We start from the raw sequence: 56949 nt of genomic DNA, 5'->3' as shown, positions 1-56949 counted from the left end.
GCCGATGCGCGAGAGGACGTCCTCGAGGAACGGCCCGCTCGCTCCGGACCGGCTCGCCGAGCCGAGCTCCTCGTGGTCGAAGGCGGCGAGCACGCTGATGTGCGCGGGCGGCGCCGCGGGATCGGCGCTCGCCGCGAGGAGCGCGACGAGGCCGGCGTGCACGGAGCTGAGATCGTCCATCCGCCCGGCGGCGAGGAGCATCTCGTCGAGGCCGAAGCGGCGCGGCGCCTGCGTGTCGGCGGTGAGCAGGTCGTAGCCGGCGATGTCGGAGGCGTCGTCGAGCCCGGCGTGCGCGGCGAGCAGCTGGAGCAGGTCGACCTCGGAGGCGTCGCCGATGCCGAACACGGGGACGGTGTGCTTCTGGCGGTCGAGGGTGAGTCCCTCGTTCGCCGTGCGGTCGAGGTGGATCGCGAGCTGCGGGATCCGCAGCAGCGGGCCGGTCCGGAGCAGGCGCGTCGAGCCGTCGCGGGTGACCACGCGCCCGGCCAGCTCGAGCTCGCGGTCGAGCCAGGAGTTGAGCAGCGGGCCGCCGTAGATCTCGACGCCGGCCTGCAGCCAGCCCTTCGAACCGATCGTCGGCCGGGGCTTGAGCATGAAGCCGGGGGAGTCGGTGTGGGCGCCCAGGATGCGGAAGGGCGTGGTCGCCCCGGAGCCCTCGGGCAGGTGCCAGGCGATGATCGCGCCGTCGCGGACGACGTAGTACCGGCCGGGCCCCGCGGGCCACGCCTGCGTCTCGTCCAGCCCCGTGAATCCGGCTCCCTCGAGGCGCCGTGCCGCCTCGGCGGCCGCGTGGTACGAGGAGGGGGAGGCGGTCAGGAACTCGGCGAAGTCGGCGATGTGGTCGTCACGCGTGGTCATCCCTCCAGTGAAGCACGCGGCGCGGCCGGGACGGGGAGGGTGCCGGGGGAGCCCCTGCGGCGGCCGTCACGGCCGGGCAGGGGCACCCCGGGGCGGAGGGTCAGCGCCGGGTCAGGTCGACGTCGGCCTCCGCGGCGATCGCCTTGATCAGCGCCGAGGCGTTCTCCCCGCCGAAGCCGGCGGCCATCGCCTCGTCGATGTAGTGGCGGGCCGTCGCGACGCCGGGGACGGGTGCGCCGACGCTGTCCGCGTAGGCCTGGATCAGCCCCGCGTCCTTCTGCATCAGCGCGAGGGCGAAGGACGGCGAGTAGTCGCCGGCGACAGCCTGCTCGACCCGCTGCGGGCGTCGCACTTCCCCGTTCGAGTCCGCGACGGCCGAGGACGCGGTCATCACGGACGCGGAGTTCAAGTCAGTTGCCGCGGATCTGATGAACATCCGCAGCACGATCGGGTACGTCTCGAGCAACCTCAACCAGCTCGCCCCTCGGTGGCGCCAGCGGGCGAGGGCTGATGCGCAGAAGTTGTGCGCGGGAAGAGGTGCTGAACCGCTCGTCGCCGCGTGAGGAGGGGGCGACGAGCGGTTCAGCGCTGGTCTTTCGGGTGTCGTTAGCGCACGACTCCGTCGATCTCGAAGCTGTCGAAGCTGCCGGCGAGGTACGGGTCGGGGAACTGTGACTTGCCGAGGAAGTTGCCGCTGGTGCGGCCTAGGTCCTTCGGAGCGAGCGGCATGGCGGTGTTCTGCCCGACCTGCACTCCGTTGGCGAAGATCGTTCCCGTCGTCGTGCCGTTCGTATTCGCCTTGAAGGTCACCTTGATGTCGGTCCACTGCCCAGCGGGCATCGTGAAGTTCGTCGAGATCCGTGTCTCCGCTCCATTACCGGAGGTCGTGAGGGCGAGCCCTAGCTTCCCGTCAGTCGACTTCGGCGTGAGGAACACGTACTTCTGGGTGCTGCTGCCGAAGTCGAACAGCCGGCTGAAGGTGGAGATCGAATCGACCTTCACCCTCATCGAGATGGTCAGGTCCTTCGAGCGTGACAGGATGTCCGACGGCAGCTGGGCGAAGGCCCCGTCGCTTCCGTTCAGCCGCAGCACGCTCGCCGTGCCGTCGGTGGCGGTTGCCGCCGTCCCCTTGAGCGCGAGCGCGTTGCCGTTGCCGGAGGCGTCGGGGACGGTGCCGTTCGACGATGAGTCGAAGGTGTAGGTCACCCAGTCGGCCGGGAGCGGCTGCAGGGCTTTAACGGTCACGGACACCGTGTCGGTGGTCGCAAGGACGCCGTCGCTTGCCCGGAGTGCGAACACGTAGCTGCCGGCGGTACTCACCGACGCAGACGTGCGGCGAGCAGTCGGCGACGCGAAGGTCGCGGTGGCACCGGCAGGAGCAGACTGCACGCTCCACTGCGTCGTCAGGGTTCCGTTCGGCGAGCCGAGTCCGTCGTCGGAGGCGGATCCGCTGAGCTGGATCGGATCGAGTCCGAGGGACAGCCCGGCCTGGTCGGGTCCGGCGTTGACGGTCGGCGCCGCATTCGCGCCCGGGGCGGTCGAGACCAGGTGGACGATGTACGTGCTGCCGGCGGGCGCATCGAACGGGACGCGGACCGGCGCGGGAAGCGTTCCCGCGAGAGAGGCGGGCCGGTAGACGTTGACGGTGCGCTGGCGCACGCCGTTCACGATGACCGCGTAGCTGCCCTGCGCGAGGCCGCTGACCTCCGCGATGCCGGAGTGTGCGGTGCCGGTGCGGTTGAGCATGTCCAGGCGCAGGTCGGCGCTGTTCGAGCCGACGATCGCCTGCGAGTAGGCGTCGTTCTCGAGGTCGACCGACAGCTGCTGGGTCACCAGGTTGAGGCGGCGCTGCAGGCCGTCCTTCGGGATGACGGTGGTGGAGTAGGCGTCCCGCGAGACGTCCGCTCCGTATCCGACGACTCCGAAGATCGGGTCATCGGTGACGACGTCGGCGCTGAGGGTCTGCAGGGTGCCCCACAGTCCGAGATCGCTCTCGCCGGTCATGCCCCGCCAGCCGTTGTTCAGCTTGACGTTCGCGCCTCCGCCGACCCCGAGGGTGCCGAGGTTGCCGCGCTCGGCCTGGTACGACCACGATGCGGCTCCGATGTTGGCCGGCGCGTTGCTGATCTGGCCGGAGTTGATGGTCGCGAGTCCTGCGACCTTGCCGGCGTAGTTCAGGCGCTGCAGCTCGGCGCGGCGCGCGGCGGTGATGGCCGTGGTTCCGGTCTCGAGTGCTGCGGTGTGGTTGATGTAGTCGTCCATCGTGTAGCCGGCGAGGGAGGCGCTGTACTGGAACTGCCACCAGTTCTCGCCCGTGATGGTGGTGGGGTCGGAGTACCAGTACCAGACGGGCATGCGTCCGCGGGCGGCCTCCGTCTTGGCGACGATGTCGCGCATGACGCGCAGGGCGTTCGTCTTGTCGTCGTTCACATTGAGCTTGGCGAGGGTGTAGACCGCCTCCTCCCCCGTGTTGTCGTAGCTGTACTCGGAGCCGTAGGGGTAGGCGTTGGAGGAGAAGTTGGCGTACTTGATCGCCATCTTCGCTTCGATGTCGTTGGCCTGCGTGTCCAGTCCCTCGGCGCGCAATGCGGCGATGAGATCGGGTGTCGAGAGCTCACCCATGAGTCCGGTCTCCCAGTTGTAGGCGACGGGTCCCTCGTAGAGCTCCTTGAAGATCCCGTAGGCCGTCGTCAGGTACCACTGAGCGGGGTGGGCGTAGGCGATCGCGGAGGGGTTCTGCTTGGCGATGTTGTACATGCCGAAGAATGTGTTGTAGACGTGCGGGTAGGCGTAGCCGCGGTAGCCGGGCGTGGTGTTCAGGCTGCCGGGCTTCCCCTGCTCCCAGAAGTCGTAGACGGTGTACTTCGGCGCGGCGCTGGGCGACGTGTTCCCCATCAGGTTCTCCCAGACGGCCTTCTGGAGGTAGTCGTCGAGGGCCTTGATCTGGGTGGCGTCGGGCAGGGCGACGAGCTTCTCCGCGAGGAACTGGCCGTGCGGGAGTCCCCAGTCGTCGCCGAGCCCGTAGTAGCCGGCGTACTCGTTGCGGCGGCCCTGAGGGGCGTTCGTCGTGGTGGCGAGGCTGCCGTCGGGGGCGTTCATCATCCAGTCGTCGAAGGTGTAGTTGCGGATGTCGCTCGCGGAGAGTCCGTCGGACGGCTTCCACTGGGTCTTCTCGACCATGAACTTCGCATGCGTGTCGAGGAGTCCCGCGACACTGTCGATCACGGAGAACTGGAGGACGGACTGCCGCGCGGCGCCGGTCTGGTCCGTGTACGAGACGGTGACGTCGTTGGCGCCCAGCTGCGTGCGGTCGAAGGTCATCCCGTAGATCCGGTAGTCGCCGTTGCTCCGGGAGAACGTCACGACGGGGTTCGTGGGCGCTGACCCCTTGAGGTCGTTGCGGTTGCGCGCGGTGACTGACGTGATGGTGCCCTTGATCCGGAACGCCATCTCTGCGCGCCGGTCGATGGGCACGATGAGTCCGGGGACGACCGTGGTGTCGAGCAGCCCTCGATCGAACATCGTCTGCTTGAGTGCTGCGTCGTCATCGACCTTGCCGATGCGATAGGTGTAGCTCTTCGTCGCGCCCGGCGCGATGGCGACACTGGTGGAGCTGAGGTAGCCGCGGTTGGTCTTCTGGATCGCGGTGGAGTGCGGGTAGTAGATGTTGAGGCCCTTGATGTTCGAGCTCTCGTTCGCCGAGTTCCAGGCCCAGGAGGTGTTGCCGACTTCCTCGGTGCGCCAGCGGTCCTGGTACTCGAAGCCGGAGCCGGATGCGGTGTCGGCGGTCATGGCGATGAACGGGCCCTGGCCGCTGGGACGCTCGAGAGTGACGTAGGAGCCGTTCTTACCCACGTAGGAGTGTGTGAGGACCCGGGTCTCGTAGATCGAGTCGCCCTGCCTCCATAGCTCGTTGCCGGGAACGGGGACACCCCAGTCGCCGATGACGAGCTGCGTGGCCGCGGTGTTCTTGACGTCCTGCTTCCAGACCAGGGAGCCGTCGGAGGCGAGAGAGTACGTCTCGGTGACGGTGAAGCCCTTCACGCCTTCCGCGTTGGTGGAGTTCTGGTGGGTGACCGTCACACTGCTCGACGTCGCCGAGACGGTGCGGCCGTCGGCCGACTGGGAGGTCCACGCGGTCTTCCAGGGGTTCGCGCCGACACCGGTGGTCGACACTGCTCCCGTGCCGTTCGCGTAGGAGAACATCAGGTTCCCGAACCACTGGCGGTACTTGCTGTTCGTCTCGCGGGCCTGCTCCGGAGCGCTGTCCGGGTTCATCAGGTATTCGGTGTCGTGTAGGTCGCCGACGATCTTGAGCGACTGCATCGACCCGTCCGCGGCGAAGCTCGCGCGGATCTTGTCGGAGGCGAGCGTGTAGGGGTAGCTGGTGGCGGCGTCGGCGGTCTGGCCGACCACCACCGATCCTGCTGCGGCGATGACGCCGATCGTGAGCGCCGCGAGCAGCCGAGAGGCTCTGCGTGAGAGGAGGGACATGTCCTGCCTTCTTCGTCGAAGTGCGGATGCGGTGACCGGCGGCCGCCGCAGAGGAGCGAGGATCCGCCCGGCGGTGGGAGCTCGCCCGGGAATCAGGAGTGGTTCACGGGAAGCCAGATGCGCATCGACACGGGACCTCGGGATCCCCACGACCGGTACGGGGTGAGCGCCACGGTCAACGGCCGTCGGTGCGGGGTTCGAGGGATTCTGGAGAAGGGCCATTCGTGCTCGTCGCGTTCGGCGACGCTGCCGGCGAGCGTCACACGCCCCTCTCGTGCGATCGGGACCGCTCCGGCGTCCAGGGCGATGTCGTCGACGTGGGCGCCGGCGGGGAGGTCGACGGACTCGAGGCAGAGGATGTCCGGTCCGTGCTGGACGGCGACGGTGCCGCGGGTGGCATCGATCCTCTCGTCGGGCTGCACGAGGACGGGTTCGAAGGGGAGGTCGAGTTCGATCCGGTCGCCGACGCGGAAACGCCGTTCGAGGTGGAGCGTGCCGTGGAACGGTCCGGTCGGCGTCTCGGCAGCATCCCCGTCGGCGGAGACGACGACGACGTCCGCGTTCGTCGCCCAGGTCGGGATCCGCAGCGTCAGAGTCCACGGCTCGACGGGTGTGCGCGTGATGGTCACGGCGACTCGCCCCCGCTCCGGCAGGTCGCTGGAGACCTCCATCGAGACGTCTCCCTGGAGGAGAGCGGCGGAGATCGTGGCGGACGCGTACTGGTGCAGCTGCACACCCTTCGCATCGGTGGTGGCGAGGTAGCCGGACAGCGAGGCGAAGGTGCGGGCGAGGTTGTTGGGGCAGCAGGCGACGTCGAACCACGCCGCCCGCTGACTGGAGTCCGCGCGCTTGGACTGCTCCTCCGGGGAGGACGCGACGCCCGGCTCGCGCCGGTGGAGGGTGTTCGCGTAGAAGAAGGAGCGGCCGTCCTCGGACACGGCGGTGGCGATGATGTTGTGCAGAGTGCGTTCGATCAGGTCCGCGTAGCGCGGGCGGCCGGTGGCGAGCAGCAACCTCCACGAGAGCATGATCGAGCCCACGCCGGCGCAGGTCTCGCAGTACGCGCGGTCGTTGGGTAGCTCGAAGTCGGCGCCGAACGCCTCGTCCTGGTGATGCGAGCCCATTCCACCGGTGATGTAGGTCCGGCGTGCGACTGTGGCCTCCCACTGCCGCTCGACGATCGCGAGCAGCTCGGCGTCATCAGTGTCCACGGCGACGTCGACCACCGCGGACGTGAGGTAGAGGGCGCGCACCGCGTGTCCGCGGAGGACCTTGGCCTCGCGGATCGGGACGTCGTCCTGGAAGTAGGCGCGACCGAACTCGACGTCTTCCAGGCTCTGGTGACCGCGGCGGTCCAAGAACACGCGGGCTTGCTCGAGGTAGCGCTCCTCCCCCGTGGCGCGGGCGAACTCCGTGAGCGCGACCTCGATCTCCGGATGTCCGCAGACCGTCTGGCGGCCGTCCGCCCCGAACTCCGAGCAGATGTGGTCGGCGAGACGGCGCGCGGCCTGCGTGAACCCGTCCTCACCGTGGGTGCGCAGTCGCGCGACCGCGGCCTGGAGGAGGTGTCCGGCGTTGTACAGCTCATGGCCCCACTCGAGGTCGCTGTAACGCTCAGCCTGACCGTGCCGGCCGAAGCGGGTGCCGAGATAGCCGTCGCTCTCCTGCGCACTGACGATGCGGGCGGTGAGAGCGCGGATGATCGATTCGGTCTCCGGGTCCTCACGTCCGGCGGTGTGCCAGCAGAGCCCTTCGAGGGTCTTGTAGACCTCGGAGTCGGCGAACTCGCGTCCGCGACGGCCTTCGGCGAGTCCGCCCCCGACGGCGAGCTCGAAATTGCGCAGCCATCCGGCGCGCTCCAGCCAGCCGAGGTTGTGCTCGAAGGTGGCGGTCGCGTTGACGGCGACCCGACGTCCCCAGAACCCCTCCGGGTCCAGCTGGACCCGGTCGATGGCGAGGGGTGTCAGGGTCCCGGCGGCCGGGTCAACGGGCAGGGCTGGGGAGAAGGTCATGACGGGATCTTTCAAGAGTGGCGCGGGACGAGAGGAAGGACGACTGCTACTTGACGCTGCCGACGGCGAGGCCCTCACGCAGCAGCCGGAACGACAGCACGTAGACGGCCAGCAGCGGCAGCGAGGAGATGACCGCGAGAGCCATCAGCCCGGGCCAGTCGATCCCGTACCCCGACGTCTGCTGCGCGATGAGAGCGCTGATCGGGTAGTTGACCGGAGAGAGGAAGAGGTTGATCGCGAAGAGGAACTCACCCCAGGCGACGAGGAAGATCAGCGAGCCGACCGTCGCCATGCCGTTTCGAACGATCGGGACGACGACGGCGAAGAAGGTGCGCAGCCGACCGGCCCCGTCGATGGAGGCGGCCTCTTCGATGGCGTCGGGCACCGCGGCGAAGAACGGTCGCAGCAGCAGCACGGCCCACGGCAGCAACATCGCCGTATCGGCGAGGACGAGACCGGCGGTGGTGTCCAGAAGACCGAGCCTGCTGAAGATCGCGAACAGAGGGATGATGCTCGCCGTCTGCGGCACCATCTGCAGGAAGATCAGCAGCCCGAGGACGAGACCGGCGACGACGCCGTCGACGCGGCGCAGCGCGTAGGCGAACGGGACGCCGAGCGCGAGCACCAGTGCAGTGGTCCCGAGGGCGATCTGCGCCGACTGGGCGAGCGCCGTCGCGAGGGCGGGGTTCGCGAGCGCCTCCGCATAGGCGTCGAAGGAGGGCGCCGAGAGGATCGCTCCGCCGACGACGTCGCCCTGGCGCTTGAGGGAGGTGAGCACGATCCAGACAAGGGGCAGCCCGTACAGGACGTAGAGCACCACGCGTACGGTGAAGGCGACCGGCTCCCGGGTGCGGGACGGTCGCGCGACGCGGGTCTCAGCGCCGCCTCGCAGGCGGGTCAGGGGGGCGGTGAGGGTGCTCATCAGGACTCGCTCCTGGTCGATCGGACGTAGACGACGGCGAGGACCGCCACGATAGCGAGGGCGATGATGCCCGTCGCGGAACCAAGTCCGTAGTCGTGCTGGACGAAGGCCTGGGAGTAGCTGAGGTAGGGCAGCGTGGACGTCGCGTCTCCGGGGCCGCCGGCGGTCATCACGTAGATGAAGTCGAAGCTGCGGAAGGCGTAGACGACGGTCAGGATCGCCAGGATGACGGCGGTCGGCCGCGCCGCGGGGATGAGGATGCTCCGGATCTCCTGCCAGCGGCTCGCGCCGTCGACCGAGGCCGCCTCGAGGATCTCGGGGTCGATGCCCAGCAGAGCCGACCGGAAGACCAGCGCATTGAAGGGGATGACGGCCCAGGCGTTCACGATCGCGACCGAAAGCAGCGCGAACCTCGCGTCGTAGAGGAAGGGGACGCCCTCCGCCGAGAGGCCGGTCGCCCGCACGAGCGTGTTGACCAGACCCTGATCGGCGAGGAGGAACTTCCAGATGCTGCCGTTCACCACGGGCGGCATGGCCCAGATGAACACCATCATCCCGAGGAGGAAGGCACTGCCCAGTCGGGAGGACCGGAGGGCGATCGCCGCTCCGAGTCCTCCGACGACCCCGACGACCGTGACCAGGACCACGAAGGCCCCGGTGCGCAGCGTGGCGCCGCCGAGGTCGGAGCCCTCGAGCAGCGCGAGGAAGTTCTGGACGCCGACGAACGGCCAGTCCCCGTTGAGGGTTCCGGAGCTGACCTCGCTGACGCTCATCCTCATCAGCAGGTAGATGGGGTAGAGCGACAGCGCCGCGAGCAGCACTCCTCCCGGTGCGGCGAAGCCCAGTCGGCCGCCGCCGACGCCGGATCGTCTCCGGGTCGTGGTCGAGGTGCTGCTCACGGTCGCTCCGTTCTCTCGTCGGGGTCTGCTACTGCTGGAGCAGCGGCGTCAGGGTCGTCATCAGGTCGCTCGAGAGCTGCTCGGGGGTCCCGCTGCCGGCGACCGCCGCGCTCCAGGACTCACCGACGGTCTGCAGCACCTTCGCGACGTTCTCGGACGGGATCGCCGGGTCAGGCGAGGTGTGGCCGTCGTCCTGGAGGATCGCCGCGAACTGGGAAAGGATCGGGTCGCTGCCGACCTTGTCGTCGGCAGCTGCATCGGCACGGGCGGGGATCGAGCCGAAGGCGTCGAGCAGCGTCAGCTGCCCCTGCTTCGAGAAGAACTCCTGCTCGAGGTACTCCTGCGCGAGCGCCTTGTTCTCGGAGAAGGCGCCCACGTTCTGCACCTCACCGCCGAGGTAGACCGAGCCGCCCTCACCGACGGGGATCGGCACGACCCCGTACTCGAACGCGGCGTCCTTCTCGGCCGAGGTGATCTGCCAGTTGCCGTTGACGGCGAAGGCCGTGTTCCCCGCGGCGAACTGCTGGAAAGGGACCGTCTGGTCCCACGTCGCCGCCTCCTTGGTCAGGTAGCCCTTCGCGGTCCAGTCCTGCACCATCGCGAACGCGTCCTGCAGAGGCTGCTGCTCGGGTGCGGCGTAGTCCCACCCGGCACGCGAGAGCCACGGGAACGCCTGCCACTCGCCCTCGGAGTTCGCCTTGCCGGTCAGCGTGATGCCGTCCTTGCCGGCGGCCGTGGCCGAGGCGAGATCCGCCTCGAGCTCCTCGAACGTGGTGGGAGCCTCGACACCCAGCTCGGTGAGGATGTCCTGGTTGTACCAGAGGCCGATCAGGTTCACGAAGCCCTGCACGCCCATGACGTCGTCGCCGACCTTCTGCACGACGGCGTCGGGGAACTGCCCGGCGTCGGCGTACTGGTCCCACCACTCGTTCATCGGCTCGATGGCCTTCGCCTCGGTGAGGGTGAAGGTATCGGCGGCGTTGTAGACGACCACATCGGGGCCGGTGCCCGTTCCCGCGGCCTGCACGAGCTTGTTCGTCAGCTGGTCGAACGGAACGTAGACGTTCTCGACCGCGACCCCCTCGTGCGTCGATTCGAAGTCCGACGCGAGCTCCTCGAGTCCGGCGGTCTGGCCGTCGACGGAGTAGTAGTGCCAGACGGTCAAGGTGTCGCCGCCGTTCCCGGCCGAGGCGCCTCCCGCGGACGACGGCGTGCAGCCGCTGAGAAGAAGGGCCGCAGTCGCGGCTGTGACCGCTGCGACGATGCTGATCCGGGTGCTGTGACGCCTCACGACGTGCCTCGCTTTCACTGTCTTCATTGACTCGGCCACCTGGTGCAGGCATTTCATCGATGAAATCGAGGACCGCTGTCGGCGATAGTAGAGCCGCCGGGCCGACCCCGTCAACATTCGACACCATCCCTTTCGGATCGCGGTGTGCTGGTCGAGGCGTGCATACTGTGCGCACCAGTTCATCGATGAAACGGAATGGCCATGACCTCGCACCCCGTCCACCGAGCGCACGGCATCGTGCACCCCGCCTTCACGGTCGGGACGATCGATCCGCGGCTCTTCGGATCGTTCGTGGAGCACCTGGGCCGAGGCGTGTACGGCGGCCTGCTCGATCCTTCGCACGAGAGTGCCGACGCCGACGGATTCCGCACCGACGTCCTCGCGCTCGTCGAGGAGCTCGGGGTCACGACCGTCCGCTACCCGGGCGGTAACTTCGTCTCGGCGTACGACTGGCGCGACGGCATCGGTCCGGTCGAGGACCGTCCCGTCCGGCTCGATCCTGCCTGGCACACCGTCGAGCCGAACCGCTTCGGGGTCGACGAGTTCGTCCGCTGGTGCCGGGCGGCACGCGTCGAGCCGATGATGGCGCTGAACCTCGGGACCGACGGAATCCGCTCGGCCCTGCACCTGCTGGAGTACGCGAACCACCCCGGCGGCACCACTCTCTCGGACGAGCGGCGCGCGAACGGCGCCGACGAGGCGCACGGCATCCGTCTCTGGTGCATCGGCAACGAGATGGACGGGCCGTGGCAGATCGGCCACCTGAGCGCCGACGAGTACGGGCGTCTCGCCGCCCGCACCGCCGCCGCCATGCGCGCACTCGACCCCTGCCTCGAACTGATCGTCTGCGGCAGCTCGAACGACCGGATGGCCACCTTCGGAGCCTGGGAGCAGGAGGTACTGCTGCACACGATCGAGCACGTCGACTTCGTGTCCTGCCACCAGTACTTCCGCTACGACGGCGACCTGGCCGCGTTCCTCGCCTCCGGCGTCGCGATGGACCGCTTCATCACCGCCATCGCCGACACGATCGGACAGGTGCGCGCACAGACGCGATCAGAGCGTCCGATCGCCATCTCCTTCGACGAGTGGAACGTGTGGGACTTCGTCGCCCACGACGAGCGCGTCGCCGGAGGGCTCGAATGGGAGGAGGCGCCCCGACTCCTCGAGGACCGCTACACGGCAGCGGACGCCGTCGTCGTGGGCGACATGCTCATCAGCATGATCAACAGAGCCGACATCGTCCGTGCAGCGAGCATGGCTCAGCTGGTGAACGTCATCGGTCCGATCATGACCGAACCGGACGGCCCCGCCTGGCGGCAGAGCACCTTCTGGCCGTTCGCCCAGGCACGGCGTTCCGCCGGCGCGACCGCGCTCCGGACCGTCGTCGAGGCGGACAGCACGGGAGGGGGCGAGGACTCCGCTCCCGTCCTCGCCTTCGCCGCAGCGGCACACGCCGACGGCTCCCTCGACCTGATGATCGTCAACCGCGCGACCGACGGCGTCACGGAGACCACGGTCGACCTCACCGCGTTCCCCGCCCTCACCGTGACGGAGGCGCTGATCCTCCGACACGAGGACCCGTTCGCGACGAACTCGGCGGAGCTCCCCGACACCGTCACTCCGCGACTCCTCGCCGTTGCGCTGTCCGACGGCGTCCTCTCGTTCCGGATCCCCGCCATCGCCTGGGTGACCGTGCGCCTCTCGCCGACCGTCGACCTGGGATGATCGGGGAACGCTCATGGGAGGAATAATACCGATGCCGCGATCGCGAACCCGCCCGGTGACCATGGCCGATGTCGGCGCTGCTGCAGGCGTCACCGCTCGCACGGTCTCCAACGTGCTCAGCGGCAACGCCAACGTCAGACCCGAGACCCGCGATCTCGTCCTCAAGGCAGTCCGCGATCTCGGATACCAACTCAACGTCTCCGCGCGCGGACTGCGCACCGGCCAGACCGGGCTCATCACCCTCGCGATCCCGGATCTCGCGATCGAGTACTTCGGCCAGCTCGCGACGGTCATCATGTCGGAGGCCGAGCGGCACGGCTGGACCGTGATCATCCAGCAGACCGGAGCGCGCCGAGACGCCGAGATCGCCGTCCTCTCCGGCTCCAGCCGCCAGCTGTCGGACGGACTGATCTTCCAGCCTCACGCACTCGGCCCCGGAGACGAGAAAGTACTCATCGGGGACCGCCCACTCGTTCTCCTGGGCGACAGGATCTTCGACGGCCCGGTCGATCACGTGACCATGGCGAACACAGCCGCCGCGGCCACCGCCACGCAGTACCTGATCGACCGCCAACACCGGCGCATTGCCGCGATCGGCAGCAACCCCGCCGGCGGATCCGTCAGCGCCGCAGCACTCCGCTTGGACGGATACCGCGGTGCCCTCGAGGCGAACGCGATCCCGTTCGACCCCGCCCTCGTCGCGGTCGCCACCGAGTGGCACCACGCCGACGGCGCCGTCGCGATGACGCAGCTGCTCGACTCCCGCGTCCCTCTGGACGCCGTCTTCTGCTTCAACGACACCCTGGCCTTCGGGGCACTGCACGCGCTGCACGTTCGCGGCATCCGCGTACCGGAGGACATCGCGGTCGTCGGCTTCGACAACGTCACCGCCGCCGCCTACGCGATACCCGCCCTCACCACGATCGATCCCGGCAGCCGCCAGATCGCCAAGACGGCCGTCGACCTCCTCGCTCAGCGCATCCGGAACGGCCCTCCGGCGCACCCGAGCGAGATCGTCGTCGAGCACTCGCTCATCTCCCGCCGCAGCGCGTAGCACAAGCACATTCGTCAGCGACGAGCCGGTCCGCGCCCGAGAACACGTCTGGCTTTGATCGCTGCGACTTTCTCCTTCGTGCCCTCGTACCAGGGCACGGTGCGCAGCAGCGCGGCCCTCGATCCGGTGGAGAGCATTACGGCGCGGCCGCGGGGCATCGCTCCGAGCTCGTCCACGGTCAGGATCCGTTCGCGCTTCAAGGCGGTCGAGGTTGAGCGGACGCCCTTGTTGTAGCTGGCGGAGGTCGTTTCGCGGTCGTAGTCACTGACGAGCTCGGAGACGTTCTGCAGGAAGTCGTTCTCCTTGACGCTGCCGAGGTAGAGGAACGCGTTCGACGCGCTCCACAGCTTCAACATGCCCTCCTTTCCCCGTGCCGCTCATCCAGGCGTCGATCCTCCCGCCCGACGGCAAGCGCGCCTAGCCGCGAAGCCCGCGTCTCTGCGGGACGGAGGCGCCTTCGTTTCCGCGGCGGGACGGCGCTCGTCGCTCCTGTGGTGGAAGCGCGCCCGTCACTCCTGCGTGCCCGTCACTCCTGCGTGCCCGTCACTCCTGCGCGGCCGCCGCGAGGGCACGGTCGAGCCAGTCCGCTAGCAGCAGGCGCTCCGCGGGCGTGAGGCCGGCGAGCTCCGGTGCGAGGGCCCGGACGCCGACGAGGGCGGTGAGCCGCCCGCCGTCGCCGGGGGAGGGCGGGTCGGTGAGGATCCCCGCGTACCCCTCATCGGAAGGCTCTCCCCATGATCATCGTGACCGGTGCCACCGGCGCTCTGAACGGCGCCACCGTCGACCACCTTCTCAACTCCGTCCCCGCCTCCGGAATCGCCGTCGTCGCCCGCGACGCCTCGAAGGCCGCCCGCTTCGCGGAGCGCGGAGTGGAGGTGCGCGTCGGCGACTACGCCGACCCCGCCTCCCTCCCGGGCGCCTTCGACGGAGCGGATCAGCTGCTCCTCGTCTCCTCGAGCGATCCGCGGGCCGACGCCGTCGCCCTGCACCGCACCGCCGTCGAGGCGGCCGTCGCGGCCGGAGTCGGACGGGTCCTCTACACGAGCCACCAGGGCGCCGCCGCCGACACCCCCTTCGGCCCGGGCCGGGACCACGCGGCGACCGAGCGCCTGCTCGCCGAGTCCGGACTCGCCTGGACGTCGCTCCGCAACGGCTTCTACGCGCACAGCCTGGGTCTCTTCCTCGGACCGTGGCGGGAGACCGGCGTGATCGAGGTCCCCTCGGACGGTCGCGTCTCGTGGACGGCCCGCGAGGACGAGTCGGAGGCGGCCGCCCGGCTCCTCCTCTCGGGGAGCCCGCAGGACGGGCCGATCATGCTGACCGCGACGGAGGCTCCGACGTTCGAGGAGATCGCCGGGATCGCGGCCGAGGTCGGCGGGCGACCCGTCGAGCTGCGTGTCCTCGGCGACGACGAGTGGGTCGCCGCGCGCGTCGCGGCGGGTCAGCCCGAGTTCCTCGTGCGCTTCACCCTCGGGATGCACCGGGCGGCCGAGCGCGGCTTCTTCGCGGGCACCGGCCCCGAGCTCGGGCGCCTCCTCGGACGCGAGCCGCGCAGCGTCCGCGACCTGCTCGAAGCCGGACCGGCAGCCGTCGCCGGATGACGCCGGGCGGGCCGCCCCGGGCCCGCCCGCGTGACGAGGCGCCGCGCCGTCCGTCGAAGCGCGGCCGAGGCGGCGGCGTCTCGGCGTCAGGGCGGTTTCCCGGCTCCCCCCGCACGACGACGGGAGCCCGCCGCACCGGTGAGGTGCGACGGGCTCCCGAGGAGTGCCGTGCGTCAGCCGCAGCTGCGCGCGCTGTAGGGCGCGGTGGCCGTGGCCGTGACGGTCTTGCCGCCGACCGTGGCCGTGCCGGTGACCGTCGCCTCGCCCGCGGCGAGCTGCGTCGAGCGCACCGTGAACGCGGCGGAGCCGGAGGCGCCCGGCTTCACTCCGGCGATCGTCTTCACGCCCTCCGGGGTGCTGATCGAGACGTCCATCGGCACCGTGTCGCCGTTCTTGCCGACGACCGTCAGCACGACCTTGCCGGCGACGCAGCGCGACGTGGCGGTCGCGCTCACCTTCAGCGAGGACTGCACGGTGACCGTGACCTGCACCGGCATGCGAGACGCGTCCTGCGCGACGCCCGAGACCGTGAAGGTCCCGGCCGTGGCGTAGGCGGCGGGCGCGACGGCGTCCCAGGCCACGTCGACCGTGCTGGTGGTGCCGGCGGCGGTCGTGATCGTGGCGCGGGGCAGGGCCGGCGCGGTGCCGACCGTGGTCGTCGCGGTCAGCGGAGCGACCGAGGCGACGGCCAGGCCGGGGGCGTAGCCCTCGAGCACCTTCTGGTACTCGGAGCGCGTCACCGGGATGACCGTGCCGTGGCGCGGCTTGCCGCCGTCGGCGTTCTGCGGCAGGCCCGTGCGGAGCTTCGCTCCGAGCGGCTGCCAGGAGTCGCCGTTCGCGAGGTCGTCGGTGCCGAACGGGATGTAGTGGTTCGGCCCGTCGTGGTAGTTCGGCTGGTCGATGAAGAGGAACCAGTCGAGGCCGTTCACGTCGCCCTCGTTGGCGGGGAAGACGTTGGGGCCCTCACCGCTGGTGAAGGTCTTGCCGGGCTCGCCGTTGGGCAGGCCCGAGGCCACCTTCTCCTTGACCAGCGACCACTCGTCCGCCGGTCCGCCGGTGCCGGGCAGCGAGCCCGAGACGGTGGCCAGCAGGTCGGTGCTCTTCTCCTCGCGGAGGGTCATCGACGCCTCGTCCTTGGTGAAGCGGTAGTAGGTGTCGCCGTCCTTCGCGACCGTCGAGTCGATGGTGCCCTTGCCGGCGCCGCGCTTGACGTCGATCCACGGCTTCGCCTCCGAGAAGGAGGTGAAGTCCTCGGTCGTCGCGTACATCATCTGGTTGTAGGTGACGGAGGCGCGATCGGCCGTGTTCGTGGTCGGGTACATGTTCGAGGCCCAGAAGACGACGTAGGTCTGGAGCTCGTCATCCCAGTACGCCTCGGGGGCCCAGGTGTTGCCGGCGAAGTCGGTGGAGACCTTGACGTGGCGCTGGGCGGACCAGTTCACCAGGTCGGTCGACTCCCAGACCTCGATGTACTTCGAGCCCGACTTCTGCGCGGTGTCGAAGCCGCCGGGGAGCCCGTCGATCTTCAGGTCGGTGGCGAGCATGAAGAACTTGTCGCCCTCGTGCGAGCGGATGATGAACGGGTCGCGCAGGCCCATCGTCCCCAGGTTCGAGGTGAAGACCGGCTTGCCGCCGTTCAGCGTGTTCCAGCTCAGCGCGTCGTTGCCCTTCGAGGCGGCGAGGCTGATGCGCTCGGCGCCGTCGCCCTCTCCGGTGAAGAACGCCCAGACGTACGCCTCGGTGTCGTCGGTGCCGGCGGGGAGCGGCTGCACCCGGAGGGTGAAGTCGCGGGTCCGGGTGGTGGATCCGCTGGTCGCGGTCGCGCGGACGACCACGTCGATCGCGGGGCTCCCGGTCGCGGGGCGGTCGACGTCGATGGTGCGGGTGCCGGCGGCGCTGCCGTCGCGGACGGTCGCTCCGCTCGGGCTGACGACGCTCCAGGCGATGCTCGAGCCGAGCGTGCCGGTGGTGGGCACCGAGACGTTCGTCCGGATGTCGCCGACGTTCGGGATGGCGATCGCGGCGAGGTCGCGCTGGACCTTCGTCGCGTCGTCCAGCTGCGCGGCGACGCGCACCGCGTAGTCGACCGAGCGGGTCTCGGTGCCGACCCTGTAGGTGGCGGTGAGGGTGGCGGTGGCGTCCGGCTGCCCCGCGGCGGGGCGCGTGACGGTCGCGGTGCCGCCGGTGATGGCCACGGCCGCGCTGTTCGACGTCCAGGTGATGCCGACGCCGCTGGCGGTGGTGGGCACCGTGAAGCCGGCGGTCGCCTCCGTGGGCACCGTGACCGACGCGACGGCGCGGTCGAGGGCCTGCGAGGAGTAGAGCGCCTGCACGGAGCTGCTGCTGAGGGCGCTGTCGTAGACGGCGAAGTCGTCCATCTCGCCGTTCCAGCCCGGGTCGTTGTAGGTCGAGCGCGCGATGTACGCGACGAGCGACGGGCCGAACGAGGAGACGTCGCGGGCGATCGTGCTCTGCGAGATCTGCGCGCCGTTGACGTACACGGTGAGCTTGCCGGTCGAGCCGTCGATGACGGTCGTGTAGAGCGAGAGGCCCGAGGGGGTGCGCGCGCCGACGGTCGGGGTGCCCGTCGCCCCGGCGCCGACCTCGGTGTTGTAGGGAGCGCCCGCGTTGACCGAGTTGGTGACGACCGACTTGGTGTAGCCGGAGAGGTTGCTCGGGTTGAGCAGCCAGTAGCCGGAGGAGAACGAGGCGCCGGAGGCGACGGGCGCTCCGACGAACGCGGCGGCGACGTTGCCGGTCCCGCCCTTGTGGGCGAGCCAGGTCGAGAAGGTCAGGTCCTTCTTGCCGACGAGGCCGGCGGTGGGGATCTCGAGGTAGGGGGCGGCCGCGGCGGATCCGCCGGGGAGGCTGATGAGCCCGTTGCGGAACTGGGCCCCGGAGCCGCGCAGCGTCGCGCTGTAGCCGTTGCCGCTGGTGTCGGCGACCGTGGTGCCGGTGGGGGCGGTGTCGAACGTGTAGTGGAGGAGCGGGGTCTCGGTGGCTCCGAAGGCGGAGCTGGGGACCGTGGCGCCGAGCAGCGCCGTGGCGGCGACGGTCGCGACCGCCAGAGCGGTCCTCACCGCCGATCGTGATCGTCTCATGCAGATAGGCCCTCGTGATCGGGTGCGGCGTCGAGGCACGATCCGCAGGGCCGCGGAGGTGTGCGTCTTCGCACGGGATGTGAAAGTGAACATCCTAGATCGCGGTACCGGATCCTGACCAGACCCCGGGAGAGGTCTGCGGGCTCGCGCAGAACGCCGGCCGGACGCGCGGTTCCTCGCCTCTCGACCGAGGGGCACTGCTCTCCGCCGACGTTCTGCCGGAGCCGGCCGGGTGGCACGATGTCCGCATGGCCTCCGACCGCCCCGTCCTGCTCGTCGTCGACGTCGCCGACGGCGGCCGCGAGGATCCCGAGTTCGAGATCGAGCTGCAGCTGCTGACCGCGAGCGTCGTCTCGGCCGCCACCGCCGCGGGCTTCGTGGTCGACCGCGTCCCTGCCGAGCAGGCCGGCGCCGCCGAGCTCGAGCGCCGGCTCGCCGCCGCCGACGCCGTCGTGGTCACCGGAGGGGAGGACGTCGACCCGTCCCTCTACGGCGGCCGGTCCGACGACCCGCACCGAGGCCAGTCCTTCCCCGCGGCCGACCGCGCGCAGATCGCGCTCGTCCGCCGTGCCGTCGAGACGCGGACCCCGCTGGTCGGGATCTGCCGCGGGATGCAGCTGGTCAACGTCGCCCTCGGCGGCGACCTCGTGCAGCACCTGCCCGGCGCCGGTCACGTGGGCCGGTCGGTCCCCGGCGAGCACCTGTCCGGGATGGTCGACCACCGCGTGGCGCTCGAGCCGGGCAGCGCCCTCGCTCGCATCCTCGGCGCCGCCGAGCTCGACGTCCGCAGCTCCCACCACCAGGCCGTCGACCGTCCCGGCGAGGGCCTCGTCGTGGTCGGCCGCGCCGACGACGGCACCGTCGAGGCCCTCGAGCACGAGTCCGCGCCACTCTGGTGCGTGCAGTGGCACCCGGAGGACGCGGGCTCGCGAGGCACCGTGCTCACGGACCTGCTCGAGGCGGCGCTCGCCGCGACCGCTACTTGATCGACCCGCGCATCACTCCGCTGACCACCCAGCGCTGCGCGAAGAGGTACACGATCAGCAGCGGCGCCATCGCCATCAGGTAGGACGCGAAGGCGACGGTGTAGTTCGTGTTGAACTGCCCCTGGAAGACGTACTCGGCCAGCGGCAGGGTGCGGGCGGACGGGTCCGAGAGCACCACGAGCGGCAGGATGAAGTCGTTCCACGCCCACACGCAGGTCAGGATCCCGACGGTCGCGTTCATCGGGCCGAGCAGCGGGAAGATCACCTGCCAGTAGGTCCGCCAGGTCGAGGCGCCGTCGGTGCGCGCCGCCTCCTCGAGCTCGATGGGGATCGAGCGGATGAAGGCCGTGTAGATGAACGTGTTGATCGAGAGCCCGAACACGGCGTAGAGCAGGATCAGCCCGGCCTGGTTGTCCAGGCCCAGCAGGGCCGTCTCCTTCACCACCGGCAGCATGATGATCGGGAACGGCACGAAGACCGCGGCGAGCAGGTAGAAGTAGACGCCCTTGAAGAACGGCCTGTGCATGTTCCGGGCGACCGCGTAGGCGACCATCGAGTTCGAGAACAGCGTCAGCACGACGGCTCCGACCGTGATCAGCGCGGTGTTCACGAAGGCCTGGGGGAAGCGGGTCGCCGTCCACGCCTCGGCGAAGTTGCCCCACGAGATCGAGGTCGGCAGCTCGAACCCTGTGCCGCCGAGCTGGTCGGGCGTCTTCAGCGCGGTCACGACGGCGAAGTAGAGCGGCAGGAGGATCGTCAGCGAGCAGACCGCGATGAGCGAGGTCGCCCACCAGTTGATCCGGTAGGTGTCGCGGGAGGGCCGGCGCCGCCCCTCGGGCTCGCCGAGGGCGATCGCGGTCGTGGGGGTGATGGTCGATGTCATCAGAACGACGCCTCTCTGCGGCTGAGGACTCGGAACTGGATCAGCGAGACCACGATGATGATGAGGAAGTAGAGGACGGCGTTGGCCGTCTGATAGGCGTACTCGCCGCCCTGGAAGCCGCCGCGGTAGATCAGCAGCGTGATCGACTCCGTCGAGGTGCCGGGACCGCCGTTGGTGAGGGCGATGATGTGGTCGAACACCTGGAGGAAGTTCTTCATCGAGATGACCATGTTGATCGTGAAGAAGGAGGCGATCAGCGGGAACGTGATCGAGGTGAACTGCCGCCACCTCCCCGCTCCGTCGAGCGAGGTCGCCTCGTAGAGCTCGCCCGGGATGGTCTGGAGTCCGGCGAGGTAGATGATGATCGAGAAGGCCGAGGCCTGCCAGACCGCCAGCACCACGATCGCCACCCACGCCCAGTCGGCGTTCGCGAGGATGTTCTCGCCGATCACCGGGATCGCGCCGAGGATCTGCGGCAGCGAGTTCGCGAAGAGGTACTGGAACACGTAGCCGATGACCAGGGTCGAGAGCACGTAGGGGATGAAGTAGATCCCGCGGAACGCCGTCTGGAACTTGATCCGCGCGTTGAGGGCGACGGCGATGGCGAGCGAGATCACGTTCACCAGCACGGTCGCCACGATCGCGAAGCCGAAGGTGAACCCGTAGGCCTTCCAGACGCGGTCGTCCTGGAGGAGCGCGAGGTAGTTCGAGGCGCCGATCAGGTCCCAGGAGCCGTAGCCCGCGTAGTCCGTGAAGCTGAAGAAGATTCCGGTGAGGACCGGGACCGTGTGGAGCACGAAGAAGAGCAGGACGGCGGGGACCGTCATCCAGTAGAAGGTCTTCGAGGTGCGCCCGATGGTGCGCTTGCGGCGCGCGGGCGGCGGAGGAGTGGTCGCCACCGCCTGCGCGGCGGCCGTCGTGGTCGTGGTCATGGGGTCACTTCCTGGTCGTGCGTGCCGCGACTTTGCGCCACTCACTGTCGAGGGTCCGGAGCGCCGCATCGGCGTCCCCGCTGGCGAGGAACGCCTGGAGCGTGGGGTTGAGCGGGATGCTCGCGGGGATCTGGTGGTCGACGAAGCCGATCAGCCGTCCCTGCTCGAAGTAGGGCTGCAGCTCGGCCAGCGTGGGGTCCGAGTTGGGTGCGGCGCCGACCAGCGGCGAGAAGGCGGCCTGGCTCGCGACGTACGGCTCGACGACTCCGGGGGTCAGCAGGAAGTCGACGAAGCGGCGGGCCGCGTCGAGCTTCGGAGTGCCGCGGCCGATGGCGACGGCCACGTCGACGCCCGAGGTGACCCGCGTGTCCGCCGGGTCGTCGAGCACCGGGTAGGGGAAGACGCCGAGGTCGATGTCCGGGTTGTTCGTGCGCACCGGGTTGATCGCCCAGATGCCCTGCGGGTACATGGCCGCCTCGCCCGCGGCGAAGGCCTGGTTGCCGTCGTCGTAGCCGCGGCCGAACGAGCCCTCCTGCGTGTACGAGAAGAGCTGCCCGAGCCGCTCCATCGTCGTCGCGTAGTCCTTCGAGAACGAGACGGGGGAGTCGGGGCCGAGCGCCGCTCCCTCCTCGCGCATCGCGTCGAAGAAGCCGTCCGGCTGCAGCTGCCCGCCGAGCGCGTTGAAGGCGGGGGCGCCGGTCCAGTTGTCGAGCAGGGCGCCGTAGAAGGGAGTGATCCCGGCGGCGGTGAGCGTCTCGCAGACGGCGATCAGCTCGTCCCAGGTGGTCGGCACCTCGATCCCGTTCTCGGCGAAGATCGTGCGGTTGTAGAGGATCCCGTCCGCGTTGTTCGCGAAGGCGAGCGCGTTCACCTCCTTCCCCTCGAAGCTGCCGAGGGCGGCGAGGATGTCGAGGGCCGCCGGGTTCACCCGCTCGACCAGCTCGTCGCCGGTGAAGTCGTGGAACACGCCGGCCTTCGCGAGGTCGGCGTAGTAGCCGCTGCCGTTCAGGGTCAGCACGTCCGGCACCTTGTCCTTGACGAGCAGGGTGCGGATGGCCGTGTCGGGGTCGGGCACGTTGTTGGCGATGACCCGGATGTCCGGGTTGGCCGCCTCGAACTCGCGGATGATCCGCGCGAAGTCCTCCACCGCCTCCGCCTTGAACTGGAAGAAGTCGAGCGTGGTCACTCCGTCGCCGGCGCCGGAGGAGGCGCAGGAGGCGAGGGCGGCGGCGGACGCCGCGGCGAGCGGCACCGAGAGGAACAGCCGCCGGGAGAACCCGGGGGGATGCGGATGAGCGGACATGCGGCGCCTCCTTGCGCGTGGGGACAGGTCTCAGGGCGCGCTCGACCGCGGAGGGCGGTGCGAGAGCAGGTGCGGCGGCGGGGGAGCGGGGTCGGCTCCGGAGCCGGGAGGGCGGGTCAGAGGGCGGTGAGCACGAGCACGACGAGCTGCTCCGGATCGAGGACGGGGGCCTGGAGCCCGACGGTGCCCAGCACGCGGCCGCGGAGCGCGGTCCCGTGCTCGGCCCAGCCGAGCGGCGACTGCCCGGGGCCGCCGAGCGGCGACGTGACCGGGGCGAGCGCCACGGAGTAGGTGCGCTCCGGGTCCAGGCCCGGGAGCGTGATCCGTCCGGGCGGGTAGGTCTCGCCGGTGCGCAGCTGGGTGAAGGTGAAGAGGGCGGCGGAGCGGTCGGCGGCGACGACTCCGGAGAGCGAGGCGGCGTCGTCGGCGAGGTCGGCGCGCACGACCGTCCCGGTGTGCAGCAGCGCCCGGTGCTCGCGGTGGAAGGCGACCCAGGCGGTCAGCTCCTCCTCGACGGCGGGGGCGAGATCCGAGACGTCCCACTCGATGCCGAGGTGGCCGGGCAGCGCGGTGCCGGCGCGGAAGGCGAGCGAGTGGGTGCGCTGCGTCGAGTGCGACCGCGGCCCTCCGATGTGCTGCCCCATCAGCTCGGGCGGCACCACCAGCTGGGTGAAGGGCTGGATGGTCTGCCGCTCGAGCGGGTCGATGCAGTCGCTCGTCCAGATGCGGTCGGTGCGGGCGAGGATCCCGAGGTCGACGCGGGCGCCCCCGGAGGCGCACGACTCGATCTCGACGCCGGGATGCCGGGAGCGCAGCTCGTCGAGCAGGCGGTAGAGCGCGAGCACGTTCTCGTGGACGGCGGAGCGGCCTGTGGCGGGCGAGACCGCCTCGATCACGTCGCGGTTGTGGTCCCACTTGAGGTACGCGATCGGGTACTCGGTCAGCAGCGCGTCGAGGGCGCCGAGCACGTGCTCGAACGCGCCGCGCTGCGAGAGGTCGAGGACCTGCTGCTGCCGCCCCGAGGCCGGGAGATGGCCGGCCGGGCCGAGGATCCACTCCGGGTGCGCGCGGGCCAGGTCGGAGTCGGGGCTGATCATCTCGGGCTCCACCCAGAGGCCGAACTGCATGCCCAGGCCGGTGACGACGTCCGTCAGCGGAGTGAGGCCCTCCGGCCAGACCGAAGGGTCGACGGTCCAGTCGCCGAGCGCCGCGGTGTCGTCGCGGCGGCCGAGGAACCAGCCGTCGTCGAGCACGAAGCGCTCGACCCCGATCCGCGCGGCCCGCTCGGCGAGGGCGGTGAGGCGAGCGAGGTCGTGGTCGAAGTAGACGGCCTCCCAGGTGTTCAGGGTGACGGGCCTCGGAGCGACGGGGTGCTGCGGGCGGGCGCGGAGCGACGCGTGGAACCGGGCCTGCAGAGCGCTGAGCCCGTCGCCCCAGGAGCCGTAGGCGACCGGGGTCTCGTAGCTCTCGCCCTGCGCGAGCTCGATCTCGGCGGGCCGCAGCAGCTCGCCGGCCGCGAGGAGCGAGACGCCCTCGACGGTGCGCTCGGCGCGGAGCGAGGTGTCGCCGCTCCAGCCCAGGTGGACGCCGTGCACGAGCCCGCGCTCCCAGCCGAAGCCGGGCGTGCCCGCGGCGAGGAGGAGGGTCGCGTCGGCGCCGGGACGGCCGCGGCGGGTGCGGCGGGTGTGCTCGCCGATGGTCAGTGGGCGGCGCTGCGGGTGGCGCTCGCGGAGGTGGTGCCCGGTGGTGTCGAGGATCTCGCGCGCGGTCGCGGGGAGCGGGAAGCCGAGCTCGAAGCGCTCGAGGCGGAACGGGCGGGCGTCGAGGTTCTCGACCCGGGCGCGCTGGGTGAGCAGGCCGGCCGCATCGACCTCGAGGTCCACGGTCAGCCGGACGCCCGCGCCCGTGGCGACGGTCCGGAGGGCGGAGCCGAGCGCCTCGATGCTCTCGACCTCGAACCGCTCCGACGCGGCCGCGCGCTCGTGGGTGCCCTCGAAGGTGGGGGCGTGCTGCCAGCCGTCGGCCTCGACGGCGACGAGGCCGAACGGCGCGAAGGCGTCGAGCCCGCCCGAGACGCGCTGGGGGAGGGCGGCGTCTGCCAGGGCGGATAGTTCGGCGGCGGAAAGATCTGCGAGCGCGGCGCCCCAGTGCACGATCGTGGGGAAGGTGACGAGGCGGGCGTCGACGACGACGCTGGTGCCCCCGTCCTGCAAGTGGAAGAGGCGCGATTCCCGGCCGGAGAGGGTCACGGAGTCGTTCGTGGGGGCGATGCTGCGGTGCATGGCTTATTTCTAGAGCAGAAGTAATAGGGGTGTCAAGAGCGGCGCGAGTGGCCGGATCTGTTCCTGGGGCGGCGCGCTACCGGTAGCTTTCTACCAGGCCGGAAAGAAGGAGCCCCGTGACCGACACCATCGTCGCCGAGGACGCCTCCGGGAGCTCCTCCGAGCTCCTGGCGCGCGAGGTCCTGATCCACGGTCCCGTCTCGCGGGCCGAGCTCGGCCGCCGCCTCGGCCTCTCGCCCGCCAGCCTGACCCGGCTCGCGCGCCCGTTCCTCGACGGCGGCCTGGTCGTCGAGGGCCCCGAGCAGAGCACCGGAGTCGGCCGCCCCGCCCGCCCGCTCGACATCCGCGCCGACGCGCTGAGCTTCGCGGGCGTGAAGATCACCGGCACCGAGGTCCTCGCCGTCCGCACCGACCTGCGCGCGCGCACCGAGCGGGAGCTGGTCCGCCCGCTGCCGGGCACGGAGCCCGCCGACGTGATCGCCGCGATCGTCTCGGTCGTCGACGAGCTCGGCGGCCCCTCCGCCTTCGCCGGTCTGGGCGTGACGCTCGGCGGGAGCATCGCCGCCGACGGCCGGGTGAGCCGCGCGCCGTTCCTCGGCTGGCGCGACGTCGACCTCGCCGCTCCGCTCTCCGCTGCCCTCGGGCTGCCGGTCGCCCTCGAGAACGACGTGGTCGCGCTCACGGGAGCCGAGCACTGGTTCGGGCGCGGCCGCGGCATCCCGCACTTCGCGGTGCTCACCGTCGGCGCGGGCGTGGGCTACGGACTGGTGGTGCACGACCGGGTGGTCGCGCCCCCGGAGGCGGGGCTCGGCCTGGGCGGCCACTACCCGCTGGATCCCACCGGGCCCGTCTGCGAGGCCGGCCACCGCGGCTGCTCGACCGCGATGCTCAGCCTGCCCTCGCTCCTCCGCCAGCTCTTCGTCACCACCGGCCGCGAGCTGACCCTGGCCGAGGGCTTCGCCGCCGCTCGCGCGGGCGACCCCGGTGCCGAGCGCATCCTCGCCGACTCCGGCAACGCGCTCGGGACGATGATCGCCGCGATCGGCAACCTCTCGATGTCCGGCACGGTGATCCTGGCCGGGGAGGGCGTCGCCCTCTACTCGGAGCAGGCCGCGGTGGTGGACGCCGCGATCGCGGCCACGCGCGACCCGGACGCTCCGCCCCTGGCGCTGCTCGTCGACGACGGCGGGCTCGTGGAGTGGGCGCGCGGCGCGGCGGCCGTCGCGATCCAGCGGCTGCTGCCGCGGATCGCGCTCGGGACGCTGGGGTAGCGGGGCTCCGCGGCGCGCGGGTGCTCGGGGTGCCGGGTCTCCGCGCCCAGTGGGCCGTCGGCACGCTCGCCCGGCGGGTCTCAGCGCCGCGGAGGCTCGGGATGTCGGCCCGGCGGGCGTCCGCTCCGGGCGGGTGCCGGGACGCCGGCCTCGCGGGCTAGGCGCCGAGCGCCGAGCCGGGCAGGTCGGTCTGCAGGCCGTCGACGATCCGGCCGAAGGCCGCGATCGCCTGGTCGTCGCCGAGACGACCGGAGTCGACTCCTCCGGCGATGCGCAGGACCTCGGCCCGGCGCTCCGCCCTCTCCACCGCGTCGAGCCCGGAGGCCCCGATCGCTGCGGATGCGCGCACTCGCGCGACGATCGTGCCGACGTGCCATCTGCCGCGTGCCATCTGTCTCCTCCTGAAATCCCCGCCTTTCTTCGGAGCGGACGCATACCCGGATGGGTGCGCGTCCCCGGGTCCTCACCCCCGTCGCTCCGGCGATGCGTCACGAACGGTCGTCATCCGGCCGCCGTGGCGACCGTTCGTGACGCATCGATCGAGCTGGGGAGGCGGAGCGCCCGCTCGCGGAGAGGGGTCCGGGGCGCCAGACTGACGGCGAGCGGAGGGAGGCACGATGCGACGCCTCCGCGCCCTCGCCGCCGCGCTGCTCCTCCTGCCCGCCCTCGCGGCCTGCGCGCCGGGAGGCGCGACGGGCGCCCCGAGCGGCACCGCGGCGGCCACCGTGGCTGCGACCACCGCCACCCCGTCTCAGGCCACCCCCGACCCGGCCCGCTCCTCCGCCGCGTCCGCCCCGGCTCCCGGGGTCACCGTCTCCGTCCAGCAGAACCGCTCCGACATCGCCGGCGGCACCATGGCCTTCGAGGTCCACAACGGCAGCGGCGCCCCGATCGAGGTCATCGCGGCCCGCCTCACGGACCCGCGCCTGGCCGCCCCGCTCACCTGGACCGGCGGCACGGGCGTCCCCGACGGGACCTCGCGAGACCTCCGGGTCGACGTGCCCGAGCCCGCCTGCCCTGCCGCGGAGGCGCCCACCGCGCTCGAGGTCGTCCTCGCCATCGACGGCCACGGCGAGCACGCGTACCCCGCCGACGACCCGTTCTCGTTCGTCGACGCTCTCGCCCGGTCCGGATGCTTCGCCCGCAGCGTCGACGCCGACCTCGCCCTGCGGATCGACACGTCCGGAGGCGCCGCGCACGAGCCGGCGCGCCTCACGATCACCGCCGACGTCCGGGGCACCCCCCTCGTGCTCCGCAGCGTCGACGCCACGATCCTGCTGCAGCCGCCCGACGCCGCCGACGCCTGGACCCTCGACCGCTCCGTGCCCGCCGGGACCCTCGACTCCGTGGTCCTGGACGCCGTCCCCACCCGCTGCGACACCCACGCGCTCGCCGAGGACAAGGTCGGCACGCGCCTGCCGGTCACCGTCGAGACCGCGGGCCGGCAGGGCACCGTCGTCGTCGCCGCGACCCCCGAGCAGAAGGGCGAGCTCTACGCGTTCATCACCGCGTACTGCGCGTCCTGAGCAGGGGTGGCGGGCGGTCCGGGGACGCGGACGTCGGCGCCGCGGACGCGTCTCGCCGTCCACCTCGGCCGTCACTCGCCGCCGCTCGCCCGCATCGGCAGGTTGCGCCGTCGGCCGCGCCGAGCCGGTCCCGCCCGCCGTGGGACGAGCCCGGCCTGCCCCGCCCGGCTCGGCTCGGCTCAGCCCGCTCGACTCAGCTCAGCCCGGTTCAGCGCCCCGCTCCGCTGTGCGCGCCCCAGCCGCGCCCGTCCGTTTCACGCCGGCGCCGTGCTCAGCGCCTGCAGCCCCGTCACCCGCAGCAGGTCGAGCCGCGCCTCGTCCTCGCTGCCCGGCGCCACCGTGTAGACGACGATCCGCAGGTCGGTGCCCGGAGCCGTGAGCACGTCGCAGTCGATCGTGATCGGTCCGACGGGCGTCCGCGTCACCGTCTTCCGGCTCGCGCGGTGCTCGGCGATGCGCGCCTCCGCCCAGCGCCGCTCGAACTCGGGCGACTCCTCGCGCAGCCGGGCGACGAGGGCGGCGAGCGCCGGATCGCGCGGGTAGCGCCCGGTCGCCGCGCGCAGGTCGGCCGCGAGGTCGCTCGCGAAGTCCTCCTCGTGCTGCGCGTCGAACTCGGTGCCCGCGTGGCCCGAGGTGAAGTGCCGCCAGACGAGGTTCCGCTCCAGCCCGGTGAACACCGAGGGGTCGCCGTTGAGGGCGGCCCAGAGCGGGTTCCACAGCAGGATGTCGTGGGCCGCCGTGAACACCGCGAGCGGCACGTCGCCCAGGCGGTCGACGATCCGCTGCACGCCCGGGCTCACGTGCTGCGGCACGACGCCCGGCGAGGGGACGGCGGCGCCGGCGACCCGGTAGAGGTGGTCGCGCTCGCTGTCCGTGAGCCGGAGCGCCACCGCGAGAGAGCGGAGCATCGACGGCGACGGGTTCCGTGCGCGTCCCTGCTCGAGCCGCACGAGGTAGTCGACGCTCACGCCCGAGAGCGCCGCCAGCTCCTCGCGGCGCAGGCCCGTGGCGCGGCGGCTCGAGCCCGCGGGCAGGCCGACGTCGGCGGGACGGATGCGGTCGCGCCACGAGCGCAGCACCGTGGCGAACTCCTCCATGCCGCCCATCCTCCTCCGCCCGCCGTCGCCGAGCCAGGTACTGCCGGTCCCCCCGTCGAGCGCGGCCTGGTCGAGGCCCGACCACCCGCGCAGGATGGGCGCATGACCACGACACTCATCACCGGAGCGAACCGCTCCCTCGGCCTCGAGACCGCCCGCCGACTCCTCGAGGCGGGCCACACCGTCTACGCCGGCATGCGCGACACCGCCGACGGCGACGCCGCCCGCGCGCTCGGCGCCCACCCCGTCCGCCTCGACGTCACCGATCAGGCGAGCGTCGACTCCGCGATCGCCTCCCTGCCCGGGCTCGACGTGCTCGTCAACAACGCCGGAGTGCTGGGCACCTCGTTCGGCGTCGACGACCTCACCCCGGAGGCGATGGCGGGCGTCCTCGAGACGAACGTCGTCGGCATCGTCCGCGTCACACAGGCCGCGCTCCCGCTGCTGCAGGCCTCCGCGGCCCCGGTCGTCGTGAACGTGGCGTCCGGAGTCGGCTGGCCGCGCTGGCTGAGCACCGAGGGCCACGACGAGTTCCCCGTCACCGCGATCCCGTACGCGGCATCGAAGGCGGCGGTCGTCGCGCTCACCGTGCAGTACGCGAAGAACCTGCCGGCGATGCGGATCAACGCGAGCGACCCCGGCTACACCGCGACCGACTTCAACGGACACGGCGGGCACCAGACCGTCACCGAGGGCACGGACGCGACCGTCGCGCTCGCCCTGCTCGGCTCCGACGGGCCGACGGGCGAGTTCCACGACCGGCGCGGGCGCATCGAGTACTGAGCTACGGGGCGGGCGCGGTCGGCCGGACGCCGGCCCGGACCCGGCAGGCGTCCGCGTGCCCGTTCGAGGAGCCGCAGCCCCGAGCCCGGCGTGCGTCAACGCGCCCGTTCGAGAAGATCCCGGCCCGACCCTACGTGCGTCCGCGTGCGCCCGAGACGCGGTGAGGTCCCCGAACCCGCCCTCGGCGCACCGGCCAGCACATGGTGATGAGGTGTCCTGTCTGCGCGGTCACCGGTCCTCGGTGCTGGGCTGTGAGTGACGGCCGGAGCCGGGACGCTGCCCACCGCGTGACAGAGGGCCGGATGAACCGCCGGCCCGACGGTGCGTGCTCGCTCCGGTGCGCCTACCGACTCACCGCGTCTCGTGTCAGCTCTGCAGCTCGACCCCCCAGTTCGTCCTCTGGACGTCGGCGTCGAGCCCGCGCAGCTCGCGCGCCACGGCGTCGGCCTGCTCGCGCAGCTCCCGCACCGGCAGCGCGGGCAGGCGGCGCAGCTCGCTCCGGAGCTGGCGGTAGCCGCGCTCGCCGGCGGCCGCGTCGGCCGCGCGGGTCAGGAGGCTGTGCCGGGCGCGCAGGGCCTCGCGCCGGGCGAGCGCCGCGGTCAGCACCTCTCCGGTGGGAGTGGTGGCCGTCGCGTTGGTGAGGTTGATCGCCGTGACCAGCCGCTCGAGCTCGCCCAGTGCGCGCGTGCAGTCGGCGAGCAGCTCGGCCGGGTCCTCGGTCGGCTCCTCTCCCTCCTGGTAGGAGGCGTTCGCGACGATCCGCGACTGGAGGGCCTCGATCCGCTTCTGCAGGTCGGCCCGCTCGAGGAGTGCTTCGGCGAGAGTCATGCGACCAGGCAAGCACACATCGACGGGACCCGCGCCCCTAGGCTGCGACCGTGCCGCTGCAGAACCATCCCGGAGACGTCGAGTTCCCCGTCCGACCCCGGCTGCGCTACGCGCGGGCGGCCGATGCGCACCGGCGCGGGCAGGGCGCCGGACGCCGCGCCCTCCTGGTGACGGCCTTCGCGGCTCCGGTGGGCCTGGTCGGCTTCGCATGGGGGCTCGCGCTCGGCGGCGGCGAGAGCGTCGTCGCGTTCACGGCGTTCGCGTTCGCACTGGCCTTCGGGCTGCTCGCCGCCACGGTCGGCTTCCAGCAGTGGGATGCGCGCGCGCCGCGCCGCGAGCAGCTCGCCTACCTCGGCGCGGCCGACTCGCCGACCCCGTCCCTCCGCCAGCAGCAGCTGCTCGCGCTCGACGCGGTCAGCGACTTCTCGTTCGCCGGCTGGAACTCCTCCCTCGCGTTCCAGCCCTCCTGGGCCGAGCTCCCGGAGGAGCTGCGGCGCCGCTACGCCGACGGAGCGAAAGGAGCGCCCTGGCAGCAGCTGCCGCTGCATCCGCTCGTCGAGCACCGGGTCGCGCTCGACCGCGACTTCCGCATCGCCTCGGCCGACGACGTGGAGCTGCTGGTCGCCGACGTGCTCACCCGCGGGCCGCTCTCGACCCGCTTCGCCGAGGTCTCGGCCTCCGCCGACGCCGAGCGGATGCGCTCCCGGGTCGCCGCGCTCACGGGCGGCAGCGAGTTCCACCTCCTCGAGCTCGCCCAGGCGGTCGACGGGCGTCCGCCGCTGCTCCTGCTCGCGGGCGACGCCGAGCGCACGATCGGCGCGATCCGCTACGCCTACGTCGCCGGCTACCTCCCGGCGGCGCGCGCCTGGGAGCTGCTGGCCGCGGTCGGCGACCGCGTCTTCGAGCGCTACTCCGGCTGGGACGCCTACTGGGCCGACGCGGCCCTCGCGATCGCCTTCCGCACCGACTCCCTCGGCGCCGTGCAGCACCACCACCGTCTGCGCGCGGAGCTCGCGGCGTCGGGGTGGCCGGCGGCGGCGGTGCCGTACCCGGGCTGAGCGCGGCTGCGGAGGCGGTGCCTCCGAGCCGGAGCTTCCGGACCGGAGGCGTGCGCCCGCGCATTTGTCGCCGGCCGCCGACAGGGCTGTCGACCCGGAGAGCTTCGCCCCCGGCGTCAGCCCAGCTTCGAGGCGGGCACCGTCTCGAGGTGGAGCAGGTCGCGGCGCAGGCGCTGCGAGCGGACGTAGCTGCTCAGCACGTGCTCGGGCGAGGGCGGGGAGTCGCTCCCGCCGAGGAGGGCGCGCGCGGTCGTGAGGCGTGCGCGGCGGATCTCGTCGAACACGGTGGTGCCGTTCCGCGCGAAGGTGCGCTGCAGCGTCCGCTTCGGGACGCCGAGGCGCTCGCAGATCTCCTGGACCGAGAGGCGGGGGTCGGTGGACATCGCGGCGATCAGGGCGAGGGCGCGCGTGTAGACGTCCTCGCTGCTCTCGCGCGGCAGCGAGGTCGCCAGCACAGCGCCCGCCAGCTGCTCGACGGCGGCCCGCACCAGGGGGAAGGCGGGGGAGTCGGCGTCGAGGGTGGAGCCGAAGGTCGCGTTGACGGTCGAGAGCAGGATGCCGCGGCTGGCCGCGTCGGCCTCGGTGACGACGGCGCCACGGTCGGCCGAGTCGACCAGACCCAGCAGCGGGCGGTCGAGGGCGATCTCGGTGCGGGCGCTCGGGGTGTCGGTCACGATCGTGAACGGGGAGTCGCAGTGGAGGAAGGCGATGTCGCCCGGCGCGACGCGGACCTCGAGCGCCGCCGGATCGTCCGGCTGGATCACGAGCGCGCCCTCGAGCGGGATGATCAGGCGGACGCCCGGGCCGGCGGCGGAGGTGCGGTGCAGGCGGGCCGGCGAGTGCCAGATCCGGAGCACGTCGACGCCGTCGCTGCAGAGGGTGTCGGCCACGATGCGGAACGCGCCGTTCGCGCGGACGTCGACGCCGCTCTGCGCCAGCCACGCGGCCGCCGCCGTGTCCCGGCGGGACACCCCGCGATCGACGATCGGTCGGCTGCCTTCTGCGATTCCCCTCACGGCGGAGTCCTTTCCTCTGGCGCGTCCTCCGTACGACGCGATCCCTCTACCCTGGCCGATCCGGCCCGGTGGTGAGAAGTCTTCATGCGATCGCATCGTCGCTCACCTCCACCGCAAGGTGTCGGATCCCGCCATCGGGGGACGGAACCTGACCTCGGGAGTGCGCCTCGGATCGACGTGGACCTCGAGCGCGGCGACGTCGGTGAAGGGCCGGTCGTCGCTCGTGCGGCCCCGCAGCACGATGGAGTGGCGGAGCGTCCGGGGCGCCCGCAGCGGCGCGATCGTGTAGTGCGCGACGGCCACGAACCCCGCTCCCGGGGCGACCCGCTCGGGCCGGCCGACGACGGTGACCGGGGCCTCGTCGTAGTCGAGCTCGGCGCCCGAGCCGTCGGTGAAGGAGCCGCAGAACAGGGCGAGGTCGTGCAGGGCGGAGGTGCCGGAGTTGTGGAACTGCATCCAGAAGGTGATCACGGCGACGGAGCCGCACGCGGGCGCGAGCCGCACCGCGCTGCCGTCGAGGACGAGGTGCGGGGGCGCATCGAGCGTCGGAGCTCCGAGCATCAGCCGCGCCGCCTGACGCCCGCCGCCGGTGCGGCCACCGGTTCCGCTGCGCGTCCCGCCAGCTGCAGGAGGCCGCACGCGGCGACCACTCCGACGAGGGCGGCCGCCCAGCTCAGGTCCTGCTGGTCGAACTCCCGGACATGCGCCGGGACGCCCGTGAATCTGAGGATCCCCTGGGCCGCGGCGACGGTGGCGAAGGCGAGCATCGCGGCCGTGGCGGCGACCGCGGCCGGGGTGGGCGGGTCGCCCTCCGAGTCCTGGGCGAAGCGGCGGACGGCGCGCGCGAGGGCGAGTGCGCAGAGGGCTGCGGCGACGAGGGCGGCCGCGGTGTAGGCCGGGCCGGCGGCCAGGAGGAGGAGGGCGCCGACGACGACCCGCAGGCAGGCTGGAAGGACACCGGGAGCGCTGCATCCGCGCGCGCCAGGGCCTCCGCCGAGGGCCGCGGTGAGGGCGCGGGACTCCTCGAGGCGCCTCCGGACGCCATGAGGACCGGCGGCGCGGAGCAGGGCGGTCGCGCCCGAGGCGAGCAGCGCGACGCCGACGAGCAGGGGGAAGACGAGGGCTGCGGCGGGCAGGGCGGGGGCGGCGTCGGCAGGGGTCATCGGGTCTCCTTCGGGGCGGGGACGGGGCGCGCGGCACCTCGATGATCCGTCCTCGCGAAGCGCCTCGGGACGCCGGGCGCGAACGCTCACGAGGCAGGCGCGCCAGAACGTCAGAACGCGCCAGCGGACCGTGCCGCAGAGCCGTGCCAACGGCACCGCGGAACGTGCCACGCGCCTCCGCGTGCCCGCTGCGCGCCGTTTCGAGACGGCCTACGCTCACCGGATGGACGAGGTGCGGGACGCGTACGGCGCGCGGGCGGAGGAGTACGCGGCGCTGCTCGGATCGGTCGACGCGGGGCCCGCGGCCGATCGCGAGCTGATCGGGTCGTGGGCCGACGGGCTGGAGGGCACGGTCGCCGACGTGGGCTGCGGGCCCGGGCACTGGACGGAGTTCCTCCAGCGCCGCGGAGCCGCCGCGGTCGGCGTCGACCCGGTGCCGGAGTTCGTCGCGCTGGCGCGGGCGCGGTTCCCGGACGTCCCGTTCCGGCTCGGCTCGGCGCTCGAGCTCGACGTCGACGGCCTCGGGGGCGTTCTCGCGTGGTACTCGCTCATCCACCTGCCACCGGCGGAGCTGCCCGGCGCGGTCGCGGCGCTCGCCGCGCACCTCCGACCGGGCGGAAGCCTGCTGATCGGCTTCTTCGAAGGGCCGCGCACGGAGGCGTTCGCGCACGCCGTCGCACCGGCGTGGTTCCATCCGCTCGCCGAGATGCGCGCCCTCGCCGAGCAGGCCTGCCTCGAGGTGACCCACTCGCTCCGCCGCAGCGCCCCCGGCGTCCGCGACCACGGCGAGCTGATCGCTGTACTCCCGCGCTGACGCCGAGCTGATCGCTGTACTCCCGCGCTGACGCCGAGCTGATCGCCGTCCGCCCACGCTGACGCCGAGCTGATCGCCGTCCGCCCACGCTGACGCCGAGCTGATCGCCGGCCTGTGATCCGGACGCCGCCGACGCCGCGCTGGTTCCGTGCTGACGGCACCCGCTCCCGCTGGTCATCGGCGGCCGACGTCCCGGCCCACCGCATCCCCTCGAGACACCACCGCCCCGCCGGGACGCCGCCGTCTCAGCGGTGCCGCGGCGGTCTCGGCGGTGTCCCGGCGGACGAGGGCCCCCGCGCCTAGAGGCGGTCGGCGCGCCACTCCGTGGGGATCTCCTCGCCGCGGCGGAACGCCTCCTCCTCGCGCTCGCGCAGCTCGACGCGGCGGATCTTGCCCGAGATCGTCTTGGGCAGGGGGTGGAACTCGAGGCGCCGCACCCGCTCGAAGGAGGAGAGCAGCTCGCGGGTGTGGGCGAAGATCGCGCTCGCCGTCTCGGCGGTCGGCTCCCAGCCCTCGGCGAGGGTGACGTACGCCTTCACCACGCTGTGGCGCACCTCGTCCGGAGCCGGCACCACCGCGGACTCGGCGACGGCGGGGTGCTGCAGCAGCACGCTCTCGACCTCGAACGGCGAGATCTTGAAGTCGGAGGACTTGAAGATGTCGTCGGTGCGGCCCACGAAGGTGATCGTGCCGTCGACCGCGCGGACCGCCACGTCGCCGGTGTGGAAGTAGCCGTCGGCGCGGGCGCGCTCGGTGCGGTCCTCGTCGCCGAGGTAGCCGGACATCAGGTTGACGGGTTCGACGGACAGGTCGAGGCAGATCTCGCCGGTGGAGGCGGGCTCGCCGGTCAGGGGGTCGACGAGGGCGATGGCGACGCCGGGCAGCGCGCGCCCCATCGCTCCGGGGACCACGGGGGCGCCGGGCGGGTTCGCGATGATCGCGGTGGTCTCGGTCTGGCCGTAGCCGTCGCGGATCGTGAGGCCCCACTCCCGCTCGACGGTCGCGATGACCTCGGGGTTGAGCGGCTCGCCCGCCGAGAGGATCTCGGCCAGCGCGCGCGGCTTCACTCCGAGCGCCGACTGGATCAGCATCCGCCACACGGTCGGCGGCGCGCAGAACGTGGTGACCTCGGCCCGGTCGAGCTGCTCGTGCAGTGCGGTGGGGGAGAAGCGGCTGTAGTTGTAGACGAACACCGTCGCCTCGGCGTTCCACGGCGCGAAGAAGCAGCTCCACGCGTGCTTGCCCCAGCCCGGCGAGCTGATCGCCATGTGCACATCGCCCGGCTGGACGCCGAGCCAGTACATCGTGCTGAGGTGCCCCACGGGGTACGACTCGTGCGTGTGCACGACCATCTTGGGCTTCGAGGTGGTGCCGGAGGTGAAGTAGATCAGGCACGGATCGGAGCTCTGGACGACCACGGTCGGGCTGATGCCGAAGGGCTCGAGCGAGTCGGCGTAGTCGAGCCAGCCCTCGACGGCGCCGCCGACCGCGATGCGGCCGAAGCCGCCCTCCATCTCGTCGAACTTGGCGGTCTCGGAGGCGTCCGCGATGACGTGCGCGACCTCGCCGCGCTCGAGGCGGTCGGCCAGGTCGGCGGGTGAGAGCAGGGTCGTCGTGGGGAGGATGACCGCGCCGAGCTTCATGATCGCGAGCATCGACTCCCACAGCTCGAGGCGGTTGCCGAGCATGAGCATCACGTGATCGCCCTGCTCGACGCCCACCGAGTGGAGCCAGGCGGCGACCTCGTCGGAGCGCCAGCGCATCCGGTCGAAGGAGTACTTCTCCTCGGAGCCGTCCTCCTCCACGATCCAGAGGGCGGGGCGCTCGTTGCCGATGGCGATCGCGTCGAACCAGTCCACCGCCCAGTTGAAGCGGGGCCCGACGTCCGGCCACTGGAAGGCCTCGTTCGCGGCGACCGCATCGGTGCGGTGCTGCAGGAGGGTGTCGCGGGCGGCGCGGAAGCTCCCGGTGGGGTTCATGCATGTCTCCGTAGCGGTCGAGGTCCGGCCGCTGGCGGGACCGACCCCCATTCTGCTCCCGCCGCGGTGCCGGGTGCTGCGCGACGGAGGCCCGGTGGGGACGCACGTCGGAGGGAGCACCTGTGGAGGAGCGGCCGAGTCCGTCCCACGAACGACACGGCGTCAGCGGGAGAGCGGAGGGCTCGCCCGCCGCAGCAGGCGCTCCCTCCGCTCCCTCCGCGGGACCTCAGTACTTGATGGACTGACCGCCGTCGATCGGGAGGACGGTCGCGTTCACGTACGAGGCGTCGTCCGAGAGGAGGAAGGCGACGACCGAGGCGATCTCGTCGGCCTCGCCGTAGCGCTTGGTCGGGTTGACCTGGATGAACTCCTCGGCCGCCTTGCGCGGGTTCTGCGGGTCGAGCTGCTTCATCGAGTTCTCGACCATCGGGGTCCAGATGGCCCCGGGCGCGATCGCGTTGATGCGGATGCCGAACTCGCCGTACTCGATCGCGGAGTTGCGGGTGAGGCCGACGACGCCGTGCTTGGCGGCCGCGTAGCCGGACTGGTTGCCGATCGCGGTGATGCCGCCGACGCTCGCGGTGTTGACGACCATGCCCGAGCCCTGCTCGCGCATCACCTTCAGCACCTTCTCGAGGCCGAGGAACACGCCCCGGAGGTTGATCGCGACGACCTTGTCGAACTCGTCGGCCGTGAAGTCCTCGGTGAGGTTCTGGCGGCCCTCGATGCCGGCGTTGTTGAAGAAGCCGTCGATGCGGCCGAAGGCCTCGAGGGTGCGCGCGACATAGGCGTCCACGTCCGCCTCCTTCGACACGTCGGCGAGGACGGTGATCGACTCGGTGCCCTCGGGCAGGACGTCGACCGTGGCGGCGAGGCCCTGCTCGGAGATGTCGACGAGGGCGAGCTTCGCGCCCTCCTGGGCGAGGCGGACGGCTGCGGCGCGGCCCAGGCCGGATCCACCTCCGGTGATGAGGACGACGCGGTCGGTGAAGCGGGTGCTGGTGGTGGTCATGACGACTCCTGCTCGAAGAGGGATGGACTCGGAGGCCGTGTGGTCGGCGAGTCCGTATCCATGCGTCTGCATGCAATTGGCTCCACGATACTCCACAGGTGTCGGTTGAGTCTGAGTGCGCGGTCAGGGACGGAGTGATCCGGGCTGCGGGCGCCCGCAGTCGAGCCCGGTGGACCCTCGCGAGCGGGGCCGCAGGATCCGACGCGAGCACTCGGGTTCTGGGCAGAGCCGCCGCCCCCCGACCCCGATTCGCCTGGCCGCCGCTTCCGGGCGACCGAGCCGCCCCGGCCGAGCAGGCGAGTCGCCGAGTCGCCCCGGCCGAGCAGGCGAGTCGCCGAGTCGCCGCCGATCCGCCGCTCGCCCGCCTACAGGTGCGGCTGCCCCGTCGAGGCGCTCGTTCCGCCGTCCACGGCCAGGATCGCGCCGGTGATGTACGCCGCGTCCGCGCTGGCGAGGAACAGCACCGGCGGGGCGATGTCGTCCGGCTGCCCGGTGCGTCCGAGGGCGATGCGGTCGATGAAGGGCGCGAGCTCCTCGGGGGTCGAGGCCATCGACTCGGTCAGCGGCGTCTGCGTGAAGGCGGGGGCGACGGCGTTGACCCGCACCCCGTGCGCGCCGAAGTCGAGGGCCAGCGACTGCACGAACGTCGTGATCGCGCCCTTGGTCGCGTTGTAGGCGGCCTGACCCCAGTCGCCGCGGATGCCCGAGACGGAGGAGACGACGACGATGTTGCCGCGGCTCGCCTTGAGGTGGGGGAGCGCCGCCTTCACCGCGTAGAAGAGGGCGTCGACGTTCGTGGCGAAGAGCGAGCGCCAGGCGTCGTCCTCCACCTCCTCGATCGGGCCGCCGAGGTGGCCGGCCGCGTTGTTCACGAGGACGTCGATCCCGCCGAACCTCGCGACGGTGCCCTCGACGAGCGCGTCGACCTCGGCTCGGACCGAGACGTCGGTGGGGACGACCAGGACGCGCTCGGCCGGGAAGCCGGCGACGGTCTCCTCGAGCGTGGCGGGGGTGCGCCCGGCGACCGCGACGCTCGCGCCCTGCTCGAGGAAGGCGCGTGCGATGGAGCGGCCGATGCCGGAGCCGGCTCCGGTGACCAGGACGGTGCGTCCGGCGAAGGGGTAGGTGTTCGAGGCGATCATGGCGGTGCCTTCCGGGTGCAGAGGGGCGGCTCGGCGGGGTGCGTCGGGTGCGGCGGGCGTCGGATCCGCCCGGTGCCGATCATCCGCGGCACCCGAGTGGATCGACGGGCCGCCGCGCCGGTACGGAGGAGCTCCACATCGATCCGCAGCACGGCTCCCGACCCTGGCAACCGCCGCAGAGTGCGGTCCGCGGCCGCGCGGGCTCGGGTAGACCGGAGGGACGCCAGTGGACAGGGGGAACCACCATGGACACCACGAGAACGACCGCTCCGCGCCGGGCGACGGGGCTCCGGGCCGGACGGCGCGCGACCGTGCTGGGCGCCTCGGCACTGCTCGCGGCGCTCGCTCTGAGCGGCTGCACGAGCGGCGCCGACCAGGCGGAGGAGGCGACACCCGCCGTTCCCGGCACCGCTGCTCCGACGACCGCCGCTCCGACCGCGACGCCCACCGACGCTCCGCTCGGGCCCGTGACGCTGCCCGAGGGAGCGACCGCCGCCGTGCGGTGGACCGACCAGGTCGGCCCCGTCGATCCGCAGACCGTGAACCTCAGCGGCGATCCGCTGCACATCACCGTCTCGGTCGCCTGCGACACCGCGGACGCCGAGGTGACGATCGAGGTCGTCGGCCTGATGACGAGCGGATCGTCGTGCGTCTACAGCCCGAGCACGACCCGCACCGGCACGGGAGGCGGCAACACGGGCACCATGCAGATCGCCGTCGAGCAGGACGCCGAGATCAGGGTGACGACGGTGCCGGACGACGCGCACTGGTCGGCCGCCGTCTCGACCGGGGCGCGGACGGTCCCCGGGCCCTGACGCCGGCCTGCGCGCTCACGAGAACACAGAAGTCGCGGTGGTCGAGAGCGGCCACCGCGACGTCTGCGTTCTCGAGTCGTCGAGGACGTCAGCCGATCGGGACGCCGAGCTCGGCCATGAACGGCACGGCGTCGACCGCCTCGCCGTCGACCCGCGTCTCGAAGTGCAGGTGGCAGCCGGTGGAGGCGCCGGTCGAGCCGCGCAGCGCGATGACCTGGCCGACGGTGACGGTCTCGCCGACCGACACCATCAGCTCGCTGTTGTGGGCGTAGCCGGTCTCGATGCCGCCGCCGTTGTCGAGCAGGATCCAGTTGCCGTAGCTGCCCTGGTACGACGCCTCCTCGACGGTGCCGCTGGAGGCCGCGAGGACGGGCGTGCCGCAGGCGCCGGCGAGATCGGTGCCCTTGTGGAACAGGTTCACGCCGGCGACCGGCGCGTCGGGGCGGGGGCCGTAGCTGCTGCTGATGTGACCGGAGATCGGGACGACCCACGCTCCGGACGCTCCCGCGGCGGCCGTGGTCGACTCGCCGGAGGTGGCGGTGATCGCGTCGAGGGACGCGGTGGGGACGAGGACCTCGGGCTTGGCCTCGGCGGCGAAGGCGTCGCGGGTGACGCTCTGCTGCACGACTCCGGCCGCCACGAAGCTCTGCGGGCGGGCCGCGGCGACGGCGGTGGCCGTGTCGCGGGTCAGCTCGGAGTCGGCGGTGCCGCCCACGGCGAACGCGGGCATCGTCGAGGTGATCGCGATGCCGGCCACGAGGGTCATCGCGGCGACGGCGGAGACGCGGGGGCGCGACGGGCCGCGGGAGGTGCGGCGGCTGCGGGACTCCTGCTCACGGAGCGAGCGACGGGTCGGGAGGGCGGACGGACTGCCGGTCTCGGCTCCTGCGGGGGTGGGAGTCGAGGCGCGTGACGAACGGTGCATGCAGAGGAGGTTCCAGGTCTGCCGACGCTCGAGGGGGGAGGCGAGCGCCGGGTGGGGCAGTGGGGCTGATCGCACGGCTGAGCCGATGCGACCCTCCAAACTACCCGCGTTCCGCCGGATCCGACCTGAGAGAAACCTCCGGAGTCAAGCGGTTGAGCGCATCGATCGGCTCTCGATCCGGAATGGCGGGGGTGGGTCGCCGGTGGGCGTGCTCAGCGGTCGGCGGTGAAGACCAGCAGGGCGATCACACCGGCGACCGTCGCCGCGACTCCGGAGCCCAGGCGCCACCACATCCACTTGTCGCGCCTGGGCCCGCGCACGGGACGCCGGAGGCCGGCGCGGCCCTGGTAGCCGCCGGGATCGTGCTGGAAGACCATGCCCCCAGCCTGCCGAACCCGCGCCCGTCGCGGGGTCGACTCGCCCGCGACTCCCAGCCGCGAATGGCACCGCAGGGCTGAAGCGAGAGCCGAGGAGAAAGGAGGAGAGGCGGCGACCAGGGGGAAGGGGAGGCGGGACGGCACGGGCGCAGAACGGCCGCCGCCCGCGCGCCTAGCGCGGCCCGAGCGCGCTCGCCAGCGGGTTCGCGGGGCGGGTGCCGCTCGGTAGCGTGGGGGAGTCGGCCGGAGCGGTCGACGAGCGGAGGAGCGGACATGGCCGGGACCGGCAAGGACAAGGACGCACGCGACAAGGCGGCGCAGAAGCGCGCGAAGAAGGCGCTGAAGAAGGCCGAGAAGTCGGTGCGCGCGGCGCACGAGGCGGTCCGCGACTCCAGCAAGAAGCTGCGCAAGAAGGCCCGCAAGCTGGCCGAGCAGACCGAGAAGCTCAAGCGGACCCAGGAGAAGGCGGCGAAGAAGGCGGCCGCGGCCGAGAACCGCCCGACCACGCCGAAGCACGCCGCCGAGCCGGCGGTCGGCGCCCTCGACCTCACCCCGCCGCTTCCCGGATCGCAGGAGCCCGCCGAGGATCAGGAGTCCGCCGAGGACGCCGGTGCCGCGGCCGGGTCCGCCGCACAGCCGGAGCCGGCCCCCGACTCCGACCCCGCGCACACCCCGGACCTCACCCCGCCGATGCCGCGCTCGGCCTCCTGAGCGCACCCGTCTGAGCGCCGCATGCCGGTGCGGGCTCAGGAGAATCGCACCCGCCGATGCGCCGCCCGCCTGAGAATCCGCACAGGGTACTCGGGCGGGCGTGCCCCGCGAGGTGAACAGCAGGTGAAGCCTCGCGACCACGCCGGAACGCCTCCCGCCGCGGGAGCATCATGTCTGCGTGGATCCCTTCATCCTGCTCGCGCTCGTCGTCGTCACGGCCCTCGCCTTCGACTTCACCAACGGCTTCCATGACACGGCGAACGCGATGGCCACGTCCATCGCGACCGGTGCCCTGAAGCCCCGCACCGCCGTCGCCCTCTCGGCGTCGCTGAACCTCGTCGGTGCGTTCCTCAGCATCGAGGTGGCGCTGACCGTCACCAACGCGGTCGTGAAGATCCAGGACTCCTCGGGCGCACCCGATCCGGCGCTGCTCGAGGACGGCGGTTCCGCTCTGCTGCTGATCGTGCTGGCCGGCCTCATCGGCGGCATCGTCTGGAACCTGCTGACCTGGCTGCTCGGCCTGCCGTCGAGCTCGTCGCACGCCCTCTTCGGCGGCCTGATCGGCTCCGCTCTCGCGGGCCTCGGCCTCAACGGCGTCAACTGGGCAGGCGACGGCACGAAGCTCGACGGCGTCGTCGGCAAGGTGATCCTCCCGGCGCTGATGTCGCCCGTGCTCGCCGGAGCGGTCGCGGCGATCGGCACCTGGCTCGTCTTCCGGGTGATCGGCAACCTCGCCGAGAAGAGCCTCCACCGCGGCTTCCGCTTCGGTCAGATCGGCAGCGCCTCCCTCGTCTCGCTCGCGCACGGCACCAACGACGCGCAGAAGACCATGGGAGTGATCACGCTCGCGCTGATCGCGGCCGGCGGCTGGAGCGACACCGAGTCGGTCCCCTTCTGGGTCAAGCTCAGCTGCGCGCTGGCCATCTCGCTCGGCACCTACATCGGCGGCTGGCGGATCATCCGCACCGTCGGCAAGGGCCTCGTCGAGATCGACACCCCGCAGGGCATGGCCGCCGAGAGCGCCTCCGCCGCGGTCATCCTCGCCTCCAGCCACCTCGGCTTCGCCCTCTCGACCACCCACGTCGCGACCGGTTCGATCCTCGGCTCCGGAGTCGGCCGCCCCGGAGCGCAGGTGCGCTGGCGCGTGGCGCTGCGCATGGTGATCGCCTGGGTCATCACCCTCCCGGCCGCCGCCCTCGTCGGCGCCGTGATGTGGTGGATCGGCCACCTCGTCGGAGGCGCGGCCGGCGGCCTCCTGATGGCCGCGATCCTCGTCGCCGTCGCCTCCCTCATCTACATCCGCTCGCGCCGCGACAGCATCGGCGCGCACAACGTCAACGACGAGTGGCAGGACGCGGCGGCACGCCCCGCGCCCGAGACCGCCGGCGTCTGAGCGAAAGGATCCGCACCGTGCTCTCCCTCTTCCTCTCCGCCGCCGGTCAGGTGGCGATCGTCGCCGTGCTCCTCGGAGCAGGCCTGCCCGTGCTCTTCGCCGTCGGCGTCCGCTCCTTCGCCGTCGCCGCCGGTGCTCCCGCCTCGGGCGGGTCCGACGCCCCCGCGGTCCGGAGCGGTCTGCCCGCCCCGGTGCTGCGCGGGATCGGCGTGCTCTGCTTCGCCCTCGTCGTCGGCTCCGTGGTGATCGGCCTGAGCGTCATCATCGCGACGGGTCTCGGCCAGTCGGTGAGCTTCGAGCACGTCATCCCGACCTTCGTGCCCAAGGGCTGAGCATGGCCTCGACCGATCCGATCGCGGCGCGGGAGGGGATCGTCGCCCGCGTGGTCGGCTGGCTGCGCGCGGGCTACCCGTCGGGCGTGCCGGAGCAGGACTACCTGCCGCTGCTGGGCCTGCTGCGCCGCAGCCTCACGACGGACGAGGTCGAGCAGGTCGTCGCGCGGCTCCTGTCGGAGTCGGAGCGGGCCGAGACGGTCGTCTCACGGGCCGTGGTCCGCGAGCGGATCGAGCAGCTGCTGCTCGGACCGGCGATGCCCGAGGACGTCGCCCGCGTCTCCTCGCGGCTCGCGAGCGCGGGCTGGCCGCTGGCGGGCCCGGAGTCGCTGGCCGAGCCGGACACTCGCGAGGGCCTGGTCGCGCGCATCGTCCGCTGGCTGCGCGCCGGCTATCCGGCCGGGCTGCCCGAGCAGGACTTCGTGCCGCTGCTGGCGCTCCTCCGCCGCCGTCTTACCGACGAGGAGGTGGCCGAGGTGGCCGCCGGTCTCGCCGCCGACGCGCCCGCCTCCCGCGCGGACGTCGGCACAGCGATCGCCGGAGTGACCTCGGAGCTGCCCTCGGAGGAGGACATCGAGCGCGTGCGCCGGTCGCTGGCCGCGCTGGGCTGGCCGGAGGAGTTCGCGAGCTGAGGCGCCGCGCCCTCGGCGGTCCAGCCGTCGAAGGGTGACCCCGCCGGGACCAGGACGCGGACGCTGCAGCGGTCGGGGCCCGCCGTGAGCGGGCGGGACGAGCGCTGGAGCGTGTCCTCGGGCGGGCGACAGGCGGCCGCCCGGTCGGCAGGGGAGTCGCGGGGTCACGACGCGCGCCGTCCGCCGTCCTAGGTTCGGCCCGGGTCCGGATCGGCTGCGCAGCCGGCTGCCGGACCGCAGCCCGACCGGAAGGACAGCCCCATGACCGCACCCACCATCGTCCTCGTCCACGGAGCGTTCGCCGACGCCGCGAGCTTCGCCCCGGTCACGCGGATCCTGCTCGACGCCGGCCACGCCGTGCGCGTCCCGGCCGTGCCGAACCGCAGCCTGCTGGGCGATGCGGAGTACCTCCGCTCCTTCGTGGAGCAGCTCGACGGGCCGGTCCTGCTGGCGGGCCACTCCTACGGCGGCGCCGTGATCACGGTGGCGGGCGCCGCCGAGAACGTGGTCGGCCTCGTCTACCTCGCGGCCTACGCGCTCGAGGAGGGGGAGAGCCTCGGGCAGCTGCAGGGCGCCTTCCCCGACTCCGACCTCCCGGCGAACCTCGTCTACACACCGTTCCCGATCGACGGAGCGGAGCCGGGCACGGACGTGTCGGTCGCGGTGTCGGCGTTCCCGGAGGTGTTCGCGGCCGGGATCGATCCGGCCGAGGCGGCCGTGCTCGCGGTCGGCCAGCGCCCGCTCGCCGCTCTGGCCTTCGGTGAGGCCGCTCCCGTCGCCGCCTGGCGGACCCGGCCGAGCTGGGGCGTCGTCGCGGCCGCGGACCGGACGATCAACCCGGACGTCGAGCGGTTCGGCTACCGGCGGGCGGGCGTGCGCTCGGTCGTCGAGCTCGACGCGCCGCACCTGGTGATGCGCTCGCACCCGGAGGAGGTCGCGCGGGTCATCGCCGACGCTGCGGCGGAGCTGAGCTGACCGCGGAGTCGCCTGACCGCGGAGGGGTGCGCCGAGTGCCGGTGCGCTCCTCCGCACCCCGCCGTGCACCGCCCCCACCCGGAAGCACGCCCCGCCGATCTAGGTACTCCCGCCGCGGATCTAGGTCGGCGTCGCGTGGAGTCGGGCCCGCCGTCTCCCTAGCCTCGAAGGGAGAGAAGGGCGGGATCGTGGACACGGACACCGCACGGCTCGGCGCCTACCTCCGGGGGCACCGCGACCGGTTGCGCCCCGACGAGGTCGGCCTGGGCGCCGACGGCAGGCGCCGCGTCAGCGGGCTGCGCCGCCAGGAGGTCGCCGTGCTCGCGGGGATCAGCCCGGACTACTACCTGCGGCTCGAGCAGGGCAAGGACCGCCGCCCCTCGGCGCAGGTCCTGGACGCTCTGGCCCGGGCGTTCCGTCTCGACGCGGACGGGCGGGACTACCTCTTCCGGCTCGGCGGGCACGCCGCGCCGCGCCGCTCGCCGGGCTGGGCGCAGGCCGGGCCGACTCCGGCGCAGGTCGGCAGCCTGACGAGCATGGTCTCGTCCTGGACCACGACGCCCGCCTACGTGGTCGACCGCTACCTGGACCTCGTCGCCGTGAACGAGCTCGGCCGCCTGTTCCTCCCCCTGGCCTGCGAGCAGGGGACCAACATGATCGAGGCCGTCGTCGACGCCGCGGCGCTCGAGACCGACGCCGAGCGGCACGAAGACTGGGACCGCACGATCGCCGTGATGACCGCCGCCCTCCGCTTCCACTCCGACCCGGCGGACCCGCGCCTGCGGGTCCTGGTCGCCTCGCTCGGAGGCCGCTCGCGGGTCTTCCGCCGCGTCTGGGCGAGCCAGGAGGCGTATCCGCTCCGCGAGGGCTCGTCGCCGGTGCGCGTCGACCCCTTCGGCTTCATCGCCTTCCGCTGGCAGACCCTGGAGGTGCACGGAGGCGACCACTTCCTGACCTCCTTCTTCGGCGCCCCCGGCAGCGCCGCGGCCGCCGCGATCGATTTCATCCGGGCCCGTCACCGGGTCGAGGAGTGTCTGCGCGAGGGTGCGATACTCGACGCGTGAAGCGGGACGCGCTCGTCGTCGGTCGGGGATCGGAGCTCGCGCGGCTCCGTCTGATGGTCGAGGGCATCGCCGCCCACGGGTCGGCGCTCGTCATCGACGGGGACGCCGGGGTCGGCAAGACCACCCTGGTCGAGGAGGTCGTCGCCCACGCCCGCGCACGCGACGTGCGGGTGCTGCGGACCGCGGGCTCCGCAGCGGAGTCGGGCGACCAGTACGCGGCGCTGCAGCTCCTCCTGCACCCGCTCCGCCCGGGCCTCGACGGCCTGCCCCTGCCGCAGCGGGACGCGCTCCGCGTGGCCTTCCACCTGGCGGACGGAGTGCAGCCGACGCCGCTCCTGGCCGGCCTCTCGGCCCTGACCCTCCTGAGCGACGCCGCCGCCGATCGGCCCCTGCTGGTCGTCGTGGAGGACCTGCACCGGATCGACCCGGAGTCGGCGTGGGCGCTGCGGATGCTCGCCCGGCGCATCGGCGAGGACCGCGTCGTCGTCGTGATGACCACGAGGGACCGGCCCGAGGAGGACTCCGGCCTCGAGCACCTCCACCTCGGGCCGCTGTCGGCCGCCGACTCGGCCGCTCTCCTCGACACGCTCCCGCATCCTCCTCGCGGCGCCGCCCGGCGCGCTCTGCTCGACCTCGCCCGCGGGAATCCGCTCGCCCTGGTGGAGCTGACCGGACGCGACCCGTCCGCCGACGAGGCGGAGGACCGCGCGGTGACCGGACGCCTCGAATCGGCCTTCGCCGAGCGCTTCGCGGAGCTCGACCAGCCCTCGCGGCTCGCCGTGCTGGCCGTGGCGCTGGGCGACGTCGCGACGGCGGAGGAGGCGAGCCGGCTGGCGAACCTGGCGATCGGCCGCCACCCCGACCCCTCCTGGATCGACAGGGCCGTCGCCGCGTCGCTGCTCAGCTGGACGCCGGGGAGCGGACTCCGCTTCCGGCACCCTCTCGTGCAGTCCGCGGTGACGAGCGTGAGCCGCCCCTCCGAGCGCGCGGCCGTGCTCCGCACGCTCGTCCAGGAGCACCGCGACGACCCGAGCCGGACGCTCTGGTGGCGGTCGGAGCTCGCGACCGGCTCTGACGGGCCGGTCGGCGAGGAGCTCGCCGGTCTCGCGGCGTCCGGCCTCGCGACGGGCGACGTCGTCCTGGCGGCTCAGGCGATGGAGCGGGCGGCGGAGCTGACCCCCGCGGGTCCGCTGCGCGTCTCGCGCCTGATCGACGCGGCCGAGTACTCCGGGCTCGCCGGCCGGACCGCGGAGGCGGCGCTGCTCGTGCACCGCGCGGCGGGCGAGACCGTCGATCCGGTGCTCACCGCCCGCGCCGCCTGGACGCGCGAGACGCTGCCGACCGGGCGCACGGCCCTCTCGCGGGGCGACCTCTCGCCCGCGCTCGCCGCAGTGACGGCGCTGCAGAGCCACGGAGCCGTCGACGCCGCGACCGCCGCGCTCCTGCACCTCGCCGCCATCGCCTGGGACCACAACCGCGAGGCGTCGCCCGGCGAGCCGATGATCCAGGCGGTGCGCGCGCTCGCCCTCGACGACTCCGACCCGCGCGCCGTCCTGCTCGCGGCAGTCACCGAGCCGATCGCCCGCGGCGACGAGGTCGTCCGCCGGGCGCTCGCGGCGGCCGGCGGGTCGAGCGGTCCGGAGGAGGCGTGGTGGCTCGGCTACGCGCTGAACACGGCGGGCGAGGTCGAGGTCGCCCGGGAGCTCCTGGAGGAGGCGATCACGGGGCTCCGCGCGCGCGGCGACATCCGGATCCTCCCGCAGGCGCTCCTCGCCGCCTCGATGACCACGTCGCTCGCCGGCCGCTTCTCGCGCGCCCGCTCCTTCGCCGAGGAGGCGCTCGTCCTCGGGAGCGACCTGGGGGACGTCGGCTTCGAGACCGCGTCCCGGGCCTGCCTGGCCTGGTTCGACGCGATGGAGGGCGTCGCGCCCGATCCCGAGGCGATCAGCGCGGGCAGCGCGATCGGCGCGGCCGTCCTCTGCTCGAGCGTGATGCGGGCGACGCTCCGCGGATCGCGAGCGGCGGTGGCGGTCCTCGAGTCGCGACCGGGCGACGCCGTGCCGGAGCTCCTGCCCCTCCTCGACACGGACGACGACTCCCTGAACCCCGGCTTCGCGATCCTGACCACGCCCGATCTCGTCGACGCGGCTCTCGCGATCGGGGACGTCGGAGTCGTGCGCCTGCACGCCGCGAGGCTGGAATCGCTCTTCGAGCGCTGGCACCAGCCGATGATCGAGGCGGCCCTCCGGTACGCGCAGATCGCCGTGGCGCTCGCCGACGGAGCGCCGGACGCCGCGGCCGGGCTGCTCCGCCGGACTCCGCCGCCGCTCCCGTACGTGCGGGCGCGGGCGCTGCTGCTCGTGGGCGACGGGCTGCGCCGGGCCGGTCAGGCGGCGGAGGCGCGGCCCCTCCTCCGCGAGTCGCTGGCGATGCTCGAGGAGCTGCCGATCCACGCCTGGGCCGATCGGGCCCGTGACGCGCTCCGGGCCGCTGGAGGGAGGATCGCGGACGCGCCGTCGCCGGCCGCTGCCACGCTGACCCCGCAGGAGCTGCGCATCTGCGCTCTCGCGAGCACGGGGCTGTCGAACCGCGCGATCGCGCAGAACCTGTTCCTCTCGCCGCGCACGGTCGGCGCGCACCTGTACGCGGCGTACCGCAAGCTCGGGATCGGCGGGCGGGGCGAGCTCGCCGCGGTGCTCGGGAGGGACGCGGGCGCCGACGCCTGAGGCCGGACTCCGCTCGCAGGGGCACCCGGCCCCCGTTCGAGCGCAGACGCGCAGGCGCGCCCCGGAACGGCCGGGACGCGCCTGCGAGCGTGCCGCGCTACTCCTGGATGAAGGCCAGCAGGTCGGGGTTGATGACGTCGGCGTGGACGGTCAGCATGCCGTGCGGGTAGCCCTCGTAGATCTTGAGCGTCGAGTTCTGCAGCAGCTCGTGCTGCTTGAGCGCGGCGTCCTTGTAGGGGACGACCTGGTCGTCGTCGCCCTGGGTGACGAGGACGGGGACGGTGATCGCCTTCAGGTCCTCGGTCTGGTCCGTCTCCGAGAAGGCCTTGATGCCCTCGTAGTGCGCGAGCGCGGATCCGGTCATGCCCTGGCGCCACCAGTTGTCGACCACGGGCTGCGAGAGCTCGACACCCTCGCGGTTGAAGCCGTAGAAGGGCCCGGAGGCCACGGCCTGGTAGAACTCGGCGCGGTTCGCCGCGAGAGCGTCGCGGAAGCCGTCGAACACCGAGATCGGCGTGCCCTCGGGGTTAGCCTCGGTCTGCACCATCAGCGGCGGGACCGACGAGACGAGGACGGCCTTGGCCACGCGGCCCTGGGGCTCGCCGTACTTCGCGACGTAGCGCGCGACCTGGCCGCCTCCGGTGGAGTGGCCGATGTGGATCGCGTTCCGCAGGTCGAGGTGCTCGACGACCGCGTTCACGTCGCTGGCGTAGTGGTCCATGTCGTGTCCGGTGCCGACCTGGGTCGAGCGTCCGTGCCCGCGGCGGTCGGTCGCGATGACGCGGTAGCCGTGCGCGTGGAAGAACAGCATCTGCGCGTCCCAGTCGTCGGACGACAGCGGCCAGCCGTGGTGGAAGACGATGGGCTGCGCGTCGGTGCTGCCCCAGTCCTTGTAGTAGATCTCGACGTCGTCGTCCGTGGTCACAAACGGCATCTTCGAACCTCCGTGCTCGTGTCGATCCCGAGCCCGGCCCGGGTCGTGTCCAAGGTGGTGCCTCCCCGGATGAGGGTGGGGAGCGGCTCCACGATAGGGGCGTGGGAGCGCTCCCTGAAGGGCGCGGGCAGATGTTCCGACGATCGTCCAGACCTGGTCGCCCGGGCGGTGCCGGGGCCGCCGGCCGCGCTCGCCGAGTGGGGTCGGATGACTCGTGACCGGCACCGCGGACGCTGACAGGATCGCGGCGGACGCGCCCTCCCGCGGCGCGCGGATCGGAGGTCGCGATGCCCACGACGACGCCCACGACGACGGCCCTGTCGACGCCCCTGCCGACGACGCCCCGGCCGGCGGTGCTCCGGTGACCGTCGAGGACCGTGTCCCCATCGAGCCGCAGGCGGTCGTCGCTCCGCTCAGCAGGTCCGCCGTCTTCGTCTCGCTCGACATCGTCAGCGGGCAGGACGCCGCGGACCGCGTGCGGGACGTCGTCGCCGACGTGGGCGGGATCCTCCGCGCGGTCGGCTTCCGCGACCTGGGCCTGCGCCTCTCGTGCCTGGTCGGGATCGGGAGCGACGCGTGGGACCGCTTCGGCGGGGAGGGGCGCCCCGCGCAGCTGCACCCGTTCCGGGAGGTGGTCGGCGCGGCGCACACGGCCGTCTCGACGCAGACCGACCTCCTGTTCCACATCCGGGCGGAGCGCGACGACGCCTGCTTCGAGTTCGAGCGACTCCTGCTCGACGCGCTCGGCGAGGACGTCGTCGTCCGCGACGAGGTGGTCGGCTTCCGCTACTTCGACAACCGCGACCTGCTGGGATTCGTCGACGGCACCGAGAACCCGACCGGGGAGGCGCTGCCCCGCGTCGCGCTGATCGGCGCGGAGGACGCGGCGTTCGCGGGCGGCAGCTACCTGGTCGTGCAGAAGTACCTGCACGACCTGACGGCCTGGCACGCGCTCACCACCGAGCAGCAGGAGCGGGTCATCGGCCGGAGCAAGGCCGACAACGTCGAGCGCGAGGACGATCCGGCGCAGCTCTCGCACAAGGGGCTCGCGACCGTGGTCGACGCCGGCGGGACCGAGCACGACATCCTCCGCGACAACATGCCCTTCGGCCGGCCCGGCAGGGGCGAGTTCGGCACGTACTTCCTCGGCCTGGCCGCCGACCTGTCGGTGATCGAGACGATGCTGACGCGGATGTTCGTCGGCGTGCCCGCGGGCCGGCACGACCGCCTCCTCGACTTCTCGACCGCGACGACCGGCGGGGTCTACTTCGTGCCCTCGCGGGACGTGCTCGAGGGCCTGGGCGGCTGAGCGCGGCCGGTCGTCGGGGCGCGGATCGAGTCGGATGACCGTGGTGCGGCCCGGGCCGGAGCGGTGGGATCGGAGCAGCGCAGGCGCGCAGGACGATCAGCAGGGAGAACGCCGTGGAACCCGACGACAGCACCGCTCCGCACCACGAGACCCCCGGTTTCGGAGACCCGGACCTCCCCCAGGAGGGGATCGTGAACACCGAGGGCGATCCCTCGGCGAACACGATGACCGGCCCGCAGAACCGCGTCCTGGAGGGACTGTTCCCGAACCAGATCGCCGCGCCCGCGACGGACATCAGCACGCAGCCGTTCTTCTGGTCCTCCTTCAACATCTCGCCGCGGCGGGTGCAGCGGGGAGGCTGGGCGCGCGAGCTCACGCAGGCCGACTTCGCGATCTCGAACGAGATCGCGGGCGTGAACATGTACCTCGAGGCAGGCGGGATCCGCGAGCTGCACTGGCACCAGAGCGCCGAGTGGGCGCTGATGACCAAGGGGAACTGCCGCATCACCACGCTCAGCCGCACCGGCCGGCCCAGCGTCGACGACGTGCAGGAGGGGGACCTCTGGTACTTCCCGCCCGGCCTGCCGCACTCCCTGCAGGGCCTCGGCCCGGACGGGGCGGAGTTCGTGCTCGCGTTCGACGACGGCGAGCAGTCCGAGAGCAACACGCTCCTGCTCACCGACTGGTTCGCGCACACGCCGCCGGACGTGCTGGCGAAGAACTTCGGCGTCGCGCAGGAGGTCTTCCGCGACATCCCGCTGCACGACCTCTGGATCTTCCCGGGCGACGTGCCCGGCGACCTCCAGGCCGACCGGGCCGCGGCCGGGGTGCAGGACGGCGACGAGGCGGTGATCTTCCGGCTCTCCCGCTCCGAGCCCGTGTACCAGAACAGCGGCGGCCGGATCCAGATCGCCGACAGCACGAACTTCCCGGCCTCGCGCACGGTCTCGGCCGCGCTGACGACCGTCGAGCCCGGCTCGATGCGCGAGCTGCACTGGCACCCCAACGCCGACGAGTGGCAGTACTACCTCCGCGGATCCGCTCGGATGACCGTCTTCAACACAGGCCCGCACGCCAACACGACCGACTTCCACGCCGGAGACGTGGGCGTCGTGCGCCGCAACTTCGGCCACTACGTGGAGAACACCGGCGACGACACGCTGGTCTACATCGAGACCTTCAAGAGCTCCCGCTACGAGGAGGTGTCGCTCGCCCAGTGGCTGAGCCACCTGCCGCCGTCGCTGGTCGCGCAGCACCTGAACATCCCGGAGGAGGTGCTGGCGACCTTCCCGCCCGGGACGCAGGGGATCACTCCGCTGCGCTGAGGGAGGGACGCGCGGAGGGGACGGGGACATGGCGGAGGATCACGAGGCGGCGCTCCTGCCGTGGGCGGGGAGGGCGGCGGTGCTGCTGGACCGGCACCTGCGCGTGCTGAGCGCGACTCCGCTCGCGCGGGCGCTCTCGCCCGCCTTCGCCCCGGGAGTGAGCATCGCCCGCTTCACCTTCCTGGACTCGTCCGAGGTCGAGGACCTGCCCTGCTGGGGCTCCGCCGCCGACCAGGTCGCGGCGATGCTCCGCGACTCGCTCGAGCGGCACCGGGGGGACCGGGAGTTCCTGACGGTCGTCGGGGAGCTCTCGGCGAGGAGCCCGCGGTTCGCGGACTCGTGGGCGGCCGGAGCGGAGGCCGACGCACGCGGGTCGGTCGTGTTCCTCGACACCGCGGTCGGCTCCGTTCCGATGGACTACCGGCTGGTCCGGGACGGCGCGCGCCTCCTGCTCCTGTTCGAGGCGGGTGACGCGGCGGGTCGCGAGGCGCTCGCCCGGCTCGCCGCCACGCGTCAGGCGCCGGCCGGGGCGGCCACCGCGGTGCCCGCCTCCGGAGCGTGCCGCAGCGAGGCGAGGACGTCGACGGCCGCGGCCGCCGGAGTCCCCGCTGCCGCGAGGTAGGTCACGACGTACCGGCCCGGAGCGCCGGCGAGCTCCAGGGTCTGCATCTCGAGGTCGAGCCAGCCGAACGGCTCGACGTGGACGCGGATCCACCGGTGGGTGAAGGGGCGGACCTGGTACTCGGCCCAGATCGACCGGAACAGCGGATTCTCGACCGAGCACTCGCCGACGATCTCGTGCAGCCGCGGATCGTCGGGGTCGCTGTAGAACCGCAGCGCGGCGATCAGCTCGCGGAAGACCTGGCCCCACGCCCGCAGCTGGTCCGGCGGGTCGCCGTTCGCCACGGCGCGCGCGTAGCCGCGGGAGGTGGAGAGCAGCATGTTGGCGCCGGGCACGCCCTTGTCGGGGGCGAGACGGCTCATCAGGTCGTTCGCGCCGAGGACGTCGAGGTTGCGGTCGAACGCGTACGCCGGGGTCCTCGGCCAGTGGGCGAGCAGCGACTCCACGCCCTGGCCCTGCGGAGGAGAGTCGGGATCGCGCGGGCCGGGGCGCAGCCGGGCCAGCCGGAAGAGGTAGGCGCGCTCGAACTCGTCGAAGGCGAGCGCCTCGGCGAGGGCGTTCAGCACCTGGTCGGAGGGGGCGACGGCGTGCCCCTGCTCGGCGCGGAGGTAGTAGTCGCGGCTGATCCGGGCGCGGTCGGCGACCTCCTCGCGGCGCAGGCCCGGCACCCGCCGCCGGGTGCCCGCGGTCGGCACGCCGACCTGCTCCGGCCGCAGCGCCGCCCGGCGAGCGCGGAGGAACTCCGCGAGGGGGCTGCGAGAGCTCATCGTGCGACTCCATCGGATCACCCGCCGGGTCGAGCGGCGGTCGTGCGGGGGTGGGGCCGTACCGGTCGTCCGGTGGGACACAGAGTACCGTCGGGCGCTCGCGGGGCCCACTGCCCTCCTGTGCCTCCTGCCCGGCGCCGACCGGGAGACGGGCGCTCGGGACGGTTCGACAGAGGGTGCGCTCCGGAGGGTTCCGACAGAGGGAGGAGAGCGCGGCCGCGCCCGGCGGTCAGCATGGGGTCCTCGGAACCCGTCCCTCAGGAGTCGCGATGACGATCAGTGCACTCTCCTCGCCGCCCGCGCACCCGAGCGCCCCCGAGGACGTGGTGGTGCGGATGCTGAGCTCGGCGTCGCCCGCGCGGGAGCGGCTCCTGGTGGTCGAGGGCGGGATCGGCTCGGGCCGGACGCACATGCTGCGCTCCGCCGCGGCCACCGCTCGCGCCGCCGGCTGCGAGGTCGTGGAGGTGCGGCCGGACCGGGGCGACGCCGTGATCGGCGCGTCCTCGCTCGCACTGTTCGCCACGCTGATCGGCCGTCTGCAGCGGGTGCGCGACTCCTCCGCCTCACCCTGCGACCCCGGCTTCCTGATCGTCGTCGACGACTGGGAGCGGTTCGACGTCGCCGCCCGCGAGACCCTCCAGGCCCTGGTGACCCGGCTGGTCGACGAGGTCGGCGCCGCCTGCCTCCTCGCCACCGGCGACCGGCGCGTCCTCGCCGGCTGGGAGGGCCTCCGGCACCGTCGCACCGAGCCCCTCGACGCGGAGGCGGCCTGCGGCTTCCTGCGCGCCCACGGCGGCCGGCGGTCGCTCGCCGTCGAGGCGCGCCTGCTGCGGGTCGCGGAGGGGAATCCGCTGCTCCTCGACGTCCTCGGGCGGGCCTGGGCCGACGAGGACGCTCCCTCGCCCTTACCGGTCTACCCGCGGCTCGAGCAGGCCGAGACCCGGGTGCTCGACCTGCTGGCTCCGCTGTCGGAGGAGTGCCGGGAGGCGCTCCTGGTCGCCGCGGTGGCGGGCGCCGAGTTCCCGGAGAGCATCGGGTCGGCCCCCGGAGACGGGGACCGCGCCCTGGTGCAGGCGGGGATCCTGACGGCGGGCGGCCGTGCGTTCCGCGACCCGGTGGTCCGCGCGGTGGTGCTCTCGACGGCGTCGCCCCGAGCGCTGCGGGCGGCACGGAGGCGGCTCGCCGAGCGCCCGGAGTCGGCCCCGCACCTCCGCCTGCTGCTCGCGGCGGACGACGCCGCCGGGCCGGAGGAGCGGGCGCGGCTGCTGAGGGACGCGGCGGAGGAGCGACTCCGCGCGGGTCGGCCGCAGGAGGCGCTGCTCCTCCTCGCCGAGGCGCGGTCGAGTGCGCGCGGTGCTGCTCTGCGGGACGAGCTCGAGACGCGCGCGGCTGCCGTCGCGGCCTTCACCGGCGACGCGGCGGCCCTCGAGCGGGTGGTCGAGCGCTCGCGGGAGGACGGCGGGGTTCCCGGGGCCGGCGTCGAGGCGGCGCGGCTGGCCGATGCGCTGCTCCGCACGGGGGACGTGGGCGGGGTCCGCCGCGCGGCCCTCCGGGGGCTCGGCGCTCGGGTGGGGCGTGGGGGCTCGCGAGTCGGTGGTGCCTCGCTCGCCGGCGGTGCCTCTCCTGTCGGTGGTGCCTCTCCTGTCGGCGGTGCCTCTCCAGTCGGCGGTGTCGCTCCCGCCGAGACCGACGCCTCCCGCGACGACGCCGGCAGCCTCTCCGCCGACCGCATCGCCCCTCACGCCGCCGCCGACCTGCTGACGACCGCCCTCCACCTCGCCTGCATGCTCCGCGGCGATCCCGCGTGGCGGCAGGAGGCGCTCGCCGTCGGCGAGGAGCACCCCCTCGATCCCGTCCTGCGCCTCGTGGAGGCCTGCGTGCAGCCGGTCCCGGACGAGGAGTGGGAGCGCCGCCTGCTGCTCGCCGAGGACTCCGCGGTCACGGGCGACCCGTGGAAGACGGTCGCGCTGCACCTCGCCTGGTCGCTGCTCGAGGTCTCGGACGAGCGCCGCGACCGCCTCGCCGCGCTCCTCGACGGCGGGGAGGAGGCGGACGGCCTGCCCGGCGCCCTCGCCCTCCTCCGCCGCGGCACCAGCGCCCTCGACCGCGGTCGCCTCGACGACGCCTCGGCCGACCTCGACCGCGCCGCCGCCCGCGCCGACGACCTGCCCGCCGTGCGCGAGCTGATCGACGCGACTCGCGCCCGGGTCCACGCCGTGCAGGGCGACCGTGCACGCACCCTCGAGTGCGCCGAGCGCGCGACGGCCTGGGCGCTGCGGCACGGAGCGGCGTCGGTCGCGCGCACCGCCGATCACGCCCTGTGCTCGCTCGACCTCGGCGGAGGCCGCTTCGAGGAGGCGCACGCCCGCTCCTCCTCCCGCGCCGGCGGCGATCCGCTGGAGCTCCTCGACGCAGCCGAGGCCGCCTCGCGCCTCCGCCTGCCCGAGCACTGCGCCGAGCTGGCGGCGGCCGCGGCGGACCTCGCCGCTCGGCCCCTCGCTCCCCGCGGGCGGATGCTCGCCCTCGCGGCGACCGCGGTCCTCGATCAGACCGGCGGCGCGGGCGCCCTCTTCGAGCGCTCCCTCGACCCGGCCTCCGAGGAGTGGCCGTTCGAGCGGGCGCGCGTCCAGCTCTGCCACGGCGAGTGGCTGCGCCGCCGGATGCGCCCGCTGGAGGCGCGCACCCGGTTCCGCCAGGCCGCTGCGGGGTTCGCCGCGGTGGGAGCCGAGCTCTGGCTCGCCCGCGCCCAGCACGAGCTGCGGGCGGCGGGCGGAGCGGGGGAGGCGCCGGTCGCCGCCGACCTCAGCGAGCAGGAGCGGCGCGTGGTCTCCCTGGCCGCTGCCGGCCTGTCGAACAAGCAGATCGCCCAGCAGCTCTTCGTCTCGCCCCGCACCGTCAGCGGGCACCTGTACCGGATCTTCCCCAAGCTCGGGGTGACCTCGCGGGCCGGGCTCCGCGACGCGCTCCTCAGCCTCGAGGACGCCCGGAGCGCGTGACGGAGCCGCAGGATCGAGTCATCCGACCTGGTGCCTGCCGCCACGGGAGGCGCATGCTGAGCGCATGACGTCGCAGCAGATGATCGACCCCTCCGTCCCGCCGAGCGGCCCCGGCTGCGTCGAGTGCGAGCAGTCCGGCTCGTGGTGGCTGCACCTGCGCCGCTGCGCGCTCTGCGGGCACATCGGCTGCTGCGACGACTCGCTGAACCGCCACGCGACGGCCCACTACCACTCGACGGGCCACGCAGTCATCCGCAGCTTCGAGCCCGGCGAGGACTGGTTCTGGGACTACCGGACCGACGACTACGCCGACGGCCCCGCCCTGGCCGACCCGCAGAGCCACCCGGCGAGCCAGACCACCCCGGGGCCGAAGGACCGCGTGCCGCGCGACTGGCAGTACCTCCTCGCCGAGCGGGCCGAGCGCGCCGAGCGCGGCTGAGCCGCGCGCCTCTCGACAGCGCAGGACTTTCGCGAGAGTCCAGGAGTTGTCGCACTCGGCATCGACTGCGACAACTCCTGGACAGTCGCCGGCCGCCGGCTCCCTGCGCACGTCCGCAGGCGGCGTGCAGACAGAAGTCGCCGTGCTCGCGACCGACCACGGCGACTTCTGGATGGTCGCGGCGGCCCGCCGACGAGCGATCGCCACGAGAGTCCAGGAGTTGTCGCACTGGGCGTCGAGTGCGACAACTCTCGAGCAGTCGCGGCCGTCGGAGCCGCCGACACCCAACGCTTGTCCACAGCCGGCGAGTAGCCAGGAGTTGTCGCACTTACGACCGACTACGGCGACTTCTGGATGTTCGCGGCGGCCCGCCGACGAGCGATCGCCACGAGAGTCCAGGAGTTGTCGCACTGGGCGTCGAGTGCGACAACTCTCGAGCAGTCGCGGGAGCAGGTCGAAACCAGCTGACCAGCCGGCGGCCGACGCCGCGCCTGATCGGCGTTCGTCAGCTCCGGACCCCGCCGGCTGGTCAGCTGGTTTCGACCTGCTCCCGCGACTGCTCGAGAGTTGTC

48 protein-coding genes (1 of these 48 only partly in view) are annotated in these 56949 nt (G+C 72.7%); 22 read left to right on the top strand and 26 right to left on the bottom strand.

Going from position 1 to position 56949, the window contains the following annotated elements; all coding sequences use genetic code 11:
* From C5C44_RS03985 to C5C44_RS03955, 7 genes are all read right to left on the bottom strand, one after another.
* On the bottom strand, positions 1-858 hold the 5' portion of the coding sequence (locus C5C44_RS03985; protein ID WP_104260523.1) for a M18 family aminopeptidase. The gene continues 426 nt to the left of window position 1, outside the view; only the first 858 of its 1284 coding nucleotides appear in the window; the start codon lies at positions 856-858; the stop codon falls past the left edge of the window.
* Positions 859-958: 100 nt separating this feature from the next.
* The gene (locus tag C5C44_RS03980) at positions 959-1294 is read right to left on the bottom strand and encodes an NAD-binding protein (RefSeq protein ID WP_104250481.1); all 336 of its coding nucleotides are present in this window, start codon (positions 1292-1294) and stop codon (positions 959-961) included.
* Between the two features lie 170 nt (positions 1295-1464).
* Positions 1465-5352: a DUF5695 domain-containing protein gene (locus tag C5C44_RS03975; RefSeq protein WP_104335357.1), complete on the bottom strand. Its 3888-nt coding sequence runs from the start codon at positions 5350-5352 to the stop codon at positions 1465-1467.
* A 92-nt stretch (positions 5353-5444) separates the two neighbouring features.
* Positions 5445-7364 (bottom strand): glycoside hydrolase family 127 protein, encoded by a 1920-nt coding sequence (locus tag C5C44_RS03970; RefSeq protein WP_104225865.1) that lies wholly within the window; start codon positions 7362-7364, stop codon positions 5445-5447.
* A gap of 46 nt (positions 7365-7410) precedes the next feature.
* Positions 7411-8286 carry a carbohydrate ABC transporter permease gene (locus C5C44_RS03965; protein WP_104335356.1) on the bottom strand — a complete coding sequence of 292 codons (876 nt, stop codon included), beginning with the start codon at positions 8284-8286 and terminating at the stop codon, positions 7411-7413.
* A complete protein-coding gene (locus C5C44_RS03960) occupies positions 8286-9185 on the bottom strand; it encodes a carbohydrate ABC transporter permease (RefSeq protein ID WP_104269559.1) in 900 nt (299 codons plus the stop codon). Before C5C44_RS03960 ends, C5C44_RS03965 begins: the two co-directional genes overlap by 1 nt.
* A gap of 28 nt (positions 9186-9213) precedes the next feature.
* Positions 9214-10476: an extracellular solute-binding protein gene (locus C5C44_RS03955; RefSeq protein WP_181027149.1), complete on the bottom strand. Its 1263-nt coding sequence runs from the start codon at positions 10474-10476 to the stop codon at positions 9214-9216.
* A gap of 201 nt (positions 10477-10677) precedes the next feature.
* Here C5C44_RS03955 and C5C44_RS03950 point away from each other — a divergent pair, with 201 nt between their 5' ends.
* Positions 10678-12204 (top strand): alpha-N-arabinofuranosidase, encoded by a 1527-nt coding sequence (locus C5C44_RS03950; protein ID WP_104247258.1) that lies wholly within the window; start codon positions 10678-10680, stop codon positions 12202-12204.
* 31 nt (positions 12205-12235) lie between these two features.
* Positions 12236-13258: a LacI family DNA-binding transcriptional regulator gene (locus tag C5C44_RS03945; protein WP_104335355.1), complete on the top strand. Its 1023-nt coding sequence runs from the start codon at positions 12236-12238 to the stop codon at positions 13256-13258.
* Positions 13259-13272: 14 nt separating this feature from the next.
* Here the strand turns inward: C5C44_RS03945 and C5C44_RS03940 are convergent, their stop codons facing one another.
* Positions 13273-13614 (bottom strand): TraM recognition domain-containing protein, encoded by a 342-nt coding sequence (locus C5C44_RS03940; protein ID WP_104247249.1) that lies wholly within the window; start codon positions 13612-13614, stop codon positions 13273-13275.
* Between the two features lie 378 nt (positions 13615-13992).
* On the opposite strand from C5C44_RS03940, the gene C5C44_RS03935 reads away from it, so the two are divergent.
* Positions 13993-14859 carry an NAD(P)H-binding protein gene (locus C5C44_RS03935; protein ID WP_104335354.1) on the top strand — a complete coding sequence of 289 codons (867 nt, stop codon included), beginning with the start codon at positions 13993-13995 and terminating at the stop codon, positions 14857-14859.
* Positions 14860-15032: 173 nt separating this feature from the next.
* On the opposite strand, the gene C5C44_RS03930 is transcribed toward C5C44_RS03935, so the two are convergent.
* Positions 15033-17939, bottom strand: coding sequence for an immunoglobulin-like domain-containing protein (locus tag C5C44_RS03930; protein ID WP_181132704.1), 2907 nt, complete (start codon positions 17937-17939; stop codon positions 15033-15035).
* Positions 17940-18208: 269 nt separating this feature from the next.
* On the opposite strand from C5C44_RS03930, the gene C5C44_RS03925 reads away from it, so the two are divergent.
* Positions 18209-18946 (top strand): gamma-glutamyl-gamma-aminobutyrate hydrolase family protein, encoded by a 738-nt coding sequence (locus C5C44_RS03925; protein ID WP_104260516.1) that lies wholly within the window; start codon positions 18209-18211, stop codon positions 18944-18946.
* On the opposite strand, the gene C5C44_RS03920 is transcribed toward C5C44_RS03925, so the two are convergent.
* The 4 genes from C5C44_RS03920 to C5C44_RS03905 all read right to left on the bottom strand — a co-directional run bounded on the left by C5C44_RS03920 (position 18939) and on the right by C5C44_RS03905 (position 24346).
* Positions 18939-19829 carry a carbohydrate ABC transporter permease gene (locus C5C44_RS03920; RefSeq protein ID WP_374953515.1) on the bottom strand — a complete coding sequence of 297 codons (891 nt, stop codon included), beginning with the start codon at positions 19827-19829 and terminating at the stop codon, positions 18939-18941. The two genes, C5C44_RS03925 and C5C44_RS03920, sit on opposite strands and share 8 nt — an antisense overlap.
* Complete coding sequence (locus tag C5C44_RS03915; protein WP_104225874.1) at positions 19829-20761, bottom strand: carbohydrate ABC transporter permease; 933 nt, start codon at positions 20759-20761, stop codon at positions 19829-19831. The genes C5C44_RS03920 and C5C44_RS03915 overlap by 1 nt, the downstream gene beginning before the upstream one ends.
* 4 nt (positions 20762-20765) lie before the next feature.
* Positions 20766-22064 carry an ABC transporter substrate-binding protein gene (locus C5C44_RS03910; protein WP_104257458.1) on the bottom strand — a complete coding sequence of 433 codons (1299 nt, stop codon included), beginning with the start codon at positions 22062-22064 and terminating at the stop codon, positions 20766-20768.
* Between the two features lie 116 nt (positions 22065-22180).
* The gene (locus tag C5C44_RS03905) at positions 22181-24346 is read right to left on the bottom strand and encodes an alpha-galactosidase (RefSeq protein ID WP_104335352.1); all 2166 of its coding nucleotides are present in this window, start codon (positions 24344-24346) and stop codon (positions 22181-22183) included.
* A gap of 116 nt (positions 24347-24462) precedes the next feature.
* Between C5C44_RS03905 and C5C44_RS03900 the strand changes: the two genes are divergently transcribed.
* Entirely contained in the window at positions 24463-25617 is a 1155-nt protein-coding gene (locus tag C5C44_RS03900) for an ROK family transcriptional regulator (RefSeq protein ID WP_104335351.1), read from the top strand.
* A gap of 157 nt (positions 25618-25774) precedes the next feature.
* Here the strand turns inward: C5C44_RS03900 and C5C44_RS03895 are convergent, their stop codons facing one another.
* Positions 25775-26008: a hypothetical protein gene (locus C5C44_RS03895; protein WP_104287992.1), complete on the bottom strand. Its 234-nt coding sequence runs from the start codon at positions 26006-26008 to the stop codon at positions 25775-25777.
* A gap of 226 nt (positions 26009-26234) precedes the next feature.
* On the opposite strand from C5C44_RS03895, the gene C5C44_RS03890 reads away from it, so the two are divergent.
* A complete protein-coding gene (locus C5C44_RS03890) occupies positions 26235-27143 on the top strand; it encodes a hypothetical protein (protein ID WP_104335350.1) in 909 nt (302 codons plus the stop codon).
* 254 nt (positions 27144-27397) lie between these two features.
* Here C5C44_RS03890 and C5C44_RS03885 read toward each other — a convergent pair whose 3' ends face one another.
* The gene (locus tag C5C44_RS03885) at positions 27398-28240 is read right to left on the bottom strand and encodes a helix-turn-helix transcriptional regulator (protein ID WP_104335349.1); all 843 of its coding nucleotides are present in this window, start codon (positions 28238-28240) and stop codon (positions 27398-27400) included.
* Between the two features lie 102 nt (positions 28241-28342).
* On the opposite strand from C5C44_RS03885, the gene C5C44_RS03880 reads away from it, so the two are divergent.
* Positions 28343-29023, top strand: a complete 681-nt coding sequence (locus C5C44_RS03880) for an SDR family NAD(P)-dependent oxidoreductase (RefSeq protein ID WP_104232897.1) — start codon at positions 28343-28345, stop codon at positions 29021-29023.
* 366 nt (positions 29024-29389) lie between these two features.
* On the opposite strand, the gene C5C44_RS03875 is transcribed toward C5C44_RS03880, so the two are convergent.
* The gene (locus tag C5C44_RS03875) at positions 29390-29851 is read right to left on the bottom strand and encodes a DIP1984 family protein (RefSeq protein ID WP_104224023.1); all 462 of its coding nucleotides are present in this window, start codon (positions 29849-29851) and stop codon (positions 29390-29392) included.
* A 50-nt stretch (positions 29852-29901) separates the two neighbouring features.
* Between C5C44_RS03875 and C5C44_RS03870 the strand changes: the two genes are divergently transcribed.
* The gene (locus C5C44_RS03870; protein WP_104248304.1) at positions 29902-30909 is read left to right on the top strand and encodes a DUF1266 domain-containing protein; all 1008 of its coding nucleotides are present in this window, start codon (positions 29902-29904) and stop codon (positions 30907-30909) included.
* Positions 30910-31025: 116 nt separating this feature from the next.
* On the opposite strand, the gene C5C44_RS03865 is transcribed toward C5C44_RS03870, so the two are convergent.
* The 3 genes from C5C44_RS03865 to C5C44_RS03855 form a co-directional block, all read right to left on the bottom strand.
* Entirely contained in the window at positions 31026-31880 is an 855-nt protein-coding gene (locus C5C44_RS03865) for a helix-turn-helix domain-containing protein (protein ID WP_181027279.1), read from the bottom strand.
* Positions 31881-32027: 147 nt separating this feature from the next.
* Positions 32028-32486, bottom strand: a complete 459-nt coding sequence (locus C5C44_RS03860) for a hypothetical protein (RefSeq protein ID WP_104227480.1) — start codon at positions 32484-32486, stop codon at positions 32028-32030.
* Positions 32486-33088: a hypothetical protein gene (locus tag C5C44_RS03855; RefSeq protein WP_104335348.1), complete on the bottom strand. Its 603-nt coding sequence runs from the start codon at positions 33086-33088 to the stop codon at positions 32486-32488. The genes C5C44_RS03860 and C5C44_RS03855 overlap by 1 nt, the downstream gene beginning before the upstream one ends.
* A gap of 223 nt (positions 33089-33311) precedes the next feature.
* Here C5C44_RS03855 and C5C44_RS03850 point away from each other — a divergent pair, with 223 nt between their 5' ends.
* A complete protein-coding gene (locus tag C5C44_RS03850; protein ID WP_104269788.1) occupies positions 33312-33902 on the top strand; it encodes a trans-aconitate 2-methyltransferase in 591 nt (196 codons plus the stop codon).
* A 299-nt stretch (positions 33903-34201) separates the two neighbouring features.
* Here C5C44_RS03850 and C5C44_RS03845 read toward each other — a convergent pair whose 3' ends face one another.
* From C5C44_RS03845 to C5C44_RS03835, 3 genes are all read right to left on the bottom strand, one after another.
* Complete coding sequence (locus C5C44_RS03845; protein WP_104328055.1) at positions 34202-35881, bottom strand: AMP-binding protein; 1680 nt, start codon at positions 35879-35881, stop codon at positions 34202-34204.
* Positions 35882-36107: 226 nt separating this feature from the next.
* Complete coding sequence (locus C5C44_RS03840) at positions 36108-36893, bottom strand: glucose 1-dehydrogenase (protein WP_167299040.1); 786 nt, start codon at positions 36891-36893, stop codon at positions 36108-36110.
* A gap of 365 nt (positions 36894-37258) precedes the next feature.
* Positions 37259-38035 (bottom strand): SDR family NAD(P)-dependent oxidoreductase, encoded by a 777-nt coding sequence (locus tag C5C44_RS03835; protein WP_258063352.1) that lies wholly within the window; start codon positions 38033-38035, stop codon positions 37259-37261.
* A gap of 245 nt (positions 38036-38280) precedes the next feature.
* On the opposite strand from C5C44_RS03835, the gene C5C44_RS03830 reads away from it, so the two are divergent.
* A complete protein-coding gene (locus tag C5C44_RS03830) occupies positions 38281-38850 on the top strand; it encodes a hypothetical protein (protein WP_104335346.1) in 570 nt (189 codons plus the stop codon).
* 88 nt (positions 38851-38938) lie between these two features.
* Here the strand turns inward: C5C44_RS03830 and C5C44_RS03825 are convergent, their stop codons facing one another.
* Together C5C44_RS03825 and C5C44_RS16930 are read right to left on the bottom strand one after the other, a co-directional pair.
* On the bottom strand, positions 38939-39775 hold the full coding sequence (locus C5C44_RS03825) for a M23 family metallopeptidase (protein WP_104335345.1): 837 nt from the start codon (positions 39773-39775) through the stop codon (positions 38939-38941).
* Positions 39776-39987: 212 nt separating this feature from the next.
* A complete protein-coding gene (locus tag C5C44_RS16930) occupies positions 39988-40152 on the bottom strand; it encodes a hypothetical protein (RefSeq protein WP_159940529.1) in 165 nt (54 codons plus the stop codon).
* Between the two features lie 273 nt (positions 40153-40425).
* Here C5C44_RS16930 and C5C44_RS03820 point away from each other — a divergent pair, with 273 nt between their 5' ends.
* The 7 genes from C5C44_RS03820 (at position 40426) to C5C44_RS03790 (ending at position 47985) form a co-directional block, all read left to right on the top strand.
* Positions 40426-40863, top strand: a complete 438-nt coding sequence (locus tag C5C44_RS03820; protein ID WP_104273730.1) for a hypothetical protein — start codon at positions 40426-40428, stop codon at positions 40861-40863.
* A gap of 178 nt (positions 40864-41041) precedes the next feature.
* Positions 41042-42256 (top strand): inorganic phosphate transporter, encoded by a 1215-nt coding sequence (locus C5C44_RS03815; protein WP_104224012.1) that lies wholly within the window; start codon positions 41042-41044, stop codon positions 42254-42256.
* A 17-nt stretch (positions 42257-42273) separates the two neighbouring features.
* A complete protein-coding gene (locus tag C5C44_RS03810) occupies positions 42274-42588 on the top strand; it encodes a hypothetical protein (protein ID WP_104248160.1) in 315 nt (104 codons plus the stop codon).
* Between the two features lie 2 nt (positions 42589-42590).
* A complete protein-coding gene (locus tag C5C44_RS03805; protein WP_104335344.1) occupies positions 42591-43220 on the top strand; it encodes a DUF3349 domain-containing protein in 630 nt (209 codons plus the stop codon).
* Between the two features lie 261 nt (positions 43221-43481).
* Positions 43482-44195 (top strand): alpha/beta fold hydrolase, encoded by a 714-nt coding sequence (locus C5C44_RS03800; protein ID WP_104275760.1) that lies wholly within the window; start codon positions 43482-43484, stop codon positions 44193-44195.
* A gap of 188 nt (positions 44196-44383) precedes the next feature.
* Entirely contained in the window at positions 44384-45259 is an 876-nt protein-coding gene (locus C5C44_RS03795) for a helix-turn-helix domain-containing protein (RefSeq protein WP_104224008.1), read from the top strand.
* Positions 45256-47985 (top strand): AAA family ATPase, encoded by a 2730-nt coding sequence (locus tag C5C44_RS03790; RefSeq protein ID WP_104335343.1) that lies wholly within the window; start codon positions 45256-45258, stop codon positions 47983-47985. Before C5C44_RS03795 ends, C5C44_RS03790 begins: the two co-directional genes overlap by 4 nt.
* A 97-nt stretch (positions 47986-48082) precedes the next feature.
* Here C5C44_RS03790 and C5C44_RS03785 read toward each other — a convergent pair whose 3' ends face one another.
* Complete coding sequence (locus tag C5C44_RS03785; RefSeq protein ID WP_104224006.1) at positions 48083-48919, bottom strand: alpha/beta fold hydrolase; 837 nt, start codon at positions 48917-48919, stop codon at positions 48083-48085.
* Positions 48920-49133: 214 nt separating this feature from the next.
* Here C5C44_RS03785 and C5C44_RS03780 point away from each other — a divergent pair, with 214 nt between their 5' ends.
* From C5C44_RS03780 to C5C44_RS16650, 3 genes are all read left to right on the top strand, one after another.
* Positions 49134-50228, top strand: coding sequence for a Dyp-type peroxidase (locus C5C44_RS03780; RefSeq protein ID WP_308471036.1), 1095 nt, complete (start codon positions 49134-49136; stop codon positions 50226-50228).
* Between the two features lie 113 nt (positions 50229-50341).
* Positions 50342-51553, top strand: coding sequence for a cupin domain-containing protein (locus C5C44_RS03775; protein ID WP_244229514.1), 1212 nt, complete (start codon positions 50342-50344; stop codon positions 51551-51553).
* Positions 51554-51581: 28 nt separating this feature from the next.
* Entirely contained in the window at positions 51582-52175 is a 594-nt protein-coding gene (locus tag C5C44_RS16650; RefSeq protein ID WP_146084295.1) for a hypothetical protein, read from the top strand.
* Here C5C44_RS16650 and C5C44_RS03765 read toward each other — a convergent pair.
* On the bottom strand, positions 52067-52942 hold the full coding sequence (locus C5C44_RS03765) for a helix-turn-helix transcriptional regulator (RefSeq protein WP_104335342.1): 876 nt from the start codon (positions 52940-52942) through the stop codon (positions 52067-52069). The two genes, C5C44_RS16650 and C5C44_RS03765, sit on opposite strands and share 109 nt — an antisense overlap.
* Before the next feature lie 269 nt (positions 52943-53211).
* Here C5C44_RS03765 and C5C44_RS03760 point away from each other — a divergent pair, with 269 nt between their 5' ends.
* Both C5C44_RS03760 and C5C44_RS03755 read left to right on the top strand, forming a co-directional pair.
* Positions 53212-55938 (top strand): LuxR C-terminal-related transcriptional regulator, encoded by a 2727-nt coding sequence (locus tag C5C44_RS03760; protein WP_104335341.1) that lies wholly within the window; start codon positions 53212-53214, stop codon positions 55936-55938.
* A gap of 64 nt (positions 55939-56002) precedes the next feature.
* A complete protein-coding gene (locus C5C44_RS03755) occupies positions 56003-56377 on the top strand; it encodes a UBP-type zinc finger domain-containing protein (protein WP_104224775.1) in 375 nt (124 codons plus the stop codon).
* The last annotated feature ends 572 nt before the right edge of the window (positions 56378-56949 follow it).

Origin of the sequence: Rathayibacter sp. AY1F6, from assembly GCF_002932035.1 — a bacterium.
In the GTDB taxonomy this organism is placed as follows: Bacteria; Actinomycetota; Actinomycetes; order Actinomycetales; family Microbacteriaceae; genus Rathayibacter.
The sequence above is the reverse complement of the archived record's forward strand: the minus strand, read 5'-3'. Positions and strand labels throughout refer to the sequence as shown.

Coding starts and splice junctions, on each gene's coding strand:
- C5C44_RS03945 (WP_104335355.1), top strand. CDS start 12,236: ATGCCGCGATCGCGAACCCGCCCGGTGACCATGGCCGATGTCGGCGCT.
- C5C44_RS03755 (WP_104224775.1), top strand. CDS start 56,003: ATGACGTCGCAGCAGATGATCGACCCCTCCGTCCCGCCGAGCGGCCCC.
- C5C44_RS03825 (WP_104335345.1), bottom strand. CDS start 39,775: ATGCACCGTTCGTCACGCGCCTCGACTCCCACCCCCGCAGGAGCCGAG.
- C5C44_RS03875 (WP_104224023.1), bottom strand. CDS start 29,851: ATGACTCTCGCCGAAGCACTCCTCGAGCGGGCCGACCTGCAGAAGCGG.
- C5C44_RS03895 (WP_104287992.1), bottom strand. CDS start 26,008: ATGGCACGCGGCAGATGGCACGTCGGCACGATCGTCGCGCGAGTGCGC.
- C5C44_RS03785 (WP_104224006.1), bottom strand. CDS start 48,919: ATGCCGTTTGTGACCACGGACGACGACGTCGAGATCTACTACAAGGAC.
- C5C44_RS16930 (WP_159940529.1), bottom strand. CDS start 40,152: ATGGTCTTCCAGCACGATCCCGGCGGCTACCAGGGCCGCGCCGGCCTC.
- C5C44_RS03910 (WP_104257458.1), bottom strand. CDS start 22,064: ATGTCCGCTCATCCGCATCCCCCCGGGTTCTCCCGGCGGCTGTTCCTC.
- C5C44_RS03835 (WP_258063352.1), bottom strand. CDS start 38,035: ATGATCGCCTCGAACACCTACCCCTTCGCCGGACGCACCGTCCTGGTC.
- C5C44_RS03830 (WP_104335346.1), top strand. CDS start 38,281: ATGGACACCACGAGAACGACCGCTCCGCGCCGGGCGACGGGGCTCCGG.
- C5C44_RS03805 (WP_104335344.1), top strand. CDS start 42,591: ATGGCCTCGACCGATCCGATCGCGGCGCGGGAGGGGATCGTCGCCCGC.
- C5C44_RS03970 (WP_104225865.1), bottom strand. CDS start 7,364: ATGACCTTCTCCCCAGCCCTGCCCGTTGACCCGGCCGCCGGGACCCTG.
- C5C44_RS03885 (WP_104335349.1), bottom strand. CDS start 28,240: ATGGAGGAGTTCGCCACGGTGCTGCGCTCGTGGCGCGACCGCATCCGT.
- C5C44_RS03940 (WP_104247249.1), bottom strand. CDS start 13,614: ATGTTGAAGCTGTGGAGCGCGTCGAACGCGTTCCTCTACCTCGGCAGC.
- C5C44_RS03925 (WP_104260516.1), top strand. CDS start 18,209: ATGGCCTCCGACCGCCCCGTCCTGCTCGTCGTCGACGTCGCCGACGGC.
- C5C44_RS03975 (WP_104335357.1), bottom strand. CDS start 5,352: ATGTCCCTCCTCTCACGCAGAGCCTCTCGGCTGCTCGCGGCGCTCACG.
- C5C44_RS03860 (WP_104227480.1), bottom strand. CDS start 32,486: ATGCTCGGAGCTCCGACGCTCGATGCGCCCCCGCACCTCGTCCTCGAC.
- C5C44_RS03845 (WP_104328055.1), bottom strand. CDS start 35,881: ATGAACCCCACCGGGAGCTTCCGCGCCGCCCGCGACACCCTCCTGCAG.
- C5C44_RS03965 (WP_104335356.1), bottom strand. CDS start 8,286: ATGAGCACCCTCACCGCCCCCCTGACCCGCCTGCGAGGCGGCGCTGAG.
- C5C44_RS03760 (WP_104335341.1), top strand. CDS start 53,212: ATGACGATCAGTGCACTCTCCTCGCCGCCCGCGCACCCGAGCGCCCCC.
- C5C44_RS03950 (WP_104247258.1), top strand. CDS start 10,678: ATGACCTCGCACCCCGTCCACCGAGCGCACGGCATCGTGCACCCCGCC.
- C5C44_RS03920 (WP_374953515.1), bottom strand. CDS start 19,829: ATGACATCGACCATCACCCCCACGACCGCGATCGCCCTCGGCGAGCCC.
- C5C44_RS03850 (WP_104269788.1), top strand. CDS start 33,312: ATGGACGAGGTGCGGGACGCGTACGGCGCGCGGGCGGAGGAGTACGCG.
- C5C44_RS03980 (WP_104250481.1), bottom strand. CDS start 1,294: ATGTTCATCAGATCCGCGGCAACTGACTTGAACTCCGCGTCCGTGATG.
- C5C44_RS03935 (WP_104335354.1), top strand. CDS start 13,993: ATGATCATCGTGACCGGTGCCACCGGCGCTCTGAACGGCGCCACCGTC.
- C5C44_RS03855 (WP_104335348.1), bottom strand. CDS start 33,088: ATGACCCCTGCCGACGCCGCCCCCGCCCTGCCCGCCGCAGCCCTCGTC.
- C5C44_RS03880 (WP_104232897.1), top strand. CDS start 28,343: ATGACCACGACACTCATCACCGGAGCGAACCGCTCCCTCGGCCTCGAG.
- C5C44_RS16650 (WP_146084295.1), top strand. CDS start 51,582: ATGGCGGAGGATCACGAGGCGGCGCTCCTGCCGTGGGCGGGGAGGGCG.
- C5C44_RS03840 (WP_167299040.1), bottom strand. CDS start 36,893: ATGACCACCACCAGCACCCGCTTCACCGACCGCGTCGTCCTCATCACC.
- C5C44_RS03915 (WP_104225874.1), bottom strand. CDS start 20,761: ATGACCACGACCACGACGGCCGCCGCGCAGGCGGTGGCGACCACTCCT.
- C5C44_RS03905 (WP_104335352.1), bottom strand. CDS start 24,346: ATGCACCGCAGCATCGCCCCCACGAACGACTCCGTGACCCTCTCCGGC.
- C5C44_RS03890 (WP_104335350.1), top strand. CDS start 26,235: ATGCGACGCCTCCGCGCCCTCGCCGCCGCGCTGCTCCTCCTGCCCGCC.
- C5C44_RS03765 (WP_104335342.1), bottom strand. CDS start 52,942: ATGAGCTCTCGCAGCCCCCTCGCGGAGTTCCTCCGCGCTCGCCGGGCG.
- C5C44_RS03800 (WP_104275760.1), top strand. CDS start 43,482: ATGACCGCACCCACCATCGTCCTCGTCCACGGAGCGTTCGCCGACGCC.
- C5C44_RS03820 (WP_104273730.1), top strand. CDS start 40,426: ATGGCCGGGACCGGCAAGGACAAGGACGCACGCGACAAGGCGGCGCAG.